Here is a 55,598-nt window from a genome sequence, read left to right on the forward strand (position 1 = left end):
TCGGCTTCGAAGCGCGGACGGCCCGCGTCCATGTGGCGGCGCGCCTGCACCGCGAGCTGGCGGCAGGCCGCCTCCGACCGCTCCACGGCGGCGGCGATCTCCCGGTAGCTGAAGGCGAACACCTCGCGCAGCACGAAGACCGCGCGCTCGAGCGGGCTCAGCCGCTCCAGCAGGATCAGCGCAGCCATCGACACCGAGTCGGCCAGCTCCGCCGACCGCTCCGGGTCCTGGTAGGGGTCGGTCAGCAGCGGTTCGGGGAACCACGGCCCGACGTAGGTCTCGCGCCGGACGCGGGCCGAGCGCAGCACGTCGATCGAGATCCGGGTCACCGTCGCCGACAGGAACGCCTTGGGCGAGTCGGGCCGGGCCGCGGCGCCCTCGTAACGCAGCCAGCTCTCCTGGACGGCGTCCTCGGCTTCGCTCACACTGCCCAGGATCCGGTAGGCGATCGCGAAAAGCAGCGGCCGTAGCTCCTGGAACTCCTCGGTGCGGGTCACGCCGACCATTGGTATCACCACGGCTGGACAAAGGCGACAAAGTGTCGCAGGTCACACTCGGCCGAGCTCACATCCGTGCGGGGCTGTCTCGTCCAGGGGGTGTAACAGCTGAAACCGGCGCCAAGGAGCACATCATGCAGAAGGTCTGGTTCGTCACCGGCTCGTCCCGCGGCCTGGGCCGCGCCTTCGTGGCGGCCGCCCTGTCGCGCGGTGACCGGGTCGCCGCCACCGCCCGGAGCACCGCGAGCCTGAAGGAGCTGGCCGACGTCCACGGCGACGCGGTGCTGCCGCTGGAGCTGGACGTCACCGACAGGGCCGCGGTCTTCGACAGCGTGCGGCGAGCCAAGGAGCACTTCGGCCGGCTCGACGTCATCGTGAACAACGCCGGCTACGCCCAGGTCGGCGCGGTCGAGGAGCTGACCGAGCAGGAATTGCGCGACCAGCTGGAGACCAACCTGTTCGGCGCGGTGTGGGTGGTCCAGGCGGCGCTGCCGTACCTGCGCGAGCAGCGCTCGGGGCACATCATCCAGCTCTCCTCGGCGGCCGGGGTCATCGCCATGCCGCTCGGCGGCGCCTACCACGCCTCCAAGTGGGCCCTGGAGGGCCTGAACGAGGCGCTCGCCGGCGAGGTCGCCGAGTTCGGCGTCAAGGTGACCATCGTCGAGCCCGGCGGCTTCGCCACCAGGAACGGCAACAACCCCGACCCGCTCGCCAACGGCCACCTGGCCACGACCGACCCGGCCTACGACGGTCTCCGCCGGCGCCTCGGCGCGATGGCGGGCAAGATGCCCGCGGGAGACCCGGCCGCCGCGGCGCAGGCGCTCCTGAAGCTCGTCGACTCCGCCAACCCGCCGGTGCGGGTGCTGTTCGGCAAGGGCTTCTACCCGCTGATCCAGCAGGCCTACGCCGACCGGCTCAGGACGTGGGCCGACTGGCAGGACCTCGCGATCGAGGCGCACGGGCAGCTCCAAGCCGGCTGACCGGCCTGCTCGGCCCTGACCCCTGCCAAAAGTAAGGGTCCGAGCCTGCCTTTCGGGCATGTGGGGGGTGGTGGCGTGATTCCTACAGTTCTTCGCATGATCAGAACTCGCCGTAACCCCGCCGCCCTCCTCCTCGCCCTCGCCCTGGCCCTCCCGGCGGCGGCCGCGGCGCCCGCCGCCGCCACCGCGGGCGGCTCCGACGTCCGCGTCGCGATCCCGCACCCCACCGGCCGGTACGAAGTGGGTCGCGACACCCTGCATCTCGTCGACGCCGGCCGCCGCGACCCGTGGATGCCCGCAGCCGCCCGCGAGCTGATGGTCTCGGTGTACTTCCCGGCGCGCACCGGCGGGAGCGCGGCGCCGTACATGACCGTCGAGGAGGCCCGGCTGCTGCTCAAGGGGCAGAGGCTCGACACCGTCTTCAAGCCCGAGCAGCTCGCCGACGTCACCACCAACGCGCACCTGGACGCCCGTCCCGTCGGCGGCCGGCACCCCCTGGTGGTGCTCTCCCCGGGGTTCACCCTCAACCGGGCCACCCTGACCACGCTCGCCGAGGACCTCGCCTCCAAGGGCTACGTCGTCGCCCTCGTGGATCACGCCTACGAGTCGTTCGGCACGACCTTCCCCGGCGGCCGGACCCTGACCTGCCTGGCGTGCGAGACGGTGGAGAGCGCCCCCTCCGACGAGGCGGAGAAGGAGCTGATGGCCAAGGCCGCGGTCAACCGGGCGGCCGACCTGTCCTTCGTGATCGACCGGCTGACCCGTCCCGCGCGGTCCGCCCCCGCCTGGAGGCACTGGCAGATGATCGACCCGCGCCGGATCGGCGCCGCCGGCCACTCGCTCGGCGGCAACGCCGCGGCGAGTGTCATGGCCGCCGACCGGCGGGTCCGCGCCGGGGTGAACCTGGACGGCTCGTTCTTCGCCCCGGTCGCGGTCTCCGGTCTCGGCGGGCGGCCGTTCCTCATGCTCGGCACCAAGGTCCAGCACTCGCCCGGCGCCGCCGACACCACCTGGACGCGGGACTGGCCACGCCTGGGCGGCTGGAAGCGCTGGCTCACCGTGGCCGACTCCGGCCACTTCACCTTCATCGACCTGCCCATCCTGGGCGGCCAGGCCGGGATCGTGGACCCCGCCGCGCCCTTGCCGGGCAAGCGGTCAGGCGAGATCACCACGTCGTACGTCGGCGCCTTCTTCGGCCGGCACCTCCGCGGCGAGCGGCAGCCCCTGCTGGACGGCCCGTCCGCCGCCAACCCGGAAGTGGCCTTCCAGAACCCCTGAGGCCGGGCCGGTCGCCTGCGCTGGTGGCCTCCTCGACGTGGATCACGAGCGGCTCGGGGCGTTCATGGCCGCGTCCCCTTCAGTGGTCGGACTCCGATGCCGCGGCGGCGATCGGTTCGAGCTCCGTGACCAGCTCGTCCAGCTCGTCCGGGCTGAGCACGTCGAACGCCGGCGCGGCCAGCTCGTCGGTGAGCGCCTCGATCCGTTGCTTGGTCTCGCGGCCGGCGTCGGTGAACCCGCCGGCGGCGTCCACGAGGCCGCGGTCGCGCAGCCCGTCGATCACGGCGGCCAGCCGGGCCTTGGGCAGGTGGTGGATCCGGCCGAACTCCTCCGCCCGCATGCCGAGGGAGAGGGCCACGAGGACGTGGGCCTCGGTGCCGCCGATGCCGTGGGCGAGCAGGGTGGCGTTGTGGCCGTCTCCGCGGTGCTCCCGCAGCAGCGTCGCCGCGTGCCAGAGCCTGGCCACCGGCTCCTCGGGCACGTCGAGCGCCCGCAGCCCGGCGTACAGGGGGCGGCCCTCGGTGGGCGCGCTGACCGCCGCGCGGGTGGCGAGGTCGGCGGCCCGCGCCAGGCCGGGGGAGCCGGCGAGCTCGCCGATCCTCTGCCGCAGGGCGGCGGTGCTGCCCTGCTCGCGGATGGTGATCGCCTCCTGCGGGGTGATCTTTCCCCACACCCAGGGGATGTGGCGGGCCACCTCGCCGTCGGCGAAGTTGTAGAAGACAGCGTGGACCACCTCGGCCGGCGCCAGGCCCAGGGGGGCGGCCCGGCCGGCGAAGTAGCCGTCCCAGTAGTTGCGCATGCCGACGGCCAGGAACGCCTCGTTCGCCACCTCGGAGAAGGTGGCGGTGGCGATCGGCTCGACGAGCTCGAACATGCGGTGGATCCTGGCCTGCGGGTGGCGGTGCTGCATCGGTCGGCATCTCCCGGGTCGTGACGGCTGCTCGTGAGCGACTGTTCACCCTGACCACGAACGACGCGACCGGGATCCGACAACTCCGACCAAGATTTTTCCGGCTCGGATGTGATCTACGTTGTAAAGGCGCTGTGCCGGGCCGCGTGAGGGCCCCCGGGTTTCCCGATCGGAGCATTCAATGTAGGTTAGGCTAACCTAACTAAGGAGCTCTGTGGTGGTTGATCCTTTTCGTGCCTTCGACGTCCGGGTTCGGGGACTTCGGCGGCTGAGCCCGTCATTCCTCCGCGTCACCTTCACCGGGGACGACCTGCACGAGTTCGCGGACAACGGCTACGACCAGCGCGTCAAGCTGGTCCTGCCGACCCCCGGCGCGGGCGTGACGCGATTCCCGCGCGGCGCCGACTGGTTCAAGCAGTGGTACGCCCAGGGCGACCAGCGCAACCCGCTGCGCACCTACACCGTCCGCGCGGTCCGCCCCGAGGCCGCCGAGGTCGACATCGACGTCGTCCTGCACGACGACTGCGCCGGGCCCGCCGGACCGGCCGCCCGCTGGATCGCCGCCTGCGAGCCGGGCTCGGCGGCGGCGATCTTCGGCCCGAACGGCCTCTACGACGGCTTCCACGGCGGCCTGGAGTTCCGGCCGCCGGCCGGCTTCGGCACCGTGCTGCTCGCCGGTGACGAGACCGCCGTCCCGGCGATCGTCGGCATCCTGGAGCGCCTGCCGGCCCATGTCACCGGGGAGGCCCTGCTGGAGGTGCCGCACGAGGAGGACGTCCTCCCGGTCGCCGGGCCGTCGGGCGTGCGGGTCACCTGGCTCGCCCGCGGCGACGCTCCTTGGGGCGCCCGCCTGGAGCCCGCCGTGGCGGAGGCCGCCGCCAGGCTCCTTCCCCCGGGCGCGGCAGGCGCCGAGCCCGAGGAGATCGACGTCGACGCCGAGATCCTCTGGGAGATCCCCGAGAACGGCGACGGCCCCTGCTACGCCTGGCTGGCCGGCGAGGCGGCCGTGATCAAACGGCTGCGCCGCCACCTGGTCTCCGAGCGCGGCATGGACCGCAAGGCCGTGGCCTTCATGGGCTACTGGCGTCAGGGCCGCTCCGAGGACGCGTGAGCCCGCCATGACGACCGACCCCCTGCTCCCGGCCCCCACCGCCCCCGCACTCACCGGCCCTCCACTCACCGGCCCGGCCCGCACCGGCCCCGCGCTCGACGGTCCCGCGCTCTCCGGTACCGGACTGTGCCTCGGTTACGCGGGCCGTCCCGTCGTGGACGGCGCCTGCATCAGCCTGGCCGCCGGCGCGGTCACCGCCCTGGTCGGCCCGAACGGCAGCGGCAAGTCCACCCTGCTGCGCGCCCTGGCCCGGCTGCACCGTCCCGACTCCGGCGAGGTCCGGCTGGCCGGCGGCGCCGACGCCCTGGCCCTGTCGGCCCGCGACTTCGCCCGCCGGGTGACGCTGCTGGCGCAGAGCCGTCCCACCCCGACCGGCGTGCGCGTCAGGGACGTGGTCGGCTACGGCCGCCACCCCCACCGCGGCCGCTGGCGCGCGGGCGACCCCGGCGGCGAGGCGGCGATCGAGCACGCCATGGAGCTGACCGGCGTGCGCGCCATGGCCGCCCGCGCCGTGGACGAGCTGTCCGGCGGCGAGATGCAGCGCGTGTGGCTGGCCACTTGCCTCGCCCAGGACGCCGGCGTGCTGCTGCTCGACGAGCCCACCACCTTCCTCGACCTGCGCTACCAGGTCGAGCTGCTCGAACTCGTGCGCGACCTGGCCGACCGGCACGGTGTGGCCGTCGGCGTCGTCCTGCACGACCTCAACCAGGCCGCCGAGATCGCCGACCGGGTCGTGCTGCTCCAGGGCGGCCGGGTCCGCGCCGACGGCGCGCCGCCCGAGGTGCTCACCGAGGACCTGCTCACCGAGGCCTACGGCATCCGCGTCGAGGCCACGATCGACTCCCGCACCGGACTGGTCCGCACCAGGCCGCTGGGCCGCCACCTGGCGATGAAAGGCTGAAAGATCCCCATGCGTTCCCTCCCGGCGGTCATGGCCGCCATGCTGCTGCTGACCGCCTGCGGCACGACGGAGCCCCCCGCGGCCCCCGCTGACCCCGCGGCTCCGGAGCCGTCGGCGGGCGCCGCGGCCCCGATCACCGTGACCGACGCCCGCGGCAAGCGGGTCACTCTCGACAGGCCCGCGACCCGCGTGGTCGGCCTGGAGTGGGGGGAGGTCGAGATGCTGGTCGCGCTCGGCGTCCAGCCGGTCGGCGCGGCCGACGTCAAGGGGTACGGCACCTGGGTCACCGCGGCCCCGCTCGACGCCTCCGTCAAGGACGTCGGCACCCGCCAGGAGCCCAGCGTCGACTCCATCGCCGCCCTCCAGCCGGACCTCGTCGTCATGGAGTCCGACGACTCCGCCCTCGTCGGCCAGCTGGAGAAGATCGCCCCGGTCATCGTCGCCAAGGGCAGCGACGCCGCCGCGAACCTCACCCGCATGCGCGACGACCTCACCCTGCTGGCCACCGCCGTCGGCAGGACGGAACAGGCGACCAAGGTGATGGCCGACTTCGACGCCGCGATGGCCGACGGCAAGGCCAGGATCGCCGCCTCCGGCGCGGCCGGGCAGAAGTTCATGATGGCCGACGGCTGGAAGGACGGCAGCAAGATCGCCATCCGCCCGTTCGGCAAGGGCGCCCTGGTCTCCGACGTGGCCGAGCGGCTGGGCCTCGCCAACGCCTGGACCGGCGAGGTCGACAAGCAATGGGGCCTCGGCAACACCGACGTCGAGGGCCTGACCGCGGTCAAGGACGAGAACCTGCGCTTCTTCTACAACGCCTCCGACGGCGTCGACGTCTTCGCCGGCCTGGCGGGCAACGCGCTGTGGAAGTCGCTGAGCTTCGTCAGGCGGGACCAGATCACCAGACTGCCCGACGGCATCTGGACCTTCGGCGGCCCCCTGTCGTGCCGGCAGTTCGCCGACGCCCTGGTGAAGGCCTACGCCGGGTGATCACCGCAGTCGAGGCCCCCGCGACGCCGCTGCGCCGGCTCGGCGTCGCGGGGGCCTTCCTCGTGACCTCGGCCGTCATCGCGGCCCTCGCCGCGCTCCACCTGACGCAGGGCACCTCAGGCACCGACCTGTTCGCCCTCGACGAGCAGGCGATGAACGTGCTGGTCGCCTCCCGGCTGCCGCGGCTGCTGGCGGCCGTCAGCGTCGGCGTCGCGCTCGGCGCGGCGGGCGCGCTGCTGCAGTCGGTCGCCCGCAACCCGCTGGCCTCGCCCGACACCCTGGCCGTCAGCAACGGCGCGTACCTGGCGGTCGTGCTGGCCGCCAGCTTCGGCCTGAGCCTGCCGGCGTTCCTGGCCGGCGGCCTGTCCTTCCTCGGCGGCCTGGCCGCCGCCGCCCTGGTGCTCGCCCTGTCGGCGGGCGGCAGGACCGGCACCACCCGGCTGATCCTCGCCGGCTCGGCGACCGCGCTGGCCCTGCAGTCGGCGACGACCCTGCTCATGATCCTCTTCCAGGAGGAGAACACCGGCCTGTTCGCCTGGGGCAGCGGCTCGCTGGTGCAGAGCGACCTCGGCGGCGTCACCCAGATGGCGCCGGTCATCGCGGTGGCGATCGGGGCGGCCGTCGCCCTCGGCTCCCGCCTGGACATCCTCGGCCTGGGCGACGACACCGCCTCGGTGCTGGGCGTCGACGTCCGGCGGCTGCGGCTGACCGTCGTCGTGCTCGCCGTCCTGCTCTCGGCGGCCGCGGTCACGGTGGCCGGGCCCGTCGGGTTCGTCGGCCTGTGCGCGCCGGTCGTCGTCCGTCTTCTGGCCCGGCGGCTGCCCGAGCTGGGGCGGCACCGCGTCCTGGTGCCGCTGTCGGCGCTGGCCGGGGTGGTCGTCCTGCTCGCCGCCGACATCGCGCTGCGCTTCGCGCTCGGCGCGCAGGCCGGGGTGGACGTGCCGCCGGGCGTGGTGACCGCGATGCTGGGCGCGGGCGTGCTGATGTGGCTGGCCCGCCGGCACCGCGACGCCGGCCCGGCCCGGCGGCCGCCGACCGTCCGCGCCGCCGGGCCGGGCCGCGCCGCCTTCGCGGTGATCCTGCTGTCCGGTACGGCGCTGCTCGTCGGCGCCGTCGTGCTGGGCCTGCTCGGCGGCGACACCTGGCTGCTGCTCGGCGACGTCGCCAACTGGCTGGGAGGCAGGACCGGCAGGGCCCTGACGTACGTGCTCGGCCAGCGCTGGCCGCGCGTCGCGGCGGCGGTCCTGGCCGGTGCGGCGCTCGCCGTCTCCGGCGCGGCCTTCCAGGCCGTCTCCCGCAACCCGCTGGCCGAGCCGGGGGTGCTCGGCGTCACCGCGGGCGCGGGCGCGGCGGCCGTCGCGACGCTCACCCTCGTGCCCATGGCCGGGATCGCCGCGGTGTCCGGCGCGGCGGGGGTCGGCGCGCTCGCCGCCTTCGCCCTGGTCCACCTGCTGGCCTGGCGCGGCGGGCTCAGCTCCGACCGGCTCGTGCTCATGGGCATCGGCGCGCACGCGCTGTTCAACGCGGTCACCGTGCTGATCATCGTCAGGTCCGACCCCTGGAACACCGCCAAGGCGCTCACCTGGCTCTCCGGCTCCACCTACGGGCGGGTTCCGGCCCAGCTCCTGCCGGTCGCCGTGGCGCTCGCGCTCTTCCTCCCGCTCGCGCTGTGGCTGCGGCGCGACCTCGACCTGCTAGCGCTCGACGAGGACACGCCCCGGGTGCTCGGGGTGCCGCTGGAACCCGTGCGGCTGCTCGCGCTGGGCGGCGCCGTGCTGCTCACCTCCACCGCGGTCTCGGCCGTCGGCGTGGTGGGGTTCGTCGGGCTCGTCGCCCCGCACGCCGCCCGCGCGCTCGTCGGCGGCGGGCACGTGCGGCTCCTGCCCGTGGCGGCGGTGCTCGGGGCGGTGCTGGTCAGCCTGGCCGACACGCTGGGCCGTACCGTCATCGCGCCCGCCCAGGTGCCGGCCGGGCTGGTCACCTCGCTGCTCGGCACGCCGTACTTCGTGTGGCTGCTGTGGCGCTCACGCGCCAGGTCCTAGCGGGGCGGGTTCAGGGCCAGTCGGCGCCGAGCAGCCGTTCCAGCTCGGCCTGCGTCCGGTCGGGGTCGTAGCCGGGGACGGCCTCGCACATGAGGTCGTGGGTGCGCCGCCGGACGTCGGCGGCCGCCGCCCGTACCGCGGCGAGCGTCTCCTCGGCCAGGTCCTGGCCGCCCAGCCGCAGGGCGCGCCGGTCGTAGCGGACGTCGAGGACGCGTCCGTCGGCGTCGACGGTCACCCGCACGTGGCCCGAAGGCCCCTCGCCGGTGCCGATGACGGCCCGCAGCTCGTCGTGGGCCGACTCCAACCAGGCCAGCATGCGCTCGCCCCGGCGGGCGGCCTCCTCCAGCTCGCGTTCGCTGATGTTGGCGGGGTCGATCTCCGGCCCGAACACGCTTGGCCTCCTAGTAAAGGTCGTTGATCGCCTGCTCGACCCGCGCGCGCACGAAGGTCTCGTCCAGAGGCGCGGGCACGGCGGCGGTGGCGTCCCGCACCCCGTCGGCGATCTCTTGCGCCCGGCGCGCGGCGTCGTCCTGGGCGGCCCGCAGCACCTCGGCGGTCTTCCTGCCGAGCGTGGCCTCGTCCAGGCGTAGCGCGCGCGGGTCGATGCGCAGGCGGGTGGGGACGCCGTGGCCGTCGGCGTACGCCTCGACCAGCCCGTCGTCGCTCTCCGCGCGGCCCTCCACCCGGCCGATGGACGCCCGCGCGTCGTGCAGCGCCCGGATGGCGCGGCGGCTCTGGGCGACGTACTGGTGCAGGTACTCGGCGTCGTCCCCAGGTGCGGGTGAACGCATGTCGAACCTCCGGCAGTCAGTCACGTGAACGTTCAGTGTAGAGGTAAACCTCTGTGCCGGAATTGACTGGATATGCTTTCTGGGCATGACGGGATTTGAGATCGCCGCGGGGGCGGTGGGTCGTGACGGCACGCACGTCACCGGCCATGGGGCGAACTACGACGCCGCGGTCATGCGGCTGCGGCAGCGGGGGAGCGGCGCCCGGACGTTCGGCGGCGAGGGGCTGTTCGCCACCATCATCGCCAGCTACAACGAATGCCTGCAGACCTCGCTCGACGCGCTGACGGGGATCGGCGGGCAGATCGCCGAGACCGGCGAAGGGCTGCGCATGGTGGCCAGGAACACCCGGGCGGCGGAGGACGCCACCGTCGAGAGCTTCGAGGGCCCCGCATGGCGGTGACGCTCGACCCGCACGTGGCGGGTTTCCTCAACCTCATCGGGTTCCCCTGGCCGAACGACAACGAGGACGAGTGGCGCCTTGAGGCCGACGACTGGCGGGTCGTGCTCGCCGCGTCGTCGACCCAGGGCGCCGCGGCCGACGAGTCGGTCCGCAACGCGCGGCAGTTCTACCAGGGCGACTCGGCCACGCACCTGGCGAGCCACTGGGACCAGGTCGGCGACGGCGGCGGCCACATCTCCCAGGCCGCCTCGGCGGCGAAGGTCGCGCCGGCCGTCCTCGACGGCACCGCGAACGTGGTCAGCGCGGTCAAGCTGGCCGTGGGCACGCAGGCCGCGTACGGGCTGACCGCCGCCACCCAGGCGCTGCTGTTCGGCGGCGCCGCGGGCGGCATGATCGCCCTCGCGCGCATGCAGATGACCCGCCACGCCGTCGGCAAGGTGGCGCTCGAAGGCGCCGAGGGCACCGCCAGGGGCCTGGCCCCGGTGCTGAGCGGCCGGGTGACCGAGACCATGCGCCGCATCATGAAGGAGATGGAGAAGCGGCCGCACGCCCGCGACGGCATGCTCCAGATCCGGCGCAGGCGCGGCGGGGGCGGCGGCGGCAAGGGCGGGAAGGGCGGCGGCTACGACCCGAACGCCTCGGCGAGCTTCGACAACGCCGCGCAGCGGATGCACGGCAGGTTGCCCAACAGCAACGACGTCAGCAAGATGACACCGGAGCAGGCGAGGCAGGCGGCGGCCGAGGTCAAGGACAGCATCCTCACGCGGAAGATGAACGAGGCCAAGCTCGGCAGGGACTCCGGGCACGCCGCCCGGCTGGAGCAGGAGCAGAAGCTGCTGCAGGACCTTGAGCGCAAGGCCAACGAGGGGAAGTAGCACCACATGCAGACACAGACGGGCGACGACCTGATGGCGCGCATCCTCGCCCGCCCCGCCGACGACGAGGCCCGCGGCCAGGCCGCCAACGACCTGCTCAACGAGCTGTTCGACGGCTATCCCGTCGAGAACCTGCGCGTCCTGCTGCGCAGCGGTGACGACGACGCCGTGCAGACCGGCGCCTGGCTGCTGTCGGAGCTGGGCGAGCCGGCCGAGCCGCTGCTGGACGAGGTCCCCGCCCTGCTGGCCCATCCGCGGACCCAGGTGCGCTTCTTCGCCGTCGAGTTCGTGCTGCTCGCCGCGGACGAGCGGCACGCCGACGTCATCGCCCAGACCCTCGCCCTGAGCCGGACCTCCGACACCGCCGTCCGGTGGAAGGTCCTGCACTTCCTGGCGATGGCCTCGACCGAACAGCTCATGGCGGGGCTGTCCCGGCTGGCCGACCCCGAGGTCGGGCGGCTCGCGGCCGGGCTGGTCGCCTCCGACACCGAGGACCCCGACCCGGGCGAGGTCGTCGCCGCGCTGGAGGGCGAGGACCCGGTGGCCCGCCTGTTCGCCGCGGCGATCGCGACGCGCATGGCCGAGGACGACCCGGCGCTGCTGCGCCTGGCCGCCAGGGGGAGGGACGAGGAGGTCGCTTCGTTCGCGCAGTGGCAGCTCATGCGGCTCCAGGGCTAGCGCGCGCGCTTCACCGGCCGTCGAGGAGGAGCGGCAGCAGGAGCAGGAGCCAGAAGACGGCGACGGCCGCGAAGCTGATCAGGGTGCGGGCGAGGCGTGCGGCGGCTCGCCGTCGGCGGATCGGCGTGTGCACGGCCCCGGTCACCGGGGCCCTGCGCCCAGGTTCTGCTCCAGCCGTTCGATGCGCTCGATGAGCGGCTGCACCTGCTGCCGCACCGCCGCGGCCAGCGCCTGGGCCGGGTCGCCGGCGGCCGACGTCTGGGCGCGCAGGTGCACGTACCCGGCCAGGGCCGCCGTCACGGCCCGGCGGACCAGGCGGGGTTCGGCGCCCAGTGCCCGCAGGACCTGGCCGGCGGTGCCGTCGGGCTCGGTGACCAGGCCCAGGAGCAGGTGTTCGCAGCCGACGTAGTTGTGGCCCATCGCGGTCGCCTCGGTGACCGTCAGTTCGAGGGCGCCGGCGGCGGCGTCGCTGAAGTGCGCCGCCGGGCTCCCGCCGGCCCCGCCTTCCTCGCCGGCCGGCCGGCACCGGCTGCCCGCGCCGCGTGGACGTGGGACAGAGCGCCAGGAACGCCGACGCGTGGCAGGCGTGCCTGTTCGGCAAGGGGTACCGGTACGCGGTGTACTACCACCCGCCGTCCAGGTTCTGGCGCTTCCAGTGGACCGAGGCGGGGATCCTGGCGCTCCTGTCGGCGGCCCTCGGCGGCCTGGCCGTGCGCCGCACCCTCCGCCGCACCGGCTGACCGGCCGGTACGAGCCGGCCGCACGTCAGCGAACCGGCGCCGCCCACCAGGTCAGGTTGGCGGCGGCCTGGGACACCGGTTCGATGATCTCCCACGCCTCGGCGATGCGGCCGCCGTCCAGGCGCCAGATGTCCACGACCACGATCTCCGGGCCGCCGTCCGGCGCCTGGCGGCGCGAGTGCATCACGACGTGGTCGCCGTCGGCCAGCACGTGGTCGATCTCCACGCGCATGCCGGCCAGCGGGACGAGCGCGGCACGCACGGCGCCGAGCCATTCCGCCTTGGTCGAGGCGGCCGCACCGGGCCGGTGGTGGCGGAAGTCGTCGCTCAGCAGGGGCGCCAGGGCGTCGACGTCGCCCGTCCCGACCAGTTCCGTCAGCGCGCGCTGGACGATGGCCTTGTTGTCAGTGTTGTTGTCTTTCGTCATGGGGACACTCTGGCCAGCCCTGCCGGGGATGTCGATGAAATGGGATTTCATGGCGGACGTCCAGTAGTCTCGGCGGCCATGCGGACTGTCGGGGACATGTTGCGGCAATGGCGGCACCGCCGGCGGCTCAGCCAGCTCGATCTCGCCAACGCCGCCGGCGTCTCGGCCCGGCACGTGAGCCTGGTGGAGACCGGCAAGTCCAACCCGAGCGCCGACATGATCCTGCGGCTGGCCGGCCAGCTCGGCGTGCCGCTGCGCGAGCGCAACCGGCTGCTGCTCGTCGCCGGCTTCGCCCCCCGGTACGCCGAGCGTCCGCTCACCGGGGACGCGCTGTCGACGGCCGGGGAGGCGGTCGCGCGGGTGCTGCGCGCCCACGAGCCGTACCCGGCGGTGGTCCTCGACCGCCGGTGGAACATCGTGATGAGCAACCGGGCCATCGACGCCTTCCTCGTGGACATCCCGCCCGACCTGCTCCGCGCGCCGGTCAACATCGTCCGGCTGGGGCTGGATCGCCGCGGGCTCGCTCCCCGGATCGTCAACCTGCCCGAGGTGCGCGCGGTGCTGCGGGCCCGGATCGCGCGCCAGCTCGCCGTCGCCCCCGACGCCGAGCTCCACGCGATCTACGACGAACTGCTCGCCCCGGGCCCCGGGGAACGGCGCACGCCGGGCTCCGAGGAGGCGGAGCGACCGGCCGAGCCGGAGGTCACCGTCCCGATGATCTTCCGGTTCGGGATGGCCGAACTGCGGCTGTTCTCCACCACCACCACGTTCGGCACCCCGATGGACATCACGCTGGACGAGATCTCGATCGAGTCCTACTACCCGGCCGACGCCGAGACCGCCGCCTACTTCGTGAAGTTCGGCGCGGAGGTGCTGGCGGGGGAGTGACGAGGGGGAGTGACGGGGGGTTCCACCGGCGGTTGAGGCTTCCCGGCCGCCGGTCCGGCGCGTCCGGGCGGAAGTCTCCGGGGCCGGTTCAACGACAGCCTTGACGTAGGAGTGCCGCGTGCCGACATGAGGAGAGACCATGACCGATGCCCTGCCGGAGCCGGCGACGTTCCCGATGCCCCGCGCCACCGACCGCCCCTTCGACCCGGCCCCGGAGCTGACCCGCCGCAGCCAGGACGCGCCCGTCTCCCGCGTACGCCTGTGGGACGGCACCACCGCCTGGCTGGTCACCAGGTACGACGACGTCCGCGCGGTGCTCGCCGATCCGCGCGCCGGCGTCGACGTGGCCGAGCCCGGCTTCCCGCACACCAACGCCGTGAGCAAGGCCCGCGACGCGCGGATGAGGACCATGATGCAGATGGACGCCCCCGAGCACACCGCGCACCGGCGGCTGCTGGCCGCCGACTTCACGCTCAGGAAGATGGAGGCGCTGCGGCCCGGAGTTCAGCGGATCGTGGACGATCTCGTCGACGACCTGCTCGCCGGACCGAACCCGGCCGACCTGGTGCAGGCGGTCGCGCTGCCGGTCCCGTCCCTGGTGATCTGCGAACTGCTCGGCGTGCCCTACGCGGACCGGGCCTTCTTCCAGCGCGCGGCGGCCGAGCTCGTCATGGACGCGGACGACCCGGCCCGCGCCCTGGCCGCCGCCGAGGAGCTGAACGGCTACCTGGAGGCGCTGGTGGCGGCCAAGAGCGACGATCCGGGCGACGACGTCCTCAGCAGGCTCGCCGTGGAGCAGTACCGGACGGGCGCGATGACCCTGCCCGAGATCGCCGCGACAGGCCAGCTCCTGCTGGTGGCCGGGCACGACACCACCGCCGACATGATCGCGCTCGGCACGGCCGCGCTGCTGGCGCACCCCGGCCAGCTCGCGGCGGTGCGCGACGGCGGCCCGGACGTGGTCGCCGACGCCGTCGAGGAGCTCCTGCGCTACCTGTCGGTCACCCACACCGAGGCCCGCCGCGTCGCCCGCGAGGACCTCCAGGTCGGCGGCACGACGATCCGCAAGGGCGAGGGCATCGTCGTCGTGAAGAGCACCGCCAACCGCGACCCGTCGGCCTTCCCGGACCCCGGCGTCCTCGACGTCCGCCGCGGGGCCCGGCACCACGTCGCCTTCGGCCACGGCGCCCACCACTGCCTGGGACGGCCGCTGGCCCGGGTGGAGCTGGAGGTCGTCTTCGGCACGCTCGTCCGGCGCGTCCCCACGCTGGCGCTGGCCGCGCCGCTGGAGGAGCTGGCGTTCAAGCACCAGGCGGTCTTCTACGGCGTCCGCGAGCTGCCCGTCACGTGGTGACTCGCCGTCGGCTCCGCAGGCGCGGTCGGCGATGACGTTCGTCATCGCCGATCGTCCACTTCCGCATCTGCCGGTCGGACGGCGGCGCGGCGGAGACTTTCCGGCGACGGCGACTTCACACCCCTCAGCGGACTCCCTCGGCGGGCTCCGAAGGGGGCTCGAAGTCTGAGCACTCCGGAAGGGAACACTCCGATGAGCAAGGTCATCTGCGCCCACGCGGTGTCGGTCGACGGCTTCATCACCGGCCGCGACCCCGGCGCCGGGCGCGGCCTCGGCGACGCGTCCATGCTGTTCGACTGGTACTTCGACGGCGACACCGCCAGCCAGGTCTTCGGCGGGTTCAAGCTGAGCGCGCCCAGCGCCCGGCTCTTCGACGCCCTGGCCGCCCGCGTCGGCGCGATCGTCGCAGGACGCCGCACCTACGACGACTCCGACCACTTCGGCGGCGGCAGCCCCCACCCGGCCGCCCGCCTGGTCGTCCTCAGCCACCGCCCGGCGCCGGAGATCACCGACCGGCAGACGCTGGTCACCACCGGCGTCCACGACGCCATCGACGCCGCCCGCCGGGCCGCCGGCGGCAAGGACGTCGGCCTCATGGGCGGCGGCGTGGTCACCGAGGCGCTGCGGGCGGGCCTGGTCGACGAGGTGGTCCTGCACCAGGTGCCCGTCCTGCTCGGCGGCGGCCGGCCGTTCTTCGGCGAGCTGCCCGAGCACGTACGCCTGCGCCTGGTCGAGGCCGTGCCCGCGCCGGGCGTGACCCACCTGCGCTACGAGGTGGCCCGATGATCCTCGTCACCGGGGGGCTCGGCATGATCGGCGCGCACACCGCCCGCGCGCTCGCCGACCTCGGACGCCGGGTCGTCGTCACCGCGCACCGCCGGGCCGAGGTCCCCTCGTTCCTCGCCGGCCGGGTCGCCGTGGAGCCGCTGGACGTCACCGACCGGGACGCCTTCCTGGCCCTGGCCGCCCGCCACGACATCGGCGACATCGTCCACCTGGCCGGCGGCATCCCGGGCGCGGACCCGGTGGACTTCCTCCGCGCGGACACGACCGGCCTGCTCAACGCGCTGGAGGTGGCCCGCGTCAGGGGCGTGCGCAGGTTCGCCGTCGCGAGCAGCCTCGGCGTCTACGCCGGGCGGCCGGAGACCCGCCGGCACGAGGAGCTGGCGCTGCCCGCCGCGGACCTGCCGCACCCGATCGTCGCCCTCAAGAAGGCCGCCGAGCCGCTGACCACGCACGGCCTCCAGGGCAGCGGGGTCCAGCCGGTCGTGCTCAGGATCGGCAGCGTCTGGGGGCCGCTGATGGACCCGGACTCGCCCTTCAACCACATCCCGCCGTACGTCGGCGCCGCCCTGCGGGGCGAGCGGCCGCCGCCGCTGCACGCCGGCGACGGCGGTGACACCTGCTACGCGCCCGACGCCGGGCGCGCGATCGCCCTGCTGATGACCGCGCGAGCCCTGCCGCACACCGTCTACAACGTCTCCAGCGGTCGGCCGTTCACCAACCGCGACCTCGCCGACGCCGTACGGGCGGCCGTCCCCGGCTTCCGGCCCGCCCTCCTGCCCGGACGGTCCGCCGCAGCCGACGGAGCCGACGGAGCCGATCCCTGCCTCGACATCGCCCGGCTCACCCGCGACACCGGCTTCGAGCCGGCCTTCGACCTGGCCGCAGCGGTCGCCGACTACGTCGCCTGGCGCGCCGCCAACCCCCGCTAGCGCGACCGGGCAGGCGGCCCGGGGTCGGTCAGACCACCTCGAAGGTGCTCATCATGGCCATGTCCTCGTGTTCGAGGTTGTGGCAGTGCAGGACGTACCGGCCTCGGTAGCCGGTGAACCGGGTGATGAGCTCCACGGTCTGCGCCTCCCGCAGCTCGACGGTGTCCTTCCACTCCGGCGGGCCGTCCGGTCGTTCGCCGCCGACCGAGAGCACCTGGAAGGGCGCCAGGTGCAGGTGCACGGGGTGGGCGACGTCGCTGGTCACCCGCCAGATCTCGACCTGGCCGAGCTTGGGCCGGGCATCGACGCGGCGCACGTCGAAGGGCTTGCCGTTGATCAGCCAGCCGGTGTGGCCGCCCAGGTCCCCGCTGCTGAACTCGAAGTCGCGGGTCACCGCGGCCGCGGCCGGGTCGAGGCGTTCGACGGTGGACAGGACCTTGGGGATCGCCGAGTCGTCGCGGGCGTCGCGCTCGACGGTGAACCGCATCACCCGGGCCTGCGGCCCCTCCCCGAGCAGGTTGCGCAGCTCGACGTGGTCGCCGACCCGGTAGGCGGCGAAGTCCACGATCACGTCCGCGCGTTCGCCGGGCGCCAGCCTGATCCGCTGGAGCGGACGCGGCGCCGCCAGCAGGCCGCCGTCGCTGCCGATCTGGGTCAGGGCGCCGCCGGGCGACAGGGCCAGCTCGTACGTGCGGGCGTTGGAGGCGTTGAGCAGCCGCAGCCGGTGGCGGGCGCGGTCCACGCCGAGCGACGGCCAGGGCGCGCCGTTGACCAGGATGACGTCCCCCATCACGCCGCCCATGAACGCCTCGCGGGCGCCTGGGCCGTCCTGCCTGGCCGGGTAGGGCATCGTCCCGTCGGCCTGGAAGGCGCGGTCGCAGATCAGCAGCGGCACGTCCCGCTCGCCCGACGGCAGCGGCAGCCTGTCCTGCTCGTCGTCGTCCACGATGAAGAAGCCGGCCAGGCCGCGCCAGACCTGCGGCCCGGTGAAGTCCATGCGGTGGTCGTGGTACCACAACGTGGCCGCGCGCTGCTCCAGCGGGAAGACGTAGTCGCGGTGCGCGCCCGGCTGGACCAGGTCGGTGGGGAAGCCGTCGGACTCGGGCGGGGTGTGCCCGCCGTGCAGGTGGGTGACCGTCGGAGCGGGCAGGCGGTTGCCGACGCGCACGACGGTCCGGCGGCCGGAGCGCGCCCGGATGGTGGGGCCGGGGAACTGCCCGTCGTACCCCCAGACCGGGGTGCGCAGGCCGGGCAGGATCTCCACCTCGGCGGGACGCTGGAGGAGTTCGTAGTGGTCGGCGCCCGCGTCCGTCCTGGCGGGTTCGGCCACCTTCGGGCGAGGGAGCGGCACGGCGTACGGCGTCGGCAGCGGCGCGTCGCTGGTCATCAGCTGGGGCAGCGGGGTGCGGGTCAGCAGCGAGCAGCCCGAGACGCCCGAGACGCCCAGCGCGGCGCCCACGCCGAGCAGCCGCAGCGCCTGCCGTCTGGTCATGCCGGTCGTGCCGGTCATGCGGTTCATGCCGTTGTCGTCCGGAGGCGGCCGGCGGACCAGACCCGCGCGGTCTGCACCATGCTGCCGCCGAACATCAGCACGCCGAGCGGCACGTGCACGCCCTTCACGTGCGCCATGCCCAGCGCCATCTGGACCAGCGTCGCCACCAGCATGCCGGCGGCGGCCAGGATGGCCGCCCGCTGCCTGGTCAGCACCGCGGCGACCAGGTACAGCAGGACGGTGGCCGCGACGGCCAGCGCCGTGGCGCTGTGGGCGGCCCGGCCGCCCGGCGAGCTCAGCAGCAGCCCGGCGGTGACGGCCTGCAGCAGCAGGGCGACGGTCTGCGCGGCGAGCGCGATACGCAGGAACATGACGGTTCTCCTAACGGGACGAGGGGCGCCTGACTCGGGTTCTCATGTCTGGCCATCGTCGTCCGGCCGGGGCTGCGTGGCGTCCCACCGGCGGACCCATCTGCCGCTACCCCAGCGGGATCAAATGCCGGCCGCGTCTACGACGACGGATGTAGTGCCGCGCTACCGCGCCGTACGGGCCGGCCGCAGAAAAAACCCGTGACCAGGGCGTTCCTGGTCACGGGCGGTGGTGTACGCGGGCCGTCAGGCGTCGCAGAACCAGCCGTTCTCCACCCAGCCGTCGGCGTTGACGTCGCCGTAGGCGAAGCCGTGCACCCATTGCTTGTAGGCGCCGTCGAAGCCCTTGACGGTGAAGCTCTGGCCCCGGTGGAGGGTGCCGACGAAGTCGCGGACCATCAGGTCGTCCGCGCACACCGTCAGCCGGCGGCCGACGTCGTCCGCCCCCGCGTACGGGTACGGCCCGGCGGCGTGGGCCACCCCGCCGCTCACGGCGAGCACCGCCGCCAGTGTGCCCGCGCCGACGATGAGCCGTGCGATGTGCTTGCGCGTTGTCATCGGAACCGGTCGTCCTCTCTCGGTCTTCGGGAATGTCCGTGCGGCAAGCTACCCGGCCAGGCCGAAAGATGGGCGGTTCCCGATATTTCCGGGCGTCAGCGGAGGTAGGAGGCGCCGTCGAGGTCGAGGACGGCGCCGCCGGCCCATTCGGCCGCCGGCGAGGCCAGGTGGAGCACGGCGGCGGGCGATCTCGTCGGCCTCCCCGACCCGGCCGAACGGCCTCTGCGCGGATCGCGTCCCCCGCGGGCGGCCTGAGGTGCTCGGCGGTCATGTCCGTCGCCACGAAGCCGGGGGCCGCCGCCCCGAAAGCCCTCGGAGGCCCGGGGTCAGCCGCCGTGCTCGGCCCAGTCGTGCAGGGCCTCGACGGTGCCGGAGGCGTCGAGGTTGAGCGCCGCCTCGATCAGCGCCAGGTGCGTGAACGCCTGCGGATAGTTGCCCGTCATGTGCCCGTCGCCGGTCATCTCCTCGGCGAACAGCCCGAGCGGCTCGGCCCGCGCGCACAGCGTCTCGAACCGGTCGCGGGCCTCGGCCGTCCGCCCGGCCAGCACCAGCGCCGAGACCATCTCGAACGAGCACATCAGGAACGCCCCCTCCGGCCCGTCCACGCCGTCGCGGGTGGTCTCGGGGTCGTAGCGGTGGACGAGCGCGCCGCCCTCGCCCAGCCGGGCCTGGATGTGGTCGAGGGTGCCGAGCACGCGGGGATCGTCGCCGTCCAGGAAGCCGAGCAGGGGCAGCCGCAGCAGCGAGCCGTCGGCCTGGTCGGACCCGTAGGACTGGGTGAAGGCGCCGACGGCCGCGTTGTAGCCGCGTTCCAGCAGCTCGGCGCGGACGGCCTCGCGCTCGGCCCGCCACTGCGCCACGGGCAGGCCGGGCTCGCCGGTCGCCTCCGCCAGCCGGACCGCGCGGTCGAAGCAGACCCAGGCGTACAGCTTGGAGTAGGTCCAGTGGCGTTCGCCGTCGCGCACCTCCCAGATGCCGGCGTCCGGCTCCCGCCACCGCTCGCGGGCCCGCTCCACCAGCCGCCACAACACCGGGCCGCCGTCCAGCTCGCCGGTCACGTCGTGGTAGGCCATGGCCGCGTCCAGGATGTGGCCGTAGCCGTCGAGCTGGTGCTGACCGGCGGCGTCGTTGCCGATGCGCACCGGACGCGAGCCCGCGTACCCGTCCAGGTGATCGAGGACGGTCTCGTCGGCGACCGGCCCGCCGCCGATGCCGAACACCGGCGGCAGGTCGCCCTCGTGGATCGCGCACTGGCCGAGCAGGAACGTCAGGTAGCGGCCCGCCTCCTCGCGATGGCCGAGCCGCAGCAGCGCCAGCACCATGAGCGCGGCGTCGCGGTGCCACACGTAGCGGTAGTCCCAGTTGCGCCGCCCGCCGAGCCACTCCGGCAGCGACGTCGTCGGCGCCGCGAGCAGCCCGCCGCTCTCGTCGAACAGCAGCCCGCGCAGCACGACCGCGCTGTGCCGCACCTGCCGCGCCCCCACCCCGTCGTAGGCCGACCGCGACGACCACGAACGCCACGACCGCACCGTGTCGGCCAGCAGCCGCTCCGGATCGCGGACGGGCGCGTGCCCCTGCCCCGCGTAGTCCAGCGCGACCGCCCACGACTCGCCCGCGCCGAGTGTGGTCTCGGCCACGAGCCCCGTGGACGGCCCTTCCGCCGGTTCCGTCATGCCGGTCAGCAGCAGGCCGGACTCCTCGGCCAGCACGCCGTCGCGCGGCGTCCAGCGGGCCTCGCGGGTGGCGTAGTCGGGCCTGGCCAGCACCCGCGAGCGCACCACCGCCCGCCCCCGCTCGCACCTGGCCCACCGCACCAGCAGCCGGACGGGCACCACGCCGCTGCCGCCCGTCCCCGGCGGCGAGGTGGCGAAGAAGTCGTGCACCACGACCTCGCAGTCGCGGCCGACCCAGCGGGTGCGCAGCACCAGCGTCTCCTCGACGTAGCCGCGCCCCTCGACCCGCGCGCCGGCCACGTCGAACTCCCACGCCCCGCCGAGCCGCCGGTCGAGGATGCGCGCGAACACGCTCGGGCCGTCGAAGCGCGGCGCGCACATCCACTCCACCGCCCCGCCGGGCGCGACCAGTGCCGCCGTGTGACAGTCCGACAGGAACGCGTACGCCCCGATCGGTGGAAATCCCCCGGCCATCCGTGCACCCCGTACCTCTTCATCGCGCCCCCCGTGCCGGGTTGCCCGATGTCGCCGCAGGTTAAACGGGGTGCGCGGGCAGCCGGCGGTCGAGCAGCAGCGCGCCGCGGCCCGCCAGCAGGGAGGCGCACCACTCGCGCAGCGCGGCCGGCCGGGGGCCGCCGACGTCGGCGGTGTCGAGCAGGTCGGCCCAGTCGAGCAGCGACTCGGCCAGCATGAGCGGCACCCCGCTGCGCTCGTGCACCTCGGCGGCGGCCTCGAAGTGCTCGCTCGCCCGCGCCGGGTCGCCCATCGTCACGCACAGGTGGGCCAGGTAGTGGTGGCCGCAGTGGTGGGCGACCGTGCCGTGGCCGAACGTCTCGCCGTCGGCGGCCAGCGACGCGTACAGCCGCTCGGCCAGCTCGGGACGGCGCAGCCGCGCCGCGGCCACGGCCAGGTTGTCCAGGGCGGGCCGGTGGGCCATGTTGCGCGGCGGCACGCCGCCGCGGTCGGCCAGGATGCGGTCGAGCAGCGGCCCGGCCTCCTCGTCGCCCATCTCGCACAGGTAGCGCAGCACGGCGTGCACCGGATCGACCCGGGGCGCCTGGGCGGCGCGGCGCAGCCGGTCGCGCAACTCCCACAACCGGCCCTGTAGACGGCGGATCTCGGAGATCTGCTCGGAGTAGATGGCCACGGCCTCCAGGCGGCGGCCGATCTCGGTGCCGAGCCGCATGGCCGACAGCGCCTCGGTCTCGGCCTGGCCCAGGTCGCCCTGCATGAGCGTCAGGCCCGCCCTGGAGTAGCCGATCAGCCAGTTGAGCTGCGGCTGGGCCAGCCGGCGGGCCAGCTCGTCGGCCTGGTCGAGCAGCGTCGCGGCGCGCGCGGTGTCGCCGCTGTCCAGCACCGGCGGGGTGCGCTGCACGTAGGCGTGGAACAGCGCCAGGTCGTCGCCCGTGCGGCGGGCCGCCTCCAGCATCTCGTCGCCGTCGCGGTGACGCTGGTGCAGCGGGTCGGCCGGGATGATCGTCAGGCTGCGCATGCCGAGCACGCTGGCCAGCGTGCGCGGGTCGCCCGACTTGCGGGCCAGCGCCACCGCCTCGTCGCTCAGCGCGAAGCGCCGCTCGCCGTCGGGCGCCCAGATCAGCTCGGAGGCGAGCAGGGCGGCCAGCAGCGCCCGGGTGCTGAGGTCGGTGGAGTCGACCAGCTTGCGGGCCTCGGTCAGCAGCGCGATGCGGCGCTGGTCGGGGGCGGCGGAGATGCTGGAGAAGCCGCGGTCGCCGCCGAGCGCGGCCACCACGATCAGGTCGTCGCGGCCGCACTCCCTGGCCAGCTCGGCGGCCTGGTGCAGGGTCTCCCGCGCCTCCGGGTGCCCGGCCATCCACATCGCCCGGCCGCAGTCCATCAGCAGCTCGGCGCGCCGTTCCGGGGAGGCGCCGGGGAAGTCGGCCAGCAGGCCGAGCACCCGCTGGTACCAGGTGACCGCCTCGCGGTGGGCCAGCCCGGCCAGCGCGTGGCGGGCCGCCTGCACGCCCGCCTCGGCGGCCTCGGCCGTCCGGCGCGGGTCGCGGCCGTGCTCGGCGGCGGCCAGCAGGTGGGTGGCCACGACGTACGGGCGCGACTCCATGGCCTGCGGGTCGGCCTGGCACAGGGCGTCGGCGACCCGGCCGTGCAGCAGCCCGGCGCGGGGGGCCGACAGCGTGGCGTACAGGGCGGTGCGGGTCAGCTCGTGGGAGAACTGGCACTGGCCGCCGTCGGCCATGGTCACCAGGCCCGCGCCCATGGCCTCCTCGACGGCGGCCACGAAGCGCGCCTCGTCCAGGCCGAGGCCCAGGCGCAGCGCGGCCGACTCCATGCGCTCGCCCACGGCCAGCAGGCTGACCAGGTCGCGGGCGTCGGGGTGGAGCTGGGCCAGGCGCGCCCGGACCATGCGGGTGACCGAGTCGGGGACGGTCAGCGCGTCGAGGTCGGCGCCCGCGGCCAGCTCCCTGGCCACCTCGGTGACCAGGAACGCGTTCCCGCCGGTGATCCGGTACAGCAGCTCGGGGTCGCCGTCGCTGCGCACCTCCGCCAGGGCCCGGCTGACCTCGTCCATACCGAAGGAGGAGACCTGCACCAGGCGCCCGTCGGCGGTCAGCTTGTGCAGCTCGGGCATCGCCGACTCGACGGGCACCGGGCGCGAGGTGGCCAGGATCAGCAGCGGCAGCGAGTCGGCGTCCCACATCAGGGAGTGCAGCATCTGCAGCGACTCCAGCGTCGCCCACTGCAGGTCGTCGATCACCAGCAGCACCGGCCGCACGGTGGCCAGGCGCTCGATGAGCGTGCGGGCCGCGGCCATCAGGTGGTAGCGCTCGGAGACCGGCTCGGTGGCGGGCGGCACGGCCAGCGACAGCGGGGGAGCGGCCAGCGAGGGCGCCAGCCGGACGAGCTGCCCGCACTGCTGGTCGACCCCGGCCCGCAGCAGCAGCGCCGGCGAGGTGCGGGCCAGCCGCTCGACCGCCCCGGCGATCGGCTCGTACGCCTGCCGCGCCGGATCGGTGCACCGCCCCGCCAGCACGGTGAACTGCCGCTTGAGCGCCCGCCGCGCCACGACCGAGGCCAGCCGGGTCTTGCCGACCCCCGGATCGCCCTGGAGGATCACCAGCCCGCTGCCGAACTCGGCCGCCCCCAGCTCCTCCTCCAACGCCCGCAGCTCCTCGTCCCGGCCGACGAACGGCAGCACGTGCCCGCTGTCCAGCCAGGGCGCCAGGCCGCCGGCGTGCTGGTTGTCGGCGCTCTGCCAGTGGAGCTCGTAGGCGTGCATCGGCTCCCGCAGGCCCTTGCCCGGCAGCCGGCCCAGGTCTTTGAACTCGTGCCGGCTGCGGCCCTGGGCCAGGCGGCGCACCAGGTCGGTGCAGAGCACCTGGCTGCCCTCGGCCACCGCGACCAGGCGGGCCGCCTCGACCGTGGGCAGCCCGCTGACGTCGTCGACGCCCCAGCACACGTCGCCCGCCGCCAGCGCGGCCCTGATCGAGATCTTCTCCAGCGCCCGCTCGTTCTCGGCCGCGACGGCCTGCTCGACGGCGATGACCGCGTCGAGCCCGGCCGTGGCCGAGCCGAACACCGCCATCAGCCCGTCACCCAGGCTCTTGGTGAACGTCGAGCCGCTGGCCGTCACCACCGAGTGCAGGAGCTGGTAGAGCCGGCGGAAGACGACGTTGGCGCGTTCCTCGCCGAGCCTGATCCGCATGGCTGTGGAGCTGACCACGTCGGTGAACAGGATGGTGGCCGTGGTCAGCGTGCCCGGCTCGTGCGGGGTGCTCACGCGGGTGGTCCCTCCTTCCGCACGGGCGCCCTGGCGGCCTTGCCCACGCCCTTGCGGACGCCCTTGCGCACGCTGTGGCGCAGCCGGCGCGTGCGGCGCGCGGCCTTCGACTGCCGGACGCGCCACTGGGCGGCCAGCTCCTCGGGGATCTGGAAGGCGGCGTGGCCGCCCGAGTAGCGGTCGATCATGGCGATGACGATGTGCTTGCCGGCCCGGCGCACCAGCCAGCGCACCACCGCGTCGACCGGGCCCATCAGGCGGCCGTACCGGTTGCCGGCCCTGGCCGCGGCGAACAGCGCGTTGAACCACCACGCCGGGGGCGGCACGTCGAGCAGCGCCGGGACCTGGGCGGCGTTGTAGCGGGCGTCGCGGAAGACCCAGTGCACCAGGCTGCGCGGCAGCTTGCGCCAGCCCAGGTGCATGAACTCCTCCATCTCCGCCAGCAGCACGGCCATCAGCCTGCGGCCCTCTTCGCTCGACTCGTACAGGCGGCCGAGCCGTTCGCTGACCGGCGGCACGTCGTCGAGGGTGAGCGGCCGGTCGCGGCACGCCTCGACGCCCATGAGGTGGCCGAAGACGCTCCACGTGTACAGGTGGGCGGCCTTGTCGTCGTCGCTGAGGCGCACCCCCATGCTCTCCAGAGCCTCCCACGTGACGACCGAGAAGTCGAAGATGGTGGCCAGCAGCAGTTCCTGGTTGACCGGCGGGCCGAACCTGGCGGTGTCCCAGTCGTCGCCGAAGTGCTCGGTGGCCAGCGCGCGCACGAACGAGTGCAGGATGCGCAGCCCGATCGCCGTCGTGTGCCCGGGACGGCCCGGCCGCAGGCTGTCGGTGGCCTTCAGGCCCATGACGTCCACCAGCATCTGGCCGGTCTCGGCGACCCGGCGGGTGAGGCTGTGGGTGGCCAGGTCGGACACCCCGGCCAGCACCTTGGCGCTGGAGATCTCGACGTAGGCCATGGGCAGGCACTTGCAGAACAGCGCGACCGACTGGTACAGCCCGTAGTCGGAGAAGACGGCCTGGCCGCGGGCCAGCAGCTCGGCGTCGCCGCCCCACTCGGGCAGGTCCTTGTCGAAGTCGATGGCGTCGAAGATGGCCGAGGGGCCGGTCTCGCCCGAGGGCGCCCGCGCCTCCCGCTTGGCCCGGCCGAGCTCCACCACGACCGCGCGCAGCAGGGACAGGGCGTTCTCCCCTTCGGGCCTGGTCTCCAGGTAGCCGGCCACGATCTTGTCGATGTCCGGGTCGGCCTGCTGCCGTAACTGCCGGAACCGTTCCGCCGGCCAGCGCTCGGCGGGGGCGTTGTCGTGCTCGTTCATGTTCGCCGTACTCCAGATCCGGTCAGAGGCCCCCGCGTTTGCGCAGCGCCTCGACGTCCAGCAACGTGATGGTCCGCCCCTTCATGGCGATGAGGCCGCGGGCGGCGAGCGACTGCAGGGCCCGGTTGACCGCCGGACGGGACGCGCCGATCAGCGCGGCCAGGTCCGACTGGGTCAGCCCCGGCATGTCCACGACCGGGCCCTGGGTCTGGCCGCGCTTGACCGACAGTTGCAGCAGCAGCTTGGCCAGGCGTCCGCCCAGGTCGAGGAAGGCCAGGTCGGCGGCCTGCCCGGTGAGCCTGCGCACCATCTGCCCGAGCATGCGCAGGAACTCGTCGGCGAGCCCGGGATGCTCGCGCATCAGCTCCAGCAGCCGCGCCCTGGGAAGGGCGAAGATCCAGCAGGGGCGCACGGCGATGATCGACGCCGACCGCGGCGAGTCGTCCAGCAGCGCCATCTCGCCGAAGGTCTCCGCGCGGCCCAGCATGTTGAGCACGATCTCGTCGCCGTGCTCGGTGGTGAAGACGACCTTCACCAGGCCGTCGAGCAGCACGTACAGGGATTCGCCCGGATCGCCCTGGTGCAGGATGATCTGCCCGTTGCGGTATCTGCGGGCCACCCCGGCGCGCACGGTGCTCGTGATGCCGTCCGGTCCGAGCACGCGGAACAGCGGAACCTCCGCCAGCACGGCGGCGACCGCCTGGACGTCGTGTGGAACCGCCCCGCTGCTGGCGCTCATGGAAGAACTTTAGGACGCGAACGCCGATCGGGCAGTAAGTGGTAAGCGATCTCCCGAATGTGACGAGCGCCACACCCGCACTGTGTCGTCCGCGACAGTGCGCGAAGGCCGCCGGGAGCACCGTTGGGGGGCCGGTCGAACGAGGTTGACCCCCGAGGACCCCGGCCGGCGGGGAGACGATGATGCAGTTGGATACGTTGGAGCGCCGCGACACCGCCGGCCTCGTGTCGGACGCCCAGGCAGGCGACGCCCAGGCATGGGAGCGGCTGGTCGAGGAGTTCACCCCGATGCTGCGGTCGAGGATCCGGCGCTTCCGGCTCGGCCACGAGGACGCCCAGGACGTGCTCCAGACCACCTGGTTGCTGGCCTGGCAGAACCTCAAGAGCGTCGAGGACCCCCAGCGCATGCCCGGCTGGCTGGCCACGATCGCCTTCCGCGAGTGCCTGAAGCTGACCAGGCGCACCCGGGAGATCTGCACGCCCGACCTCGACACGCTCGGCAGCACGGACGACGTGGACAGGGAACTGGCCAGGATCTGGCTGGCCGGCACGCTGGAGGAGCTGGTCGAGGAGCTGCCCGCGGCCCAGCGCGTGCTGTTTCGAGCACTCACGGAAACCTCCGAGCCGCACTACGTGGACGTCGCCCGCCGGCTGGGCCGGCCGGTCGGCAGCATCGGCCCCACCCGCGCCCGCTGCTTCGCCAGGCTGCGCGGGCTCTTGCAGGACCGCGAGATCACCAGGGACTTCCTGGACTGAGTCCTAGTTTCCTGACCGGTCAAGAGGGATCGCCTCCAGGAAGGGCTCGAAGTCGAAGCGCGCCATCTCGTAGGCGTCGGGATCGGTCTCCTCGGGGAAGGCGTAGACCTTGCGCCGCATCCCGGGGAGCAGCCGGTCGGCTCGCGGCGCCTCGGGGACCGGCTCCGGCAGCGTGCCGCGGGCCGTCTCCGCCTCCAGGGCCGCGGTGAGCTCCGGCCCGAACGGCGGGTCGTAGAGCGCGCCCACCCGCTGGTAGGTGCGGAAGTAGCCGACGATGAAGCGCATGCGGTCGGGGTAGGACACCCAGTCGGTCACCCCGGCCGTGGCCTGCTCGACGTCGTCCGGGATGAACTCCTCGGCGAGCTTGCGCACCTTCTCGTTCCTGATCGGCCGCCAGGCGAGCGCCATGTCCACGCCCGGCGGCGGGGCCAGCGGCCGGCCGACCCTGACGTCGCTGAGCGGCGTGCGCACGGCGAACAGGTGACGGGTGTAGAGCGAGGACCACTTGGCCTCCAGCACGCGCGTCAGCCACGGCTGGTCCTCGTGCCGGGCGCTGAACAGCGGGAAGCGGGGGTAGGGCCGCCGGGTCACCAGCGAGCGCAGCGACCGCCACGACATCCGGGTCAGCCACCGCACCGGCCGGTACAGCACCAGCTCCAGAGCCTTCTGCGCGCGCTTCTGCTCGTACGCCGACAGCGCCACGCTCGCCCCGAACATCAGCTCGGCCCGCTCGTCCGGGTCGGTGGCCGCGTGCGCCTGCCGCAGCAGCAGGGCGGCGTCCCGCAGGTAGCGCTCGTCGGCCTCCTCCAGCAGCCCGGACAGGAACTCCGGCGGCATCGGCGTGTTCTCCGACTCCGGGCTCACCTTGACGTAGCAGTCGGGCGTGCCGTTCCACAGGTTGGCCGCCAGGCTCGCGGTCTCCAGGAAGATCGCCCGGTTGGCCAGCGCCAGCCCGAGCTGGTAGCTGGGGCCGAGCAGGGTCAGCAACATGGCGCGGAACACGCGGCGCAGGCGGGCGGGCACGTGCAGCCGGTCGCCGAAACCGGTCAGGAGGGGCGAGCCAGGAGTCAGGTCGAGGCTCTCGGCGACCGCCTTGGAGGTCCATTTGGCGTAGCAGTACCAGTTGGTCGCGTCCTGGCCCAGCCGCTGGGCGAGGTCCCCGGCGACGCGGTGGTAGCCATGGGCGATGACCATGGCCTCAAGCGCAGGGTTCCTGTCCTTGCAGGCGGCGATGCGCAGCACGTCGTCCGCCGTCATCGGAGCGCCTGGCGCAAGCGCTTGTTCCACTTCGGACATGAGGTCTCCCGTCAGTGGTCCCCCCTGGGACCGTCGATCCTCACCGGGTCAGAGCGCGTCCGGTGACGTGAGATACAGGGCGGCGGTCTCGCTTTCCCCGTGACCGCCGCCCGGAGCGTAGGGCGGGTGACTTGCGGTGTGGTTGCAGGGCGATCCGAGCCCCTGCGGCGTGCCCGCCGCCCCGGGAGGGGCCCGGGGCGGCGGCCGGCTATTCCCGCACCGATATCTTGCTGATCACGACGAAGCCGCCGAGCGCCCCCGCGGAGCCGGCGGCCGTCGTCGTGGTGAGGTTGACCACCAGGTCATAGGTGCCCGGGCCGAGCTGGCCGCGCATCGGGACCGACGCGGTGTACCGTCCCGAGCCAGGGGTGAACGTCATCTCCACGGGAGGCGAGGGATGACGGGTCTCACCACCTCCCAGCAGGTCGGCGATGATCTCCACGTGCCACCGTCCCGCGAGCCAGTCGACCAGCTCGCCGGCCACCTCCCAGGTCACGTCAACGGTCCAGCCCTCGCCGCATCTGACGACGTTCGTGGGCTGCGCGCCCGGGTCGACAACCTGCCCGTGCAGCACGCCGGTCAGCTGCTCGGCCGGAACCTTCATCACCTGGAACTCACCGGTCGCCATGTCGCTGTCTCCTTTCCGGGGGGAACCAGGTCCCCGTACGGACAGGCAGAGCGGTGGGACAGCCGGGTAAATACCGGGTGTATTCAAGGACACAACGCCGGGACGTACCGCCCCGGCGACTACGGTGGAGGCGTGCTCCACGACCCCCCGGACCCCGCGTCGAGGGCCCGGCTCGCCGCCGGGTGGCTCGCGCTCGCGGGCGGCTCCCCGGCCGCGCCGGCCGTCGGCGCCGAGCTGATCGCCCGCTGGGCCGAGCCCCACCGCCGCTACCACACCCTGGCCCACCTCGCCGCCGTGCTGGCCGCCGTCGACGACCTGGCCGGGGAGGCCGCCGACCCCGCCGCCGTGCGCCTGGCCGCCTGGTTCCACGACGCCGTCTACGACGGCAGGCCCGGCTGGGACGAGGAGCGCAGCGCCCAGCTCGCCCAGGCGCGCCTGCCGCGCTGCGGGGTGCCGCCCGGCCGGGTCGCCGCGACCGCCCGGCTGGTCCGCCTGACCGCCGCCCACGACACGGTGGCCGCCGGCGACCGCGACGGGGCCGTGCTGTGCGACGCCGACCTGGCCGTGCTGGGCCGCCCCGGCTACGACGCCTACGCCGCCGGCATCCGCCGCGAGTACGCGCACGTGCCCGACGACCTGTTCCGGCAGGGCCGTGCCCAGGTGCTGCGCAGGCTGCTGGCCGCGCCGCGGCTCTACCGTACGGACCGGGCCCGCGAGCTGTGGGAGGAGGCCGCCCGCGCCAACATGACCGCCGAGCTGGCCCGTCTGGCGGAAGGCTAGGGGGCGCGGCGCTTGCGGCGGCGCAGACCGGCGGCGATCAGGCGGCGCAGCAGCTCGCGCGAGCTGACCGGCTCGGCGCCCAGCGACACCGCCCGCGCGTGCACGGTCTCGGGGACGTCGTAGTGGTCGCGGTCGAAGGCCCGGCCCGGCACCCCGAGCCGGGCCGCGAACGCGTGGAGCTCCTCCAGCGAGCTGTCGCTCACCAGGTGCGACCACATCAGGCCGCGCGGCCCCGGCCAGTCGGGGGGATCGATCAGCACCGTCACGCCTTAAAGGGTAGGACCCTGCCGCGCACGCCGAGCTCGCCCAGATCGGGCACCACGACGTGCGCGCCGTGCCCGGCCAGCGCGGCGGCGTCGCCCGGACCGTCCCGGGTGACCGCCACCACCAGCCCGAAGCCGCCCTTGCCGCCCGCCTGGACGCCGGGCAGCGCCGCGTCCACCACGGCGGCCCGTCCGGCGGGCAGCGCCAGGCGGCGCACGGCCTCCAGGAACAGGGCGGGGTCCGGCTTGCCCGGCAGGTTCATCAGGGCCGCGTCGCCGCCGTCCACGATGAGGTCGAACAGGTGCGCCACGCCCGCGGCGGCGACCAGCCGACGGCCGTGCAGGCTGGCCGAGACGGCGGCCGTGCGGGCGCCCCGGTGGCGCAGCTCGTGCAGCAGGGCCACGGTGGCGGGGAAGGCGGCCACGCCGTACTTGTCCACCTGCGCGATGAAGATGTGGTCCTTGGCCAGGCCGAGCCCGTGCACGGTGGGCGCGCCGGGCTCGTCGTCGGGGCCGCCCTCGGGCACGGTGAGGCCGCGCGCGGCGAGGAAGGTGCGCACGCCGTCGAGCCGCGGCCGGCCGTCGACGTGCCGGAGGTAGTCGTCGCGCACGTCGAACGGGTCGCAGCGGCCGCGCAGGAAGGCGTCGAAGACGTGTTTCCAGGCGGCCGCGTGCACCCGGGCGGTGTCGGTGACCACGCCGTCGATGTCGAACACGACGGCGCCGATCGAGGCCAGATCGATGACGGGCTCGTTCACACTGTGAACGTAACCGCTCTACCAGGCGACGGGTAGCTCCTTGACCCCGTACACGATGGCCAGCTCCCTGAACGGCACCTCGCCAGAGACGTGCAGGTCCGGGAAGCGGCGCAGCAGGGCGGGGAAGGCGATGCGCATCTCCATCTGCGCGAGCGGCGCGCCGATGCAGCGGTGGATGCCGTGGCCGAAGGCCAGGTGCGAGCGCGCGGTCTCGCGGCCGGGGCGCACCTCGTCCATGTCCGGGCCCAGCGAGGGGTCGCGGTTGGCGCCGGTCAGCGAGCACAGCACCATCTCACCCTTCTTGATCGGCACGCCGTGCAGCTCCAGGTCCTCGCGGGCGAAGCGCGGGAAGGCCACCTGGACGACCGTCATGTAGCGCAGCAGCTCCTCGACGACGTCGTTGACGTAGCCGTCCACCTCGCGCACCTTGGCGGCCTGCTCGGGGTGGCGCATGAGCCAGAGCGCGCCGAGGGCGAGCATGCTGGTGCTGGTGTCGTGCCCGCCGGTGAGCAGGCCGTCGGACATGCTGGCCAGCGTGCGGTCGTCGAGGTCGTCGCCGTGCTCGCGCAGGAGCTGGCCGAGCAGGCCCTCGCCGGGGTCGCGCCGCTCGCGGGCGACCAGGTCCACCAGGTACGCCATCGCGTCGTTGATCGCCTGCAGGGACGCCTCCGGGCCGGCCGACAGGTCGAACCGGTCCTTGCTGATCCTGACGAAGTCGGCGCGCTCCTCGTACGGGACGCCGAGCAGCTCGCACACCACCAGCGACGGGATCGGCAGCGCGAAGTCCTCGACCAGGTCCGCGGGCGGGCCCTTGGCCTCGATGCGGTCCAGGTGCTCCTCGACCATCGCCTCGATGCGCGGCTCCAGCCGGCGCAGGCGGCGCATGGTGAACTCGGGGGTCAGGTACTTGCGCAGCCGCGTGTGCTCGGGCGGGTCGCGGAAGCCGAGGCCGCCCGGGTCCTCCTGGTTGGAGCCCAGGCCGGAGATGCCGGCGAAGTCGTTGCTGAACCGCTCGTGGTCGCCGAGCACACCGCGTACGTCCTCCCAGCGCGTGACCAGGTGCACGGTCTGGTCGCCGGGGATCTTCATGGGGAAGACGGCGTGCTCGGCCCGGATGCGGCCGAGCTCGGCGACCGGGTCGAAGTCCTCGCGCATGAACTGGACGAAGGGGAACTCTGAGTCAGACATGGATATCCGTCCTGCTGGGATACATCGCACTATGTTGGGATAAATCCCTCGGTAGATGGTCCCATCCGGACAGGCGGCTGTTGCCCTCCGAAAGGACGAAATTGCCGCTCACTCTCGCGTCCCACCTGGCCGCCCGCCCGATCGTCCATCTGGCCGCCCGCCCGGCCACCTGTGCGGGAAGGCCGGGGTGCGCCTCATTGTGCGCCGGGTCGCGGGCCGCCGACTAGCCACAACCCCCTTCTGGTACGGCGTGTGTCACAGGAACCGGTGGGAGACAGGGGAAATCGGTGGCGTTTGGCGTACAAGGGGGCGACAGTCTGCGATGATCTCGTCGCAAGACAAGCTGGAGTTGAGCCTCGCGGATAGTGACTGATGCCGACATTTGAGGAAATAGCAGCCTTCGTCGCCGAGAAGCCGTTCGCCACCGCCGTCATCGCCCTGCTGGGCCTGGCCGGGCTCGTGCTGGCGTTCCTGGCGCTCCGGATGGCCTGGAAGGCGGGCACCTGGTTATTCGCCCGCTACGTCGCCCCCCGTCCCGTCGAGGACGTGCTCACCGTCGTCGCCGCCTCCATCGCCACCGGCGTGTCCGCCCAGGGCATGTGGCGCTTCTCCGGAGACGTGCTGGGCCTGGACGGACCGCTCCGGCTGCTGCTGTTCGCCTTCATCGAGGTCGCCATCATCACCTCGGCCGTCCGCGCCCGCCGCAACATGCGGGAGAACTTCTCCGCCGGCATCGACGGCATCGCGGTCTGGGCGCTGACCTGCCTGACCGCCGTCCTGTCCAGCATGGACGCCCGGAGCCTCCCCGAGGCCGTCTTCCGCCTGGCCGCCCCGCTCGTCGCCGCCTGGCTCTGGGAACGCGGCATGGCCATCGAACGCCACCGCATCCGCGGCACCGGCCGCATCAACTGGCGCCTGACCCCCGAACGCCTGCTCGTCCGCATGGGCCTGGCCGAGGTCAGCGACCGCACCGCCTCCGAGGTCGACGCCCACCGCCGGCTCACCCGCGTCGCCCTGGCCGCCAAGCGCGCCAAGGCGCTGCGCGACGGCGGCGCCTCCGAGCGCAAGATGCGCGGCGCGCTGGCCAAGCTCGACAAGGCCATGGACCAGGCCGTCGAGCACACCGGGCTGGCCGTCGACCAGTCGCGCCAGGAGGCGCTGCTGGCCCAGATCGCCGCCCTGTACAACACCAACGCCCTCATCGACGCCGACCCGCGGGTGCCGTGGGAGCCCGAGGCCGACCACCGTCCCGTGCCCGCCCGCCCGGCGCTGCCGCCCGCGCTGGCCGAGCTCGTCGAGGACGAGGACGAGGACGTCGAGGTGTTCGACGCCACCCCCCAGGTCGTCGACACCGCCCAGCGCGCCGCCCAGATCAGGGCCGCCCGCGAGTTCTGGGACCGGCAGATCGCCAAGCGCATCGTGCCGCGCTCGGTGGACATCGCCCAGGAGATCGGCATCTCGCTGGCCACCGCGCGCGAGTATCGTGCCCTGTGGAAGCTGGAGCCGCAGGCGCACGCCCTGATCGAGGCTCTGTACCAGCAGCACGGCATCGTCGACACCGGCGCCTTCCCGGCCATCGCCGACGACGGGCGGGTGCTGGCCAAGTAGGGGGAGCTCGGTTGCGGGAGCGCACGCTCGAACGCGTCAGGAAACTCCTGGCCAAGGCCGAACGCACGGACAACGAGCACGAGCGGGCCACCTTCCTGGCGGCCGCCTCCGCCCTGATGGCCAAGTACGGCATCGACACCCTCCCGCCGCCCGGCACCCGCCAGACCCCCGGCGACCGGATCGTCACCCTGCCCGCCCCGTGGGCCAGGGAGAAGGCCCGCCTGGTCAGCCTGGTCGCCCAGGCCGTGCGCTGCCGTCCGCTGCTGATCGGCCGCGGCGACGGCGGCCAGCGGGTGCACGTGTTCGGCTTCGCCGCCGACCTCGAACGCGCCGACGTGCTGGCCACGTCGCTGCTGCTGCAGATGGCCTCCGGCCTGGCCCGCGTACGGCCGCCGGGCGAGCTCGCCCTCGCGCGGGCCTACCGGCGCTCGTGGCTGCTGGGGTTCACCGACGAGGTGTACCGGCTGCTGCGCGAGGCCGAGTCGCGGGCCGCGACCGAGGCCGAGGCCGCCGGGGCCGGCACCGCGCTGGTGCTGGCCGACCGCCGGGCCGAGGTCGACCTGGCGGTGGCCGCGCGGTATCCGCGCATCCGCATGTCCGTCCCGACGACCAGCGGCACGGGCTACCGCGCCGGCGTGCTGGCGGGCCGGCACGCCGACCTCGGCCGCACCGGCATGCCCGCCGCCACCGCCCGCGAACTGCCCCGCTGAGCCGCCCGCTCGACGGCCGACCCCCGCGAGCCGCCAGGACCAGCCGCCCGGCCGCTCAGCCCAGGGCGGCCGAGACCAGCGAGCGGGCCTCCTCCTGGACCTTGGCCAGGTGGTCGGGGCCCTTGAAGGACTCGGCGTAGATCTTGTAGACGTCCTCGGTGCCCGACGGGCGGGCGGCGAACCAGGCGTTCTCGGTCGAGACCTTCACGCCGCCGAGCGCCGCGCCGTTGCCGGGGGCCGCGGTCTGCACCGCCGTGATCGGCTCGCCGGCCAGCGACGACGCCGTCACCTGGTCGGCCGACAGCTTGGCCAGCACCGCCTTCTCCTCGCGGGTGGCGGGCGCGTCGACCCGGGCGTAGGCGGGCTCGCCGAACCGCTCGGTCAGGCGGCGGTAGTGCGCGCTCGGCGACTCGCCGGTCACCGCCAGGATCTCCGAGGCCAGCAGGGCGAGGATGAGCCCGTCCTTGTCGGTGGACCAGGGGGAGCCGTCGCGCCGCAGGAACGAGGCCCCCGCGCTCTCCTCGCCGCCGAACCCGAGCGACCCGTCGAGCAGCCCGGGGACGAACCACTTGAAACCGACCGGCACCTCGTACAGACGCCGCCCGAGCGAGGCGGCGACCCGGTCGATGACGCCGCTGCTCACCATCGTCTTGCCGACCCCGGCCGCGGCGGGCCAGCCCTCGCGGTGGGCGTACAGGTAGGAGATGGCGACGGCCAGGTAGTGGTTGGGGTTCATCAGGCCGTCGGGGGTGACGACGCCGTGGCGGTCGGCGTCGGCGTCGTTGCCGGTGGCGATGTCGTACCTGTCCCGCTGCGCGATGAGCGACGCCATGGCGTACGGCGACGAGCAGTCCATGCGGATCTTGCCGTCCCAGTCGAGCGTCATGAACCGCCAGGTGGGATCGACCAGCGGGTTGACCACGGTCAGGTCGAGGCGGTGGCGCTCGGCGATCTCGCCCCAGTACGCCACGCTCGCCCCGCCCAGCGGATCGGCCCCGATGCGCACCCCGGCCGACCTGATCGCGTCGAGGTCGACCACGGACGGCAGGTCGTCGACGTACGCGCCGAGGAAGTCGTAGCGGCCGGCCGCGTCGAGGGCCTTGGCGTAGGAGATCCTGGACACGCCCTTCATGCCGTCGGCCAGCAGTTGGTTGGCGCGGTCCTGGATCCAGGAGGTGGCGTCGGTGTCCGCGGGGCCGCCGTGCGGCGGGTTGTACTTGAAGCCGCCGTCGGAGGGCGGGTTGTGCGACGGCGTCACCACCACGCCGTCGGCCAGCCCGGACGTGCGGCCCCGGTTGTGCCGCAGGACGGCGTGCGAGACGGCGGGGGTCGGCGTGTAGCCGTCGCGGGAGTCGATCAGCACCTCCACCCCGTTGGCCGCGAGCACCTCCAGCGCCGACACGCGGGCGGGCTCGGACAGCGCGTGCGTGTCGATGCCCAGGAACAGCGGGCCGTCGGTGCCCTGGGAGGCGCGGTACTCGCAGATGGCCTGGCTGGTGGCCAGGATGTGGTCCTCGTTGAAGGCCGTCCGCAGCGAGGACCCGCGGTGGCCCGACGTGCCGAACGCCACCCGCTGCGCCACCTCGGCGGGGTCGGGGTGCAGGGCGTAGTAGGAGGTCACCAGCCGGGCGACGTCGACCAGGTCGGCGGGCTGGGCGGGCTGTCCTGCGCGATCGTGCGTCATGAGGCCACTTTACAAATCCGCCCCCTTCGTACGGGTGAGCGCGCCCGGCGGCGTGGGAAGATACAGGCGCGTCTGCCTCCAGAATGGAGTTCTGTTTCCATGCGTTTCGGATATTTCCTGAACGAACGGCAAGGGTCCGACCCGCTCGGCGCGCTCCGCGACGAGATCGCCCAGGCGGCCGATGACGGCTTCGCCTCCGCCTGGCTGTCCCACATCTTCGGCCTCGACGCCCTCACCGCGCTGGCCGTGGCCGGCTCCCAGGTGCCCGGCATCGAGCTCGGCACCTCCGTCGTGCCCACCTACCCGCGGCACCCGGCGGCCCTGGCCCAGCAGGCGATGACGGCCAACGCCGCGCTCGGCGGCCGGCTGGCGCTCGGCATCGGCCTGTCGCACCAGGTCGTCATCGAGCACATGTTCGGCCTCAGCTACGAGCGCCCCTACCGCCACATGAAGGAGTACCTCGACGTGCTGCTCCCGGCCAGCCGGGGCGAGCAGGTCAAGGCGGCGGGCGAGACGATCAGGGCCGACGTGCGGCTCACCACGCCGGGCGCGGGCTTCCCGGTGCTCATCGCCGCCCTCGGCCCGCGCATGCTGAAGCTGGCCGGCACGGTGGCCGACGGCACGGTGCTGTGGATGACCGGCCCGAAGACGGTGGCCGAGCACGTCGCCCCGACCATCACCGCCGCCGCCGCGGAGGCGGGCCGCCCGGCGCCGCGGATCGTCTGCGCGCTGCCCGTCTGCGTCACCGACGACCCCGCCGCCGCGGTCGAGCGGGCCAACGAGATCTTCGCCGTCTACGGCACGCTGCCCTCCTACCGGGCCATGCTCGACCGCGAGGGCGCCGCCGGGCCCGGGAACGTCGCGGTGGTCGGCGACGAGGAGTCCGTGCTCGCCCAGCTCGAACGGCTGCGCCAGGCCGGGGTGACCGACTTCGTCGGCGCGACCTTCGCCGAGCGGGAACGTACCCGTGAGCTGCTCATCGGCGCGTCGAAGGGTTCATAGGGGGACATCTCAATAAACTCCGGCAAGGTGAAGCGCTTGCTGCATGGCATAGACGTGTCGAACTGGCAGGGCTCCGTCGACTGGGCCGGTCACGCCGAGGCCGGAGTCTCCTTCGCCTTCGCCAAGGCCACCGAGGGCGGCGACTGGACCGACCGGTGGTTCGCCCGCAACTGGTCGGGAATGCGCGAGAGCTGGCTGGTGTGCGGGGCGTACCACTTCGCCCGGCCCAAGGGCGACCCGATCGAGCACGCCCGGCACTTCCTGGCGGTGCTCAGGTCGGCGGGCGGCCTGCGCAGGGGCGACCTGGTGGCGCTCGACCTGGAGACCGGCGACGGGCAGCGCCCCGAGCAGGTCGCCAGGTACGCGCGCCGCTGGTGCCACCACGTCGAGCGGCACGCCGGCCTGCGGCCCTTCATCTACACCTTCCACTGGTTCGCCCGCTCGGGGAACTGCGCCGGCCTGGCCGACTACCCGCTGTGGATCGCCTCCCCGGAGAAGCCGCGCGGCGAACCCCTCGTGCCGCCGCCGTGGCGCGACTGGACAATTCACCAATATGCCAGCAGTCCGCTCGACCGGAACGTCTTCCACGGCACCCGCCAGGACCTGACAAGGCTGGGGTTTCACCCGCGATAGCATCGGTGTTCACCATCGAACCAGCCTCGGTGCCGGGCATCGAGCGCGATCCAAGGGAGACACCGTGTCAGCCGAGCTACGCATCACCCTCGCCGGAGCCGAGCGTGTGGTCGCGGCCGGCACGACGGCCGGTGAGGCGCTGGAGGCCGACGGCCGCACCGTCATCGCGGCCCGGGTCAACGGCGAGCCGCGCGACCTTGCCCACCCGCTGGCCCAGGACGACGTGGTCGAGCCGATCGAGGTCTCCAGCGAAGACGGCCGGGCCATCGTCCGCCACTCCACCGCGCACGTCATGGCCCAGGCGGTGCAGGAGCTGTTCCCCGAGGCCAAGCTGGGCATCGGCCCGCCCGTGGAGAACGGCTTCTACTACGACTTCGACGTCAAGCAGGCGTTCAACCCCGACGACCTCAAGCGCGTCGAGAAGCGCATGCGGGAGATCGTCAAGCAGGGGCAGCTGTTCTCCCGCCGGGCCGTCAGCGACGAGCAGGCGCGCGAGGAGCTGGCCGGCGAGCCGTACAAGCTGGAGCTGATCGGGCTCAAGGGCGGCGCGGCCGACGAGGAGAGCGTCGAGGTCGGGGCCGGGCAGCTCACGATCTACGACAACCTCGACCCCAAGAGCGGCGAGCTGTGCTGGAAAGACCTGTGCCGGGGGCCGCACGTGCCCTCCACCCGGTCGATCCCGGCGTTCAAGCTCATGCGCTCCGGCGGCGCCTACTGGCGCGGCAGCGAGAAGAACCCGCAGCTCCAGCGCATCTACGGCACCGCCTGGGAGTCCCGCGACAAGCAGGACGAATACCTGAAGATGCTGGAGGAGGCCGAGCGGCGCGACCACCGCAGGCTCGGCGCCGAGCTCGACCTGTTCTCCTTCCCCGACGAGCTGGGCTCGGGCCTGGCGGTCTTCCACCCCAAGGGCGGCGTGATCCGCAAGGTGATGGAGGACTACTCGCGGCGCAGGCACGAGGAGGCCGGCTACGAGTTCGTCAACACCCCGCACATCACCAAGGAGCACCTCTACCAGGTCTCGGGCCACCTCGACTGGTACAAGGACGGGATGTTCCCGCCCATGGAGCTGGAGGGCGCCCGCTACTACCTCAAGCCGATGAACTGCCCGATGCACAACCTGATCTTCAGGGCGCGCGGGCGGTCCTACCGCGAGCTGCCGCTGCGGCTGTTCGAGTTCGGCACGGTCTACCGCTACGAGAAGTCGGGCGTGGTCCACGGCCTGACCCGGGTGCGCGGCCTGACCCAGGACGACGCCCACATCTACTGCAGCCGCGAGCAGATGCGCGACGAGCTGACCTCGCTGCTGCGCTTCGTCCTCGACCTGCTGCGCGACTACGGCCTTGAGGACTTCTACCTGGAGCTGTCCACCAAGGACCCGGAGAAGTTCGTCGGCTCCGACGAGGTGTGGGAGGAGGCCACCACCACGCTGCGCGAGGTGGCCGAGGCCGAGAACCTCCACCTGGTGATGGACCCGGGCGGCGCGGCCTTCTACGGGCCGAAGATCTCCGTCCAGGTGCGCGACGCCATCGGCCGCACCTGGCAGATGTCCACCATCCAGCTCGACTTCAACCTGCCCGAGCTGTTCGACCTGCAGTACCAGGCGGCCGACGGCTCCCGGCAGCAGCCGGTCATGATCCACCGGGCGCTGTTCGGCTCGGTCGAGCGGTTCTTCGGCGTCCTGGTCGAGCACTACGCCGGGGCGTTCCCCGCGTGGCTGGCGCCGGTGCAGGTGGTCGGCATCCCGATCGCCGACGCCCACGTGCCCTACCTCCAGGACGTCGCCAAGCGGCTGCGCGAGCGGGGCATCAGGGTCGAGGTCGACGCGGCCGACGACCGCATGCAGAAGAAGATCCGCAACGCGCAGAAGGCGAAGGTCCCGTACATGCTGCTGGCCGGTGACGACGACATCGCCAACGGCGCGGTGTCCTTCCGTTACCGCAACGGCGAGCAGAAGAACGGCGTGCCCGTCGAGGAGGCCATCGCCGAGATCGTCAACGCCGTGGAACACCGCGTCCAGGTCTGACCCGCCGCTTTCGGCCCGGCCGGGGCTCAGGCCCCGGCCGGATGTCGGCAGGGAAAGTCAGCAGGGAAACTCGGCCGGGGAAGTCGGCGGTAGAGCTCAGCGGGGGTAGAGGCGGAAGGCGACCGCCGGGCGGCCGTCGAAGCGTTCGGCGGCCTCCCGCGCGGAGCCCTCGATCAGCTCGCGGGCGTAGACCTCCGGGGCCTGGTCGGTGAGGGCCTCGATGTAGGCGCGGTGCTCCAGCAGCGACCGCACGCCCCGCTCCAGCCCGTCGGTGACGTCCACGGCGTGGGTGGGGGAGTTGGAGCCGGCGACGGCGACCCAGCGCACGCCGTTCCAGGGCGCGGCGTCGGTGTCCGGAAATATCCAGCGATTTCCGGCGTCTCCGGCGGCGTCCAGCACGGCCCGGCCCACCGCCCGGTGGTCGGGCGTGTTCCAGTACGTGCCGCCCCACGTGTCGTCGGGGTTGAGAGTGATCACCAGCTCCGGGCGGTGCCTGCGGATGGCGGCGGCGATGTCCCTCCTGAGCGCCGTCCCGTACTCGACGACCCCGTCGGCGTGGTCGAGGAACTCCACGGTGGTCACCCCGACCACGGCGGCGCTGGCCCGCTCCTCGCGCTCGCGCACCGGCCCGCACGCGGCCGGGTCGAGCGTGTCGATGCCCGCCTCGCCGCGGGTGGCGATCAGGTACGAGACCTCGCGCCCGGCGTCGGTCCAGGTGGCGACGGCGGAGGCGCAGCCGTACTCCAGGTCGTCGGGGTGGGCCACGACGGCCAGGGCGCGCTGCCAGTCGGCGGGCATGGGTTCGAGTCGCTGTGCCATGCCCTCACCTTAGGCCCGTCGCGAAGGGCGGGGGATCACGCCGGAAGGGCATGCCCTCGGCGCGGGGACCTATGCTGCTGGGTATGCACGATCAGGCAGGGGCCGGGGCGCCCGACAACTTCCAGCGGCTGTGGACCCCGCACCGCATGGCCTACATCAAGGGCGAGAACAAGCCGACGGGCACCGGGCCGGGCGACGGCTGCCCGTTCGACGAGATCCCCCGGATGAGCGACGAGGACGGCCTGATCGTGGCGAGGGGAGAGGTCGTGTACGCCGTCCTCAACCTCTACCCGTACAACTCCGGCCACCTGATGGTCGTGCCCTTCCGGCACGTGTCCGGCTACGACGAGCTGACCTCGGCCGAGGTCGCCGAGCTGGGCGAGTTCACCCAGCGGTCGCTGCGCGCGCTGCGCAAGGCCAGCGGCGCCCAGGGCTTCAACGTGGGCATGAACCTGGGCCAGGTCGCGGGCGCAGGCATCGCCGCCCACCTGCACCAGCACGTCGTGCCGAGGTGGGGCGGCGACACCAACTTCATGCCGGTCGTGGCGCAGACGAAGGTGCTGCCCCAGCTCCTGCACGACACCCGGCAACTGCTGGCCGACGCCTGGGAGGACTAGCGACCCCGGTCGCGGGCCCACAGCGCGCGGCGTCGATCCCAGGCCCGCCGCCCGAGCTGTCAGTCGCCGGTGTGGGCCAGGCGGGCGGGGGCGGGGGACTCGGCCGGCTGTTCGCGGCCGAGCGCGCCGATGCCCGCCGCGAGCAGCAGCGGCACGGCCAGCGCCAGAGCCATCGACAGCACCGCGGCGCCCGAGTCGTTGACCAGCATCCCGATCACCCCGCTGACCAGCGTGCCGATCAGGCCGGCGCGCAGGGCGGGGGAGTGGCGGAACGCCGCGGGCACCACGCCCGCGCTGGCCTGCTCGGGCCGCAGGATCGCGTAGACGAGGAAGGCCACGGCCGCGATCACGATGGGCATGAGGTTGGGGCTGAGCAGCGTGGCCAGCATGGCCTGGAGCTTGCGGAAGATCACCTCGAACGCCTCGCCGCTGAGCACCTGGCCGACGAACCGGCCCAGGTGCGTCTGCTCGTCGGGCGGACGCAGGTAGTTGAGCACGGCGAACGTCATCACGATCACCGCCCCGGCCACGCAGAACGCCCCCAGCTTCACGATCGACACCCGCTTGCCGGCCACCAGCAGCGCGGTCACCGCGATGCCCGGCACGAACGCGATCACGCCGCCGAAGTCGCTGCCCATGCCCGAGCCGCCCAGCACCATCGCGAACGCCCCGAGCACCACGATCGCGGCCACCCCGGGCCGCCCCGGCCAGCGGTGGGCGATCACGGTGGTGGCCAGCAGCGTGCCGGTGGCCAGCAATGCGAACGGGATGTTGCCCAGGCCGTAGTAGCGGGCCCCGACCTCGGCGCTGTAACCCATGACGCTGTTGAGCTGCAACGTCGTGCCCGTCAGCAGATCGCCGGCGAGCGTGAGCGCGGTGACGCCGGCCACCACGGCGAGCGGGCCGAGCGGACGGCGCCGCCAGGGCCCGGCGAAGGCCAGCCCGGTGATCACGACGACCCAGCCCAGCACCCCCGCGACCAGTTGCGGCAGGGACGACCAGGGCAGCAGGTTGACCAGGTAGCTGGAGACCGGCAGGGCGGCCAGCGCGACCGCGGCCAGGCGCACCGGCGACAGGCCCTTGCGCCGCCGCAGCAGCAGGAACGCGACCACGTAGAACAGCACCTGCAACACCGCCACGACGGTGAAGTAGACGCCCTTGACCGACCGGATGGCCTGCGCGGTCGCGTCGGCCCGGCGCAGCCGATCGATCGTCGCGCCGGTCTCGCCCAGTTGCAGCGGCACCCCGACGACCGTGGCCGGCGCCGGCACCCCGAGCCGGGCCAGCACGGTCGCGGTCAGGTCGGGCAGGATCGAGATGTCGGCGCGGCGGGTCGAGGCCGCGCCCAGCAACCGCCCCTGCGCCCCCGGCTCACGCAGCGCGGCCACCCGCAGGTGGGGCACGGAACCGTGGTCGGACAGGCCGGCGAGCAGCACGGTGGTGCCGGGCGGCAGGATCGACAGCAGCGCGCCGGCCTTGGCGTCGGCCAGGCGCAGCGCGTCGCGGCGCTCCTTGGGGCCGAGCTGCTCGGGCACCTTGGGCAGCTTGCCGCCGGCCAGGTAGGGGTGGACGAGGTCGTCGACGTCCATGGCGGTGAGCGGGCACTGCTCCAGGTCGGCCGTGCGGACCTGGAGCGGGGAGGCGTGGTAGCGCTGCACCGCGCCCTGCCGGTCGGCCAGCGCGAGCGCGGCTCCGGGGCCGATCGCGATCGAGCACCGGCCCGCGGCCTTCAGCGCCTCGCCCAGCGTGCCGGCGTTGCGCTGCCCGGCCACGTCGATGAGGTAGCGGTAGTCGGGGATGACCGCGCCCGCGCCCCGGGTCTCGGGGGCGGGCGGCGCGCCGCAGGCGTATCCGGCGGCCGACCTGGTGCCGGCCGACACCGTGAGCCAGCCGTCGTAGGGGCAGGTGATGTTGCTGACCGTGCGCACCGACAGCGAGCCGATCGCGCTGCCGCGCGTCAGCTCCCACAGGTTGGGGGCGTCGGCCTGGTCGACGTCGTCCCAGCCGAGGCCGGGGACGCCGATGAGCGCCACCCTGCCCGCGCCGGGAGCCGAGCCGCCGGCCGTGGCCGTGCCCTGCAGGCCGAGCAGTACGGAACCGGCCAGAACGGCCAGCACCACGAGCGCGCGCCTCACCCCGACGACCTCCCGCGATCGATGACGTCCGTGGCACGCTAGAGCACCTCGCGATCCGGCGCCACCGGTTCCCCTACCTTCTCACGGGCGGCGGCGGGCGCGGTCCGTCACCCGCGCACGGGGGTGAGCCAGTGGCGGTAGCGGTCGTCGCGCCCGTGCACGGCCGCGTCGTAGGCGTCGGCCAGCTTGCCGGTGACCGGCCCGGGGCCGCCGAACTCGCAGTGGTCGACCGCGCTGACGTGCACGATCCCGGCCGCCGTGCCGCAGACGAAGATCTCGTCGGCCGTGTACAGGTCGGTGCGCAGCAGATCCTCCCTGGTGACCGTCAGCCCCAGGTCGGCGGCCAGCCGCGTGACGGTGTCCTGCGTGATGCCCTCCAGCGCGCCGGCGTGCGGCGGAGGCGTGGTCAGGACGCCGTCGCGCACGACGAAGACGTTGGCGCCGGTGCACTCGCTGACGTTGCCGGCCGCGTTCAGCAGCACCGCCTCGTCGAAGCCCGCCTGCAGGGCCTCGGACTTGGCCATCACCGAGTTCAGGTAGGGGCCGGTGGCCTTGGCCGCGGTCGGCGTCACCCGGTGGTCGTTGCGCTGCCAGGAGCTGGTCATCAGCCGCACGCCCGCCTCCAGCAGCGCCCCCCACTCCCAGGACGCGATCGAGACCACCGTCGGGCAGCCGCGCGCCGCCACGCCCATCTCGCCGTAGCCGCGGTGGGCCAGGTGGCGGATGTAGCACGAGGACTGGCCGTTGGCCGCGACCGTGGCCAGCGTGGCCGCGCGCAGCTCCTCCAAGGTGTACGGCAGCGGCATCCCGATGATCCGCGCGCTGCGCGCCAGCCGCCGCAGGTGCTCGTCCAGCCGGAACACCGCCGGGCCGTCCGGCGTGTCGAAGGCCCTGGTGCCCTCCAGCACGGCGGTGCCGTAGTGCAGGGCGTGCGTCAGGACGTGCACGCGGGCCTCGCCCCAGGGCACCAGCTCGCCGTCCATCCAGATGTGCTCGGCTTCGCGCATCGTGCCGCTCCTCTCCGTAAATGGCCGCTAACGATCACAAGATGTAGGCCAATTCATTGATAAGTGGCACAGTAACCGGATAATAGTGGCGTGGGAAGAGAAGAAGACCTTGTCACCCTGGTCCGCGACCGGCTCCGGCTCCACGAGGGCACGGCCAGCCGGCGGCTCGCGGGAGCGCTGACCGACCTGGCCCAGACCGGCGCCATCGCCCCTGGCACCCGCCTGCCCTCCGAGCGCGACCTGGCCCAGGCGGTCGGGCTCAGCCGCGGGACGGTCGCCGCCGCCTTCAACGCCCTGTGCGAGGAGGGCCTGTGCGAACGCCGGCACGGCAGCGGCACGTACGTGCTGGGCGTCCCGACGTTCGGCGGCCTGCTCCAGGGCGGCGCGGTGCTGGCCGACCTGTCGACCTCGGTCGTCCCCGACCCCTCGCACCTGGCGGTGCCCCCGCTGGACGCCGCCGCCCTGATGCGCGCGCCGAGCGGCCACGGCTACGACGCCATGGGCGACTCGCGGCTGCGCGCCGTCCTGGCCGCCCTGGACCCGGGGCCGCACCGCGAGATCCTGGTGACCTCGGGAGCCCAGCAGGGCATCGACCTGGCGGCCCGGGTGCTGCTGCGGCCCGGCGACCGCGTGCTGGCCGGCGACCCGGCCTACGGGGGCGCGCTCAGCGTGTTCCGGCGCGCGGGGGCCCACGCCGTCCCCGTGGACCTCGCCGACCCGGACGCCGTGCGCGACGCGCTGGCCCGCCACCGCCCGGCCGCCGTGTACGCGCTGCCCGTGGACAACCCGACCGGCCGCGTGGCCGACCTGCGGCACGTGGCCGAGCTGGCCGCGGCGGCGGACGTCCCGCTGGTGGAGGACCGGACCCTCGCGCCCGTGGTGTTCGACGGCCGGACGCCGCCGGAGCCGCTGGCCCTGGCCCATCCGCACGGCACGGTGACGGTGGGCTCGTTGTCGAAGGTGTTGTGGGGCGGCCTGCGGGTGGGCTGGCTCACCGCCCCCGAGCCGCTGCTGGCCCGGCTGCTGGAGGCCAAGCTCGACGCCGACCTGGCCACCAGCGCCGTCTCCCAGCGGCTGGCCGCCGACCTGCTCGACGGCGACCCCGTGCCGGCCTGGCTCGCCGAGCTGGCCCGCCGCCGCGACCACTTCACCGCCGCGCTGTCCGCGCGCCTGCCGTCGTGGACCTGGTCACGCCCGCAGGGCGGCCTGTCGGTGTGGGCCCGCCTGCCGGGCGCCGACACCGACAGGTTCGCCGCGGCGGCCCGCGAGCAGGGCGTGGCCGTCGCCCCCGGCTCCCTGTTCTCCCCGGACGGCCGCCACCGCGACCGCCTGCGCCTCAGCTTCGCCCTGCCGCCCGCCCTCCTCGACCAGGCGGTCGCCGCCCTGGCCCGCGCCTGGGCGCAGACCGGCCGCTGAGCATCCGGAACACGGCGACGCCACGCCCGGATCCCGGGCGTGGCGTCGGCGGGCGGGACGGCGGGACGGTCTCAGCCCACCTTGACCTTCACCGGCTTGCTCTCGTGGTGCTGGCGGTCGAGCGAGGTGATCAGGTACGTGCCCGGCTTGGCCGAGTACGACGCCGTCGTCACCACGGCCGCCAGGTTGCGGGCGTCGGTGGTGTGGCAGTCCTTGCCCGACTCCGGCACCCGGTACACCGCGTAGGCCCGCGCCCCCTCGGACGGCGTCCAGGACACGGTGGAGCCGCTCGCCTTGACGCCGGCCGGCTTGCCGGGAGCCTCGCCGCCGCGGTCCTCCATGATCGGCAGCAGCGCCGGACGGCTGTAGTGCTCCTTGGCCACCCGGTCGATCGCGCCGAGCGGGTTGGTCAGGAGCTGCTTGGCGCTGAAGTAGATGTCGCCGTCGACCTGCTCGTAGCGCCGGTTCACCGTCAGGTGCGCCGACAGCTCGCCCGGGTTGGCCCAGGCGGCGTTGGTCTTGGTGCCGACCTGGTAGAGCGCCTGGCCGATGTAGAGCTGGACGCCGGTGCCCTTGACCGCGCCCGCCCACCAGGCCGTCAGCGTCTTGTAGTCGGCCGCCTTGAAGCCGCGCGGCCAGTAGAGCTGCGGGGCGACGTAGTCGACCGTGCCGTCCTGGATCCAGGAGCGGGCGTCGGCGTAGATGGAGTCGTAGGCGGACATGCCGGCCGTGGCCGACCCGTCGGGGTCGTTGGACTTGTTGCGCCAGATGCCGAACGGGCTGATGCCGAACTTCACGTGGTACTTCGTGTCGTGGACGGCCGCGTCGACCTTGGCCACCAGCTTGTTCACGTTGTGGCGGCGCCAGTCGGCCAGCTTCTGGCCCTTGCCGTACTTGGCGAAGGCGGCCTTGTCGTCGAACGTGCCGCCGCCGCCCGGATAGGGGTAGAAGTAGTCGTCGAAGTGCACGCCGTCGACGTCGTAGCGGCTGACCACGTCGGTGATGACCTTGGTGACGTGCTCGCGCACCTGCGGCAGGCCGGGGTTGTAGTAGAGGCCGCCGCCGTACGTGACCGTCCAGTCGCGGTGCTGCCGGGCCGGGTGGTTCGCCGGGAGCTTGGACAGGTCGGCGCTCTCGGCCGCGCGGTAGGGGTTGAACCAGGCGTGGAACTCCAGGTTGCGCTTGTGGGCCTCGTCGATGAGGAACGGGAGCGGGTCCCAGCCCGGGTCCTTGCCCGCGGTGCCCGTCAGGTACTGCGACCAGGGCTCCAGCGAGGAGCGGTAGAGCGCGTCGGAGGCGGGCCGGACCTGGACGAAGACGGCGTTGAGATTGCGCTTGACCGCGCTGTCGAGGATCTTGACGTACTCGGCCTTCTGGCGGGCCTGGCCGAGGCCGGCGCGCGAGGGCCAGTCGATGTTCTTGACCGTCGCGATCCACACCCCGCGCAGCTGGCGCTTGGGGTAGCGGGGGTCGGGCTTGCAGGCCGCGGTCGCCTCGGCGGCGGCGGTGGCGGTGGTCGTCGTCTTCTTGGTCGCTGCGGGGCTCTCGGTCGCGCCGGGGCCGAACACGTAGGCGGCGCTGGTGGTCACGACCGCGAGGGCTGCAGCGGCTAGGAGTGGGCGTCCAGTTCGCATAGTGCAACCCAGTCTGGCAGTTGCTCCCGCGTGATCGGACCCGAAAAAAGAAATGCAGTCGTGATGCTTCTGTTACGAAACGGTAGATGTGGTGATCAAACGTGCGGGCCGGGAGGGACATGCCGCCCTCCCGGCTCAGCGCCGCTCACCCCGTACCCTTCACTCGGTGGCCGCCACCTTGCTCGCCAGGTTCGGCGGCAGCGGCTCGTAACGCAGGAACGTGCGCGTGAACGTCCCGGTGCCGTGCGACATCGAGCGCAGGTCGATGGCGTAGCGGGTGATCTCCAGCTCGGGCACCTCGGCCTTGACCAGCGTGCGCCCGGTGCCCACCGGCTCGGTGCCGAGCACGCGCCCGCGCCGCGAGGACAGGTCGGACATCACCGAGCCCACGTAGTCGTCGGCCACCAGCACCGACAGCTCGTCCACCGGCTCCAGCAGCAGGGTCGGGACCTTGGAGGCCGCCTCCTTCAGCGCGAGCTGGCCGGCGATCTGGAAGGCCATGTCGGAGGAGTCGACCGAGTGGGCCTTGCCGTCGTAGAGCGTGACGCGCACGTCCACCATGGGGTAGCCGGCCACCACGCCGCGCTCCATCTGGGCCCGCACGCCCTTCTCCACCGACGGGATGAACTGCCGGGGCACCACCCCGCCGACGATCTTGTCGACGAACTCGAACCCGCCGCCCGAGGGCAGGGGCTCGACCTCCAGGTGGCAGATCGCGTACTGGCCGTGGCCGCCGGTCTGCTTGACGTTGCGGCCCATCGCCTGGCACCGGCCGCCGAACGTCTCGCGCAGCGGCACCCGCAGCTCGATCCGCTCGACCTCGACGCCGTGCCGGTTGGCCAGCCGGTCGAGCAGCACGTCGGTGTGCGCCTCGCCCATGCACCACAGCACGAGCTGCCTGGTCTCGGCGTTGTTCTCCAGGCGCAGCGTCGGGTCCTCGGCCACCAGCCGGCCGAGCGCCTGGGCCAGCTTGTCCTCGTCGGCCTTCGACTTGGCCCTGATCGCCACCGGCAGCAGCGGCTCGGGCATCTGCCAGGACGTCATCAGCAGCGGACGCTCCACCTCCGACAACGTGTCGCCGGTCTCGGCCCGCGACAGCTTGGCCACGGCCACGATGTCCCCGGCCGAGCCCTTGGCCGCCGGGCGCTGGGTCTTGCCCAGCGGGCTGGTCAGCGTGCCGATGCGCTCGTCGACGTCGTGGTCCTCGTGCCCGCGGTCGGCCAGGCCGTGCCCGGAGACGTGCACGGTCATGTCGGGGCGCAGCGTGCCGGAGAAGACGCGGACGAGGCTGATGCGGCCCACGTACGGGTCGCTGGTGGTCTTGACGACCTCGGCCACGAGCGGGCCGTCGGGGTCGCAGGCGATGCCGCCGACCGGCTTGCCGGACAGGTCGGTGATCTCGGGCATCGGGTGTTCCAGCGGCGAGGGGAAGCCCTGGGTCACCAGCTCCAGCAGCTCCGTCATGCCCACGGCGTGGCCGTCGCCGAGCCCGCTGCACAGCACCGGGAAGAAGCTGCCGCGGGCGACCGCCTTCTCCAGGTCGTCCACCAGGACTTTGGTGTCGATGGGCTCGCCCGCCAGGTAGCGGTCCATGAGCGACTCGTCCTCGCTCTCCTGGATGATGCCCTCGATCAGCTCGCCGCGCCGCTCCTCGATCTGCGCCTCGTACTCGGCGCCCGGCTCCTTCTCGGTGCGGGCGCCGGTCGCGTAGTTGTAGAACTTCTGCGACAGCAGCCCGATCAGGCCGTTGACGTGCCCGTTGGTGATCACCGGCAGGTAGAGCGGGGCGACGCCGTCGCCGAAGACGTCCTGGCAGGTGGCCAGCACCTCGTCGAAGTCGGCGCGCTGGTGGTCGATCTTGGTGATCACCACCGCCCTGGGCATGGCGACCTGGGCGCACTCCTCCCAGAGCATCTGCGTGAGCCCGTCGATCCCCTCCGAGGCCGACACGACGAACAGGGCGGCGTCGGCGGCGCGCAGCCCCGCGCGCAGGTCGCCGACGAAGTCGGCGTAACCCGGGGTGTCGAGCAGGTTGATCTTGATGCCGTTGTGCACGAGCGGCGCCAGCGCCAGGTTGACCGACCGCTGCTGGCGCACCTCGACCTCGTCGAAGTCGCTGACCGTGTTGCCGTCCTCCACCCGGCCCGGCCGCTGGACGGTGCCCGTCGCCGCGAGCAGCTGCTCGACCAGGGTGGTCTTGCCCGCTCCCGAGTGGCCGACCAGCACGACGTTGCGTATCGCATCCGCCCTGTCGGCCGTGGGTGCCCTGCCCGCGGCTCCCATGGCCCCGCCGGAGTTCCTATCCGCCACTTCGCCTCCCACGTCGTCGGTGCATCCAACGCCGCGCCCGCGCGGAGGGTGTCAGGAACCGCATGGACGCGGTGTGTTCACCAAATACCCCTGTGGCGAATATCACAAGGGGTGCGGGGCAAAGAAAGTGGCCGCTCACGTGATGGCCTACGATCGGACCGCGATGCTCAAACTCCTGCGACCGGCCATGACCCGGATACTCACCCCGCTGGGCAGGGCTCTCGTCGGCCGCGGGATCGGCCCGAACGCCGTCACGGCGATCGGCACCCTCGGCACGGTGATCTCGGCCCTGCTCCTGTTCCCGCTCGGCCAGCTGGCCTGGGGGGCGCTGCTCATCACCGTCTTCGTGCTGTTCGACCTGCTCGACGGCGTCGTGGCCCGGCTGGGCGGCAAGGGCGGCACCGTCTGGGGCGCCTTCCTCGACTCCACGCTCGACCGGGTGGCCGACGCCGCCATCTTCGCCGGCCTGATCCTGTACTTCGTCGCCGCGGGCGACACGCTGATGGCCGGCGTGACGCTGGCCTGCCTCGTCGCCGGGTCCCTGGTCTCCTACGCCAAGGCCAGGGCCGAGGGCCTCGGGCTCACGGCGGACGTGGGGCTGGCCGAGCGTCCCGAGCGGCTGGTCGTGGCCCTGGTCGCGACCTTCTTCTCGGGGGTCGGGGTGCCGTACGTGCTGCCGCTCGGGATGTGGCTGCTGGCGGCGGCCTCCACCATCACCGTCGTGCAGCGGGTCGTGCACGTCCACCGGCAGACGAGGGAGCGATGAGCGAGAAGACCTCCATCGGCGACCGCCTCGTGGCGGCGGGGTTCGCGGCGGGCTGGAAGCTGGTCCCGCTGCTGCCCCAGCGGCCCACGGCGGCGGTCTTCCGCCTCCTGGCCGACCGGGTGTGGCGCAAGCGCGGCAAGTCCGTGCGCCGCCTGGAGTCCAACCTGGCCAGGGTCACCGGCATCGACGCCGGCAGCGCGGAGCTGCGCGAGCTGAGCAGGGCCGGCATGCGCTCCTACTTCCGCTACTTCCACGAGGTCTTCCGCCTGCCCTCGATCCCGCGGCCGGAGATCGTCCGGCGCACCCACGTCATCGGGGCCGAGCACATCCACGACACCCTGGCCACGGGCCGGGGCGTGGTGCTGGCCCTGCCGCACATGGGCAACTGGGACGCGGCGGGCGCCTGGCTGGTCGGCGTCGGCCACCCGTTCACCACGGTCGCCGAGCGGCTGAAGCCCGAGTCGCTGTTCCGCCGCTACGTCGCCTTCCGCGAGGGGCTCGGCATGGAGGTGCTGCCGCTCACCGGCGGCGACGGCCACAACTTCGGCACCCTCGCCGGCCGCGTCCGCAAGGGCGGCGTGGTCTGCCTGCCCGCCGAGCGCGACCTGACCAAGAGCGGCATCGAGGTGCGCTTCTTCGGCGCCGCCACCAAGGTGCCGGCCGGGCCGCCGCTGCTGGCCGTCCAGACCGGCGCCGCGCTGCTGCCGGCCACCGTCTACTTCGTGGGCGACGACTGGGGCATCCACATCCACGAGGAGATCCCGGTGCCCGCCGAGGGCACCCGGCAGGAGAAGGTGGCGGTCGTCGCCCAGGCCATGACGGACGTCTTCGAGAAGGGCATCGCCGAGCACCCGGAGGACTGGCACATGTTGCAGCGGCTCTGGCTGGAGGACCTGCCGAGATGAAGGTCGGCATCGTCTGCCCCTACTCCTGGGACATGCCCGGAGGGGTCAAGCAGCACATCGACGACCTGGCCCAGGCGCTGATGGCGCAGGGGCACGACGTCTCGGTCATCGCGCCCGCCGCCGACGACGACGAGCTGCCCCCGTACGTGACGGGCGCCGGCCGGGCGGTGCCGGTGCCCTACAACGGGTCGGTGGCCCGGATGTCGTTCGGGTTCCTGTCGGCCGCGCGGGTGCGGCGCTGGGTGCGTACGGGCGACTTCGACGTGCTGCACATCCACGAGCCGCTGATCCCGAGCCTCGGCGTGCTGGCCTGCTGGGCGGCCAGGGGGCCGATCGTGGCCACCTTCCACGCCTCCTTCACCCGCTCGCGCGCCATCGCGGTGGCCGAGCCGCTGCTGCGCAGCGCGCTGGAGAAGCTGAGCGGCCGCATCGCGGTCTCCGACGCGGCGCGCAAGAGCCTGGTCGAGCAGTTCGGCGGCGACACCGTGCTGATCCCCAACGGGGTGACCGTGGCCCGCTACACCGAGGCCGAGCCGCTGCCCGGCTGGGGCCCCGACGGCGCCACGATCGGCTTCCTCGGCCGCATGGACGAAGAGCGCAAGGGCCTGCCGATCCTGCTCGACGCCTTCAACGCCCTGGCCGCCGAGCGTCCCGGACTGAAGCTGCTCATCGCCGGGCCCGGCGACGCCAAGGACGTCTACGACAAGGTGCCCAAGCCCTTCCACGAGCGGGTCACCGTGCTCGGCATGGTGAGCGAGGCCGACAAGATCCGCGCCTACCACTCGGTCGACGTCTTCTGCGCCCCCAACACAAGGGGCGAGAGCTTCGGCATCGTGCTGGCCGAGGCCATGGCGTCGGGGGCGACGGTGCTGGCCAGCGACATCCCGGCCTTCCGCAAGGTGCTGGGCGAGGGGCAGGCCGGCGCGCTGTTCGCCAACGGCGACGCCGCCTCGCTCGCCCGCGAGGCCGCCGCGCTGCTCGACGCCCCCGAGCGGCGCGCCAAACTGGCCGCCGAGGCGCTGGTGGCGGTCAGGAAGTACGACTGGTCCACCGTCGCCCGCGACGTGGTGCGCGTCTACGAGACGGTGACCACCAGCGGCGCGGGCCGGGTGGAGGAAGACCTGTGACCGCCCGCCGAGAGCTCCTGTAGGGAACCCCTGTGACATCCACCATGATCGTGCTGATCGTGGGCATCGTCGTCGTGCTCACGGCCGTCTACATCTCCTGGCGCGCGGGCCGGCTCGACCGCCTGCACATCCGGCTCGAACTGGCCCGCGAGGCGCTGGACGCCGCTCTGATGCGGCGCCGGGCCGTGGTGCTCGAACTGGCCGGCTCGCGGCTGCTCGACCCCGCGACCTCGCTGGTGCTGGCCGCCGCCGCCCACGAGGCCAGGATCGCCGGGCCGGAGGAGCGCGAGCACGCCGAGAGCGACCTGTCGCGGGCGCTGCGGGCCGCGGCCGACCAGGAGCGCTTCCGGGAGAAGCTGGCCGAGGCGCCCGGCGGCGGCGACCTGCTGGAGGAGCTCGACGCGGCGGTGGCCAAGGTGGTCTATTCGCGCCGGTTCTATAACAACGCGGTCGGGGTCACCCGTACGGCGCAGCGGCGCTGGCTGGCCAGGACGCTGCGGCTGGCTGGGCACACCGAGTTCCCGGAATTCTTCGAGATTGATGACAATCCGCCCGCAACTATGTCGCCTGAATGACCAAATGTGGGGAGGCCGGTAAGCTTCTCCCGATTTCTGGGCAAAGGCGAGGAGTTGTTGCAAGGTGCGGCTATCCCGGATGATCTCGGTGACTCTGGCAGGAGCGGCCGTGCTGGGGCCCGTCGCGGCCTGCTCGTCCGACGAGCCGCCCGCGCCCGGCAAGGCGCCGCAGGCGGCCACCGCCGCCCCCTCCGAGGAGCCCACCGAGAAGGCCGAGGGGCACCCGTTCACCGGGCAGCCGTTCGATGAGCTCAAGCCGGTGCTCGCGGTGAAGATCGAGAACACCGCCGCGGGCAAGCCCCAGCTCGGGCTCAAGAGCGCGGACGTCGTCTACGTCGAGCAGGTCGAGGCCGGCCTGACCCGGCTCATGGCGATCTTCTCCTCGAAGATCCCGGCCAAGGTGGGCCCGGTGCGCAGCGCCCGCATCTCCGACCTGCACATCGTCCCGCAGTTCGGCAAGCCGGCGTTCGCCTACTCCGGCGCGCAGACCAAGATGTTGCCGTTCATCGCCAAGGCCCCGCTGTACGACGTGGGCGACACCCGCAACCCCGGCGCCTACTTCCGCCAGCCCGGCCGCTACGCCCCCTACAACCTGTTCGCCAACACCAGGAAGCTGCTGTCGGGCGCCCCCAAGGCCACCGAGGCCAAGGACATCGGCTTCACCTTCGGCGACGCGCCCGCCGAGGGCGGCGTGGACAAGAAGTCCTACACCGTCAGATGGCCCGCCGCGCGTTTCACCTTCGCCTGGTCGGAGGCCAAGAAGCAGTGGCTGATCTGGCAGGACGGCAAGAAGGACATGGCGGCCGAGGGCGGCCAGCTCGGCGCGCCCACGATCGTCGTGCAGTACACCAAGACCGAGCGCTCGCAGTTCCACGACTTCCACCAGAGCTACACCCCGCTCGTGCACACCACCGGCAAGGGCAAGGCCGTCGTGCTGCGCGACGGCAAAGCCTACGCGGCCAACTGGGAGCGGGAATCGGAGGAGACCGGTACGACGTTCACCACTGAGAGCGGCGAGCCGATGAACTTCGCCCCCGGCCAGGTCTGGATCGCGCTCGCCAGCCGCAAGCCCGTCACCCCGTAGATGACCGTTCTGTACAACTTGAGCGGCAAATCCTGACATCGTGGCATGTCGGGGGAGGGGTCCATCAGGACCTACGATGGGTTTGATAACTTACCGTCCGCCCTGAGAGCCCGTGAGGAAGACCGTGTCCAGCACGCCTGAAAGCACCCCCGTCACCGGAACGGCCCGCGTCAAGCGCGGCATGGCCGAGATGCTCAAGGGTGGCGTCATCATGGACGTCGTCACCCCCGAGCAGGCCAAGATCGCTGAGGATGCCGGCGCCGTCGCCGTCATGGCCCTTGAGCGCGTGCCCGCCGACATCCGCGCCCAGGGCGGCGTGTCCAGGATGAGCGACCCCGACATGATCGACGGCATCATCGCCGCCGTGTCGATCCCCGTCATGGCCAAGGCCCGCATCGGCCACTTCGTCGAGGCCAAGGTCCTGCAGTCGCTCGGCGTCGACTACGTCGACGAGTCCGAGGTGCTCACCCCGGCCGACTACGCCAACCACATCGACAAGTGGCAGTTCACCGTGCCCTTCGTCTGTGGCGCCACCAACCTGGGCGAGGCCCTGCGCCGCATCACCGAGGGCGCGGCCATGATCCGCTCCAAGGGCGAGGCCGGCACCGGCGACGTCTCCAACGCCGTCACCCACATGCGCACGATCCGCGCCGAGATCAAGCGCCTCACCACGCTGGCCGAGGACGAGCTGTACGTGGCCGCCAAGGAGCTGCAGGCCCCCTACGAGCTGGTCGCCGAGGTCGCCAGGAGCGGCAAGCTGCCGGTCGTGCTGTTCACCGCGGGCGGCATCGCCACCCCGGCCGACGCCGCCATGATGATGCAGCTCGGCGCCGAGGGCGTGTTCGTCGGCTCGGGCATCTTCAAGTCGGGCGACCCGGCCAAGCGCGCCGCGGCCATCGTCAAGGCCACCACGTTCTACGACGACGCCGACGTCGTCGCCAAGGTCTCGCGCGGTCTCGGCGAGGCCATGGTCGGCATCAACGTCGACGAGATCCCGCAGCCGCACCGGCTGGCCGAGCGCGGCTGGTGAACCGGCGCGTCGCCGCAGGCCGGCGGCCCGCGGCAGGTCCATGATCGTCATGTGACGATGAAAAGCTTCGTAAGAGGCGGCATTCGCGAAGGATGTCGCCTCTTTCGTGTTGTCCGCGGTTCACCGGCCTGTCATGAGACTCGGTCAGGCTACGGGCGTCCCTCACCCTTGATCGTCCCGAGGAGCGCACCGTGTCCCAGCTGAACCGACGGCACTTCCTGGTCACCGGCCTGGCGGCGGGCGCCGCCGCGGCGATCCCCGCCACGGCGGCGAGCGCCGAGCCCGGCCCCGCGCAGGCACTGGCCTCGCGCGGGCTGTCCACCGACCCGTTCACGCTCGGCGTGGCCTGCGGCGACCCCGACCAC

At 73.2% G+C, this 55,598-nt stretch carries 55 protein-coding genes (2 of these 55 cut by a window edge); 30 read left to right on the forward strand and 25 right to left on the reverse strand.

From position 1 onward, the window contains the following. Positions 1-497: the 5' end (the start) of an RNA polymerase sigma-70 factor gene (locus ACIBST_RS25950; RefSeq protein ID WP_397175251.1), read on the reverse strand. The gene continues 499 nt to the left of window position 1, outside the view; only the first 497 of its 996 coding nucleotides appear in the window; the start codon lies at positions 495-497; its stop codon lies off the left edge, out of view. Between the two features lie 134 nt (positions 498-631). On the opposite strand from ACIBST_RS25950, the gene ACIBST_RS25955 reads away from it, so the two are divergent. Beyond that, positions 632-1,477, forward strand: coding sequence for an SDR family NAD(P)-dependent oxidoreductase (locus tag ACIBST_RS25955; protein WP_397175253.1), 846 nt, complete (start codon positions 632-634; stop codon positions 1,475-1,477). 96 nt (positions 1,478-1,573) lie between these two features. Continuing rightward, positions 1,574-2,755: an alpha/beta hydrolase family protein gene (locus ACIBST_RS25960; RefSeq protein WP_397175255.1), complete on the forward strand. Its 1,182-nt coding sequence runs from the start codon at positions 1,574-1,576 to the stop codon at positions 2,753-2,755. 79 nt (positions 2,756-2,834) lie between these two features. Here ACIBST_RS25960 and ACIBST_RS25965 read toward each other — a convergent pair whose 3' ends face one another. Next, positions 2,835-3,665, reverse strand: coding sequence for a MarR family winged helix-turn-helix transcriptional regulator (locus ACIBST_RS25965; RefSeq protein WP_397175257.1), 831 nt, complete (start codon positions 3,663-3,665; stop codon positions 2,835-2,837). A gap of 217 nt (positions 3,666-3,882) precedes the next feature. On the opposite strand from ACIBST_RS25965, the gene ACIBST_RS25970 reads away from it, so the two are divergent. Genes ACIBST_RS25970 through ACIBST_RS25985 form a run of 4 tightly spaced genes read left to right on the forward strand, consistent with a single transcriptional unit; the run spans position 3,883 to position 8,709 of the window. Next, on the forward strand, positions 3,883-4,776 hold the full coding sequence (locus tag ACIBST_RS25970; RefSeq protein WP_397175258.1) for a siderophore-interacting protein: 894 nt from the start codon (positions 3,883-3,885) through the stop codon (positions 4,774-4,776). A 7-nt stretch (positions 4,777-4,783) separates the two neighbouring features. After that, entirely contained in the window at positions 4,784-5,677 is an 894-nt protein-coding gene (locus ACIBST_RS25975; protein ID WP_397175259.1) for an ABC transporter ATP-binding protein, read from the forward strand. Between the two features lie 9 nt (positions 5,678-5,686). Beyond that, a complete protein-coding gene (locus ACIBST_RS25980) occupies positions 5,687-6,667 on the forward strand; it encodes an ABC transporter substrate-binding protein (RefSeq protein WP_397175261.1) in 981 nt (326 codons plus the stop codon). Then, positions 6,664-8,709 (forward strand): iron ABC transporter permease, encoded by a 2,046-nt coding sequence (locus tag ACIBST_RS25985; RefSeq protein ID WP_397175262.1) that lies wholly within the window; start codon positions 6,664-6,666, stop codon positions 8,707-8,709. Before ACIBST_RS25980 ends, ACIBST_RS25985 begins: the two co-directional genes overlap by 4 nt. A gap of 10 nt (positions 8,710-8,719) precedes the next feature. Here the strand turns inward: ACIBST_RS25985 and ACIBST_RS25990 are convergent, their stop codons facing one another. Beyond that, positions 8,720-9,100, reverse strand: a complete 381-nt coding sequence (locus ACIBST_RS25990; RefSeq protein ID WP_397175263.1) for a YbaB/EbfC family nucleoid-associated protein — start codon at positions 9,098-9,100, stop codon at positions 8,720-8,722. A gap of 10 nt (positions 9,101-9,110) precedes the next feature. Then, positions 9,111-9,500 (reverse strand): YbaB/EbfC family nucleoid-associated protein, encoded by a 390-nt coding sequence (locus tag ACIBST_RS25995; protein ID WP_397175264.1) that lies wholly within the window; start codon positions 9,498-9,500, stop codon positions 9,111-9,113. Between the two features lie 85 nt (positions 9,501-9,585). On the opposite strand from ACIBST_RS25995, the gene ACIBST_RS26000 reads away from it, so the two are divergent. Genes ACIBST_RS26000 through ACIBST_RS26010 form a run of 3 tightly spaced genes read left to right on the forward strand, consistent with a single transcriptional unit; the run spans position 9,586 to position 11,453 of the window. Continuing rightward, complete coding sequence (locus ACIBST_RS26000) at positions 9,586-9,900, forward strand: hypothetical protein (RefSeq protein ID WP_397175266.1); 315 nt, start codon at positions 9,586-9,588, stop codon at positions 9,898-9,900. Further along, positions 9,891-10,775, forward strand: coding sequence for a hypothetical protein (locus ACIBST_RS26005; RefSeq protein ID WP_397175268.1), 885 nt, complete (start codon positions 9,891-9,893; stop codon positions 10,773-10,775). The genes ACIBST_RS26000 and ACIBST_RS26005 overlap by 10 nt, the downstream gene beginning before the upstream one ends. 6 nt (positions 10,776-10,781) lie before the next feature. After that, positions 10,782-11,453, forward strand: coding sequence for a hypothetical protein (locus ACIBST_RS26010; protein ID WP_397175270.1), 672 nt, complete (start codon positions 10,782-10,784; stop codon positions 11,451-11,453). Between the two features lie 10 nt (positions 11,454-11,463). Here ACIBST_RS26010 and ACIBST_RS26015 read toward each other — a convergent pair whose 3' ends face one another. Both ACIBST_RS26015 and ACIBST_RS26020 read right to left on the reverse strand, forming a co-directional pair. Then, a complete protein-coding gene (locus ACIBST_RS26015; protein WP_397175272.1) occupies positions 11,464-11,598 on the reverse strand; it encodes a hypothetical protein in 135 nt (44 codons plus the stop codon). Then, on the reverse strand, positions 11,595-11,897 hold the full coding sequence (locus tag ACIBST_RS26020; RefSeq protein ID WP_397175461.1) for a Clp protease N-terminal domain-containing protein: 303 nt from the start codon (positions 11,895-11,897) through the stop codon (positions 11,595-11,597). Before ACIBST_RS26020 ends, ACIBST_RS26015 begins: the two co-directional genes overlap by 4 nt. Positions 11,898-11,995: 98 nt before the next feature. Here ACIBST_RS26020 and ACIBST_RS26025 point away from each other — a divergent pair, with 98 nt between their 5' ends. Continuing rightward, positions 11,996-12,193 carry a hypothetical protein gene (locus tag ACIBST_RS26025; protein ID WP_397175274.1) on the forward strand — a complete coding sequence of 66 codons (198 nt, stop codon included), beginning with the start codon at positions 11,996-11,998 and terminating at the stop codon, positions 12,191-12,193. Between the two features lie 25 nt (positions 12,194-12,218). On the opposite strand, the gene ACIBST_RS26030 is transcribed toward ACIBST_RS26025, so the two are convergent. After that, a complete protein-coding gene (locus ACIBST_RS26030; RefSeq protein ID WP_397175275.1) occupies positions 12,219-12,620 on the reverse strand; it encodes a nuclear transport factor 2 family protein in 402 nt (133 codons plus the stop codon). Positions 12,621-12,698: 78 nt separating this feature from the next. On the opposite strand from ACIBST_RS26030, the gene ACIBST_RS26035 reads away from it, so the two are divergent. From ACIBST_RS26035 to ACIBST_RS26050, 4 genes are all read left to right on the forward strand, one after another. After that, positions 12,699-13,508 carry a helix-turn-helix domain-containing protein gene (locus ACIBST_RS26035; RefSeq protein ID WP_397175277.1) on the forward strand — a complete coding sequence of 270 codons (810 nt, stop codon included), beginning with the start codon at positions 12,699-12,701 and terminating at the stop codon, positions 13,506-13,508. Positions 13,509-13,647: 139 nt separating this feature from the next. Then, entirely contained in the window at positions 13,648-14,862 is a 1,215-nt protein-coding gene (locus tag ACIBST_RS26040; RefSeq protein WP_397175278.1) for a cytochrome P450, read from the forward strand. Between the two features lie 192 nt (positions 14,863-15,054). Next, entirely contained in the window at positions 15,055-15,648 is a 594-nt protein-coding gene (locus ACIBST_RS26045; protein ID WP_397175280.1) for a dihydrofolate reductase family protein, read from the forward strand. After that, entirely contained in the window at positions 15,645-16,577 is a 933-nt protein-coding gene (locus ACIBST_RS26050) for an NAD-dependent epimerase/dehydratase family protein (protein ID WP_397175282.1), read from the forward strand. Before ACIBST_RS26045 ends, ACIBST_RS26050 begins: the two co-directional genes overlap by 4 nt. 28 nt (positions 16,578-16,605) lie before the next feature. On the opposite strand, the gene ACIBST_RS26055 is transcribed toward ACIBST_RS26050, so the two are convergent. The 7 genes from ACIBST_RS26055 to ACIBST_RS26085 all read right to left on the reverse strand — a co-directional run bounded on the left by ACIBST_RS26055 (position 16,606) and on the right by ACIBST_RS26085 (position 26,477). Further along, the gene (locus tag ACIBST_RS26055; protein WP_397175283.1) at positions 16,606-18,096 is read right to left on the reverse strand and encodes a multicopper oxidase family protein; all 1,491 of its coding nucleotides are present in this window, start codon (positions 18,094-18,096) and stop codon (positions 16,606-16,608) included. Continuing rightward, entirely contained in the window at positions 18,093-18,440 is a 348-nt protein-coding gene (locus ACIBST_RS26060; protein WP_397175285.1) for a hypothetical protein, read from the reverse strand. The genes ACIBST_RS26055 and ACIBST_RS26060 overlap by 4 nt, the downstream gene beginning before the upstream one ends. Before the next feature lie 243 nt (positions 18,441-18,683). Next, entirely contained in the window at positions 18,684-18,995 is a 312-nt protein-coding gene (locus ACIBST_RS26065) for a hypothetical protein (protein WP_397175287.1), read from the reverse strand. Between the two features lie 326 nt (positions 18,996-19,321). Further along, a complete protein-coding gene (locus ACIBST_RS26070; protein ID WP_397175288.1) occupies positions 19,322-21,142 on the reverse strand; it encodes a glycoside hydrolase family 15 protein in 1,821 nt (606 codons plus the stop codon). A 61-nt stretch (positions 21,143-21,203) separates the two neighbouring features. Next, positions 21,204-24,422: an ATP-binding protein gene (locus tag ACIBST_RS26075; protein ID WP_397175290.1), complete on the reverse strand. Its 3,219-nt coding sequence runs from the start codon at positions 24,420-24,422 to the stop codon at positions 21,204-21,206. Beyond that, entirely contained in the window at positions 24,419-25,738 is a 1,320-nt protein-coding gene (locus tag ACIBST_RS26080; protein WP_397175292.1) for an oxygenase MpaB family protein, read from the reverse strand. Before ACIBST_RS26080 ends, ACIBST_RS26075 begins: the two co-directional genes overlap by 4 nt. A gap of 22 nt (positions 25,739-25,760) precedes the next feature. Continuing rightward, positions 25,761-26,477 (reverse strand): Crp/Fnr family transcriptional regulator, encoded by a 717-nt coding sequence (locus tag ACIBST_RS26085; protein WP_364340948.1) that lies wholly within the window; start codon positions 26,475-26,477, stop codon positions 25,761-25,763. 188 nt (positions 26,478-26,665) lie between these two features. Here ACIBST_RS26085 and ACIBST_RS26090 point away from each other — a divergent pair, with 188 nt between their 5' ends. Beyond that, positions 26,666-27,232 (forward strand): RNA polymerase sigma factor, encoded by a 567-nt coding sequence (locus ACIBST_RS26090; protein ID WP_397175294.1) that lies wholly within the window; start codon positions 26,666-26,668, stop codon positions 27,230-27,232. A 3-nt stretch (positions 27,233-27,235) separates the two neighbouring features. Here ACIBST_RS26090 and ACIBST_RS26095 read toward each other — a convergent pair whose 3' ends face one another. Next, positions 27,236-28,489, reverse strand: a complete 1,254-nt coding sequence (locus ACIBST_RS26095) for a hypothetical protein (protein WP_397175296.1) — start codon at positions 28,487-28,489, stop codon at positions 27,236-27,238. Between the two features lie 247 nt (positions 28,490-28,736). Next, complete coding sequence (locus ACIBST_RS26100; protein WP_397175298.1) at positions 28,737-29,156, reverse strand: hypothetical protein; 420 nt, start codon at positions 29,154-29,156, stop codon at positions 28,737-28,739. A 132-nt stretch (positions 29,157-29,288) separates the two neighbouring features. On the opposite strand from ACIBST_RS26100, the gene ACIBST_RS26105 reads away from it, so the two are divergent. Next, positions 29,289-29,936 (forward strand): metal-dependent phosphohydrolase, encoded by a 648-nt coding sequence (locus ACIBST_RS26105; protein WP_397175299.1) that lies wholly within the window; start codon positions 29,289-29,291, stop codon positions 29,934-29,936. Here ACIBST_RS26105 and ACIBST_RS26110 read toward each other — a convergent pair. From ACIBST_RS26110 to ACIBST_RS26120, 3 genes are read right to left on the reverse strand one after another with little or no spacing between them, the layout of a single operon-like run. Next, entirely contained in the window at positions 29,933-30,202 is a 270-nt protein-coding gene (locus ACIBST_RS26110) for a DUF4031 domain-containing protein (protein ID WP_397175300.1), read from the reverse strand. The two genes, ACIBST_RS26105 and ACIBST_RS26110, sit on opposite strands and share 4 nt — an antisense overlap. Then, a complete protein-coding gene (locus ACIBST_RS26115; RefSeq protein ID WP_397175301.1) occupies positions 30,199-30,957 on the reverse strand; it encodes an HAD family hydrolase in 759 nt (252 codons plus the stop codon). The genes ACIBST_RS26110 and ACIBST_RS26115 overlap by 4 nt, the downstream gene beginning before the upstream one ends. 18 nt (positions 30,958-30,975) lie before the next feature. Continuing rightward, entirely contained in the window at positions 30,976-32,145 is a 1,170-nt protein-coding gene (locus tag ACIBST_RS26120; RefSeq protein WP_352322574.1) for a cytochrome P450, read from the reverse strand. Between the two features lie 372 nt (positions 32,146-32,517). Between ACIBST_RS26120 and ACIBST_RS26125 the strand changes: the two genes are divergently transcribed. Both ACIBST_RS26125 and ACIBST_RS26130 read left to right on the forward strand, forming a co-directional pair. Then, positions 32,518-33,753, forward strand: a complete 1,236-nt coding sequence (locus ACIBST_RS26125; RefSeq protein ID WP_397175302.1) for a hypothetical protein — start codon at positions 32,518-32,520, stop codon at positions 33,751-33,753. 11 nt (positions 33,754-33,764) lie between these two features. Next, on the forward strand, positions 33,765-34,463 hold the full coding sequence (locus ACIBST_RS26130; protein WP_397175303.1) for a DUF2786 domain-containing protein: 699 nt from the start codon (positions 33,765-33,767) through the stop codon (positions 34,461-34,463). Positions 34,464-34,518: 55 nt separating this feature from the next. Here the strand turns inward: ACIBST_RS26130 and pgm are convergent, their stop codons facing one another. Continuing rightward, positions 34,519-36,147, reverse strand: coding sequence for a phosphoglucomutase (alpha-D-glucose-1,6-bisphosphate-dependent) (gene pgm / locus ACIBST_RS26135; protein WP_397175305.1), 1,629 nt, complete (start codon positions 36,145-36,147; stop codon positions 34,519-34,521). A 99-nt stretch (positions 36,148-36,246) separates the two neighbouring features. Here pgm and ACIBST_RS26140 point away from each other — a divergent pair, with 99 nt between their 5' ends. The 3 genes from ACIBST_RS26140 (at position 36,247) to thrS (ending at position 39,808) form a co-directional block, all read left to right on the forward strand. After that, positions 36,247-37,149 (forward strand): LLM class F420-dependent oxidoreductase, encoded by a 903-nt coding sequence (locus ACIBST_RS26140; protein ID WP_397175307.1) that lies wholly within the window; start codon positions 36,247-36,249, stop codon positions 37,147-37,149. 36 nt (positions 37,150-37,185) lie between these two features. Then, positions 37,186-37,782, forward strand: a complete 597-nt coding sequence (locus ACIBST_RS26145) for a glycoside hydrolase family 25 protein (protein ID WP_397175309.1) — start codon at positions 37,186-37,188, stop codon at positions 37,780-37,782. A 64-nt stretch (positions 37,783-37,846) separates the two neighbouring features. Continuing rightward, positions 37,847-39,808: a threonine--tRNA ligase gene (gene thrS, locus ACIBST_RS26150; protein ID WP_397175311.1), complete on the forward strand. Its 1,962-nt coding sequence runs from the start codon at positions 37,847-37,849 to the stop codon at positions 39,806-39,808. 96 nt (positions 39,809-39,904) lie between these two features. Here the strand turns inward: thrS and ACIBST_RS26155 are convergent, their stop codons facing one another. Continuing rightward, positions 39,905-40,627 carry a PIG-L deacetylase family protein gene (locus ACIBST_RS26155; RefSeq protein ID WP_397175312.1) on the reverse strand — a complete coding sequence of 241 codons (723 nt, stop codon included), beginning with the start codon at positions 40,625-40,627 and terminating at the stop codon, positions 39,905-39,907. Positions 40,628-40,710: 83 nt separating this feature from the next. Here ACIBST_RS26155 and ACIBST_RS26160 point away from each other — a divergent pair, with 83 nt between their 5' ends. Next, positions 40,711-41,244, forward strand: a complete 534-nt coding sequence (locus tag ACIBST_RS26160; RefSeq protein ID WP_397175314.1) for an HIT family protein — start codon at positions 40,711-40,713, stop codon at positions 41,242-41,244. Between the two features lie 59 nt (positions 41,245-41,303). On the opposite strand, the gene ACIBST_RS26165 is transcribed toward ACIBST_RS26160, so the two are convergent. Both ACIBST_RS26165 and ACIBST_RS26170 read right to left on the reverse strand, forming a co-directional pair. Continuing rightward, positions 41,304-43,379: a hypothetical protein gene (locus ACIBST_RS26165; protein WP_397175316.1), complete on the reverse strand. Its 2,076-nt coding sequence runs from the start codon at positions 43,377-43,379 to the stop codon at positions 41,304-41,306. 107 nt (positions 43,380-43,486) lie between these two features. After that, positions 43,487-44,386, reverse strand: a complete 900-nt coding sequence (locus ACIBST_RS26170) for a branched-chain amino acid transaminase (protein WP_397175318.1) — start codon at positions 44,384-44,386, stop codon at positions 43,487-43,489. A gap of 90 nt (positions 44,387-44,476) precedes the next feature. Here ACIBST_RS26170 and ACIBST_RS26175 point away from each other — a divergent pair, with 90 nt between their 5' ends. Then, positions 44,477-45,802: a PLP-dependent aminotransferase family protein gene (locus ACIBST_RS26175; RefSeq protein WP_397175320.1), complete on the forward strand. Its 1,326-nt coding sequence runs from the start codon at positions 44,477-44,479 to the stop codon at positions 45,800-45,802. Positions 45,803-45,873: 71 nt separating this feature from the next. On the opposite strand, the gene ACIBST_RS26180 is transcribed toward ACIBST_RS26175, so the two are convergent. After that, on the reverse strand, positions 45,874-47,391 hold the full coding sequence (locus ACIBST_RS26180) for a glycoside hydrolase family 10 protein (RefSeq protein ID WP_397175322.1): 1,518 nt from the start codon (positions 47,389-47,391) through the stop codon (positions 45,874-45,876). Between the two features lie 204 nt (positions 47,392-47,595). After that, positions 47,596-49,719, reverse strand: a complete 2,124-nt coding sequence (locus ACIBST_RS26185; protein WP_397175463.1) for an elongation factor G-like protein EF-G2 — start codon at positions 49,717-49,719, stop codon at positions 47,596-47,598. Positions 49,720-49,909: 190 nt separating this feature from the next. Here ACIBST_RS26185 and pgsA point away from each other — a divergent pair, with 190 nt between their 5' ends. The 7 genes from pgsA to ACIBST_RS26220 form a co-directional block, all read left to right on the forward strand. After that, entirely contained in the window at positions 49,910-50,512 is a 603-nt protein-coding gene (pgsA, locus tag ACIBST_RS26190; protein ID WP_397175324.1) for a phosphatidylinositol phosphate synthase, read from the forward strand. Then, a complete protein-coding gene (locus tag ACIBST_RS26195; RefSeq protein ID WP_397175326.1) occupies positions 50,509-51,417 on the forward strand; it encodes a phosphatidylinositol mannoside acyltransferase in 909 nt (302 codons plus the stop codon). The genes pgsA and ACIBST_RS26195 overlap by 4 nt, the downstream gene beginning before the upstream one ends. Beyond that, on the forward strand, positions 51,414-52,544 hold the full coding sequence (locus ACIBST_RS26200; protein ID WP_397175327.1) for a glycosyltransferase family 4 protein: 1,131 nt from the start codon (positions 51,414-51,416) through the stop codon (positions 52,542-52,544). Before ACIBST_RS26195 ends, ACIBST_RS26200 begins: the two co-directional genes overlap by 4 nt. Positions 52,545-52,576: 32 nt before the next feature. Further along, on the forward strand, positions 52,577-53,119 hold the full coding sequence (locus ACIBST_RS26205; protein WP_352322557.1) for a hypothetical protein: 543 nt from the start codon (positions 52,577-52,579) through the stop codon (positions 53,117-53,119). A 79-nt stretch (positions 53,120-53,198) separates the two neighbouring features. Further along, positions 53,199-54,203: a DUF3048 domain-containing protein gene (locus tag ACIBST_RS26210; RefSeq protein ID WP_397175330.1), complete on the forward strand. Its 1,005-nt coding sequence runs from the start codon at positions 53,199-53,201 to the stop codon at positions 54,201-54,203. A gap of 112 nt (positions 54,204-54,315) precedes the next feature. Beyond that, entirely contained in the window at positions 54,316-55,233 is a 918-nt protein-coding gene (gene pdxS / locus ACIBST_RS26215; protein ID WP_358285734.1) for a pyridoxal 5'-phosphate synthase lyase subunit PdxS, read from the forward strand. Positions 55,234-55,424: 191 nt separating this feature from the next. Beyond that, positions 55,425-55,598, forward strand: partial view of an alkaline phosphatase D family protein gene (locus tag ACIBST_RS26220; protein WP_397175332.1) — the 5' portion only. The gene runs 1,497 nt beyond the window's last position; only the first 174 of its 1,671 coding nucleotides appear in the window; the start codon lies at positions 55,425-55,427; its stop codon lies off the right edge, out of view.

This window comes from Nonomuraea sp. NPDC049684, from assembly GCF_044465345.1.
In the GTDB taxonomy this organism is placed as follows: Bacteria; Actinomycetota; Actinomycetes; order Streptosporangiales; family Streptosporangiaceae; genus Nonomuraea.

Bases quoted from the DNA above. Each gene is read 5' to 3' on its own strand.
- ACIBST_RS25955 (WP_397175253.1), top strand. From the start codon at position 632: ATGCAGAAGGTCTGGTTCGTCACCGGCTCGTCCCGCGGCCTGGGCCGC.
- ACIBST_RS25960 (WP_397175255.1), top strand. From the start codon at position 1,574: ATGATCAGAACTCGCCGTAACCCCGCCGCCCTCCTCCTCGCCCTCGCC.
- ACIBST_RS25965 (WP_397175257.1), bottom strand. From the start codon at position 3,665: ATGCAGCACCGCCACCCGCAGGCCAGGATCCACCGCATGTTCGAGCTC.
- ACIBST_RS25975 (WP_397175259.1), top strand. From the start codon at position 4,784: ATGACGACCGACCCCCTGCTCCCGGCCCCCACCGCCCCCGCACTCACC.
- ACIBST_RS25980 (WP_397175261.1), top strand. From the start codon at position 5,687: ATGCGTTCCCTCCCGGCGGTCATGGCCGCCATGCTGCTGCTGACCGCC.
- ACIBST_RS25995 (WP_397175264.1), bottom strand. From the start codon at position 9,500: ATGCGTTCACCCGCACCTGGGGACGACGCCGAGTACCTGCACCAGTAC.
- ACIBST_RS26000 (WP_397175266.1), top strand. From the start codon at position 9,586: ATGACGGGATTTGAGATCGCCGCGGGGGCGGTGGGTCGTGACGGCACG.
- ACIBST_RS26005 (WP_397175268.1), top strand. From the start codon at position 9,891: ATGGCGGTGACGCTCGACCCGCACGTGGCGGGTTTCCTCAACCTCATC.
- ACIBST_RS26010 (WP_397175270.1), top strand. From the start codon at position 10,782: ATGCAGACACAGACGGGCGACGACCTGATGGCGCGCATCCTCGCCCGC.
- ACIBST_RS26030 (WP_397175275.1), bottom strand. From the start codon at position 12,620: ATGACGAAAGACAACAACACTGACAACAAGGCCATCGTCCAGCGCGCG.
- ACIBST_RS26035 (WP_397175277.1), top strand. From the start codon at position 12,699: ATGCGGACTGTCGGGGACATGTTGCGGCAATGGCGGCACCGCCGGCGG.
- ACIBST_RS26040 (WP_397175278.1), top strand. From the start codon at position 13,648: ATGACCGATGCCCTGCCGGAGCCGGCGACGTTCCCGATGCCCCGCGCC.
- ACIBST_RS26045 (WP_397175280.1), top strand. From the start codon at position 15,055: ATGAGCAAGGTCATCTGCGCCCACGCGGTGTCGGTCGACGGCTTCATC.
- ACIBST_RS26050 (WP_397175282.1), top strand. From the start codon at position 15,645: ATGATCCTCGTCACCGGGGGGCTCGGCATGATCGGCGCGCACACCGCC.
- ACIBST_RS26055 (WP_397175283.1), bottom strand. From the start codon at position 18,096: ATGAACCGCATGACCGGCACGACCGGCATGACCAGACGGCAGGCGCTG.
- ACIBST_RS26060 (WP_397175285.1), bottom strand. From the start codon at position 18,440: ATGTTCCTGCGTATCGCGCTCGCCGCGCAGACCGTCGCCCTGCTGCTG.
- ACIBST_RS26065 (WP_397175287.1), bottom strand. From the start codon at position 18,995: ATGACAACGCGCAAGCACATCGCACGGCTCATCGTCGGCGCGGGCACA.
- ACIBST_RS26070 (WP_397175288.1), bottom strand. From the start codon at position 21,142: ATGGCCGGGGGATTTCCACCGATCGGGGCGTACGCGTTCCTGTCGGAC.
- ACIBST_RS26080 (WP_397175292.1), bottom strand. From the start codon at position 25,738: ATGAACGAGCACGACAACGCCCCCGCCGAGCGCTGGCCGGCGGAACGG.
- ACIBST_RS26085 (WP_364340948.1), bottom strand. From the start codon at position 26,477: ATGAGCGCCAGCAGCGGGGCGGTTCCACACGACGTCCAGGCGGTCGCC.
- ACIBST_RS26095 (WP_397175296.1), bottom strand. From the start codon at position 28,489: ATGACGGCGGACGACGTGCTGCGCATCGCCGCCTGCAAGGACAGGAAC.
- ACIBST_RS26100 (WP_397175298.1), bottom strand. From the start codon at position 29,156: ATGGCGACCGGTGAGTTCCAGGTGATGAAGGTTCCGGCCGAGCAGCTG.
- ACIBST_RS26120 (WP_352322574.1), bottom strand. From the start codon at position 32,145: ATGTCTGACTCAGAGTTCCCCTTCGTCCAGTTCATGCGCGAGGACTTC.
- ACIBST_RS26125 (WP_397175302.1), top strand. From the start codon at position 32,518: ATGCCGACATTTGAGGAAATAGCAGCCTTCGTCGCCGAGAAGCCGTTC.
- pgm (WP_397175305.1), bottom strand. From the start codon at position 36,147: ATGACGCACGATCGCGCAGGACAGCCCGCCCAGCCCGCCGACCTGGTC.
- ACIBST_RS26140 (WP_397175307.1), top strand. From the start codon at position 36,247: ATGCGTTTCGGATATTTCCTGAACGAACGGCAAGGGTCCGACCCGCTC.
- ACIBST_RS26155 (WP_397175312.1), bottom strand. From the start codon at position 40,627: ATGGCACAGCGACTCGAACCCATGCCCGCCGACTGGCAGCGCGCCCTG.
- ACIBST_RS26160 (WP_397175314.1), top strand. From the start codon at position 40,711: ATGCACGATCAGGCAGGGGCCGGGGCGCCCGACAACTTCCAGCGGCTG.
- ACIBST_RS26170 (WP_397175318.1), bottom strand. From the start codon at position 44,386: ATGCGCGAAGCCGAGCACATCTGGATGGACGGCGAGCTGGTGCCCTGG.
- ACIBST_RS26185 (WP_397175463.1), bottom strand. From the start codon at position 49,719: ATGGGAGCCGCGGGCAGGGCACCCACGGCCGACAGGGCGGATGCGATA.
- pgsA (WP_397175324.1), top strand. From the start codon at position 49,910: ATGCTCAAACTCCTGCGACCGGCCATGACCCGGATACTCACCCCGCTG.
- ACIBST_RS26195 (WP_397175326.1), top strand. From the start codon at position 50,509: ATGAGCGAGAAGACCTCCATCGGCGACCGCCTCGTGGCGGCGGGGTTC.
- ACIBST_RS26200 (WP_397175327.1), top strand. From the start codon at position 51,414: ATGAAGGTCGGCATCGTCTGCCCCTACTCCTGGGACATGCCCGGAGGG.
- ACIBST_RS26210 (WP_397175330.1), top strand. From the start codon at position 53,199: ATGATCTCGGTGACTCTGGCAGGAGCGGCCGTGCTGGGGCCCGTCGCG.